Raw genomic sequence first — 57,671 nt, 5'->3', positions numbered from 1 at the left:
CCCTTTTTTAACAAAAAGAGCTGGAAATAGCTTACCGTTTAAGCAACTTTAGCGATTAGATCTCGTCACCTGAGAGAAAGCTAACACCAAACACAAACCATGATCAAGAAAAACGTATTTCTATCAGCACTTGTACTCGTCCTTTTTGGGCTTACGCTGACATCTTGCTGGGACGAAGAAAACCCAACAACGGTGCCCTCGACAACCATGTTCACGGCCACCCTGAACGGTGCCAATGAAAAACCGACCTCAACGACCTCACCCGCGACGGGAATGTTCATGGGTTCGCTAAACGAGACAACCCGCGTATTGAGCTATACCGTTACGTATTCCGGTTTTCCGGCTTCAACCACGGTCATCGGCGCTCACCTGCACCGCGTTATTCCAAACGATGCAGCTGGTGTGAATGGCGTGAATCCAACGCCCGAGATTCCATTTACTACGTTAACGTCTCCTATCACGGGCACTACGCCAGCTCTCAGCGCGGCTCGTGTAGACAGCATGAAACGGGGCTTTTACTACGCAAACATTCATACGAATAACTACCCATCCGGGGCTATTCGGGGTAACGTGACAGTGCGCTAACGAAGTCCGTCCTGTACGTAAAAAGGCTGCCTGATTTATCATCAGGCAGCCTTTTTTATTGACGATTTCCGGTATAGTTCGGCTGATATCAGGCCATCCATCCGGGACTGGAACGCCTTCAGGCGCAGCCCGGCTGCTGGCATTAATTTTTGCCAGTCGGCCAGTTGGCGGGTTTCAATACCAGCCGTGAATCGAAAAAAACGAATCATTGACCAGATCAGTGCTTCGTGCCACCAGATACCCGTCCGGACAAAATCGGTCACCAACCAATAGCCGCCTTCAGCCAGTACACTGCCTAATTTCGGCAGCAGCTGCGTAGCCAGTGTGGTTTCGGTGAATAAGTCCAGCAAATAGGGGGTAATCAGTACGTCAAAACGCTCACTGGATCGAAGCGCCGTTTCGTCGCCCAACCGGAACTCAACAGTGCCTGTTAGGGGCGTCTCGGCCATACGTTGACTGGCTCGGGCCAGCATCCGGGCCGACTTGTCGAGGTACACTACCCGGTCGGGCTGGCAGTTTTGCAGGAGTGGTTGTAGAATCTTGCCTGTACCGCCCCCCACTACTAACACCGATGCGCCTTTTGGAATTGACAGCCGGGCGTTCGGTTGCAAAAAAGCAGTCTGCGCCTGCTCCAATTGCCGGCCAAACACCAGAAACGATAACGCGTCGTACAGGGGGGCCACCCCATCAAAATTCCCGCCCACAGAACGTAAAAAACCCATGCGGTAAGCCTGAAAACGACAACGGGTGCAGTCCTCTGACGTTCTGCACCCGTTGTTCTTCAATAGAATAAAACAAGGTTGGTCGGCTTAGACCGACTGGGCTACAGCCGCAATGGTCTGCTGGCTGTTACCGGCTACCGTCACCGACTGTCCGTGTACCAGCAGCGTAATGGGCGTAGCCGATGCGTTGGCTACCGTTACGTCCTGCTGCGTGGTGGTTACCTGCAGCATGGCCCCCCGGAACCGAATCTTGAACGACAGCGCCTGCCAGTGCTCGGGGCAGTAGGGGTTGAGAACGAGTTGGTTTTTTTCAACGCGCATACCCCCAAAGCCTTTCACCACCGCCAGCCAGGTACCGGCCATCGACGTAATGTGGCAGCCGTCTTCAGTATCGTTGTTGTAATCGTCCAGGTCGAGCCGGGCCGTGCGCAGGTACATCTCATACGCTTTTTCTTTCATACCCAGCTTCGACGCCTGAATGCTGTGCACGCAGGGCGACAGCGACGACTCATGCACCGTCATGGGCTCGTAGAAATCGAAATTGCGCCGGAGCGTGTCGGTATCGAACTCGTCCTCGAAGAAATATAATCCCTGCAGTACGTCGGCCTGTTTGATGAAGCACGACCGCAGAATCCGGTCCCACGACCAGTTCTGGTTGATGGGCCGCTGCCCTTCCGGAATGTCCCAGACGGGCATCAGGTCTTTATCCAGGAAGCCTTCCTGTTGCAGGAAAACGGCTTTATCCTCGTCGTACGGCAAGTGGATTTTCTCAATAATCTGCTCGGCCAGCGTCAGCTCGTCCGGACGAATCTGAAGCCGATCAACCAGTTCGATGTAGCGATCGGCATTTAGATCTTTCACCTTATCGATGGCTTCAAGCGTGTAGCGCAGGGTCCAGGCCGCAATGTAATTGGTGTACCAGTTGTTGTTAACGTTGTTCTCGTACTCGTTCGGGCCGGTAACGCCCAGCATGACGTACTGTTGTTTCTCCTTCGACCAGTTTACGCGCTGGCTCCAGAAACGGCTGATCGCCAGCAGCACTTCCAGACCATACTCGACCAGATACTGCTCGTCGCCGGTGTAACGAACGTAGTCGTAAATGGCGTAGGCGATGGCACCGTTCCGGTGAATTTCTTCAAAGGTGATTTCCCACTCGTTATGGCACTCTTCGCCGTTCATCGTCACCATCGGGTAGAGAGCCGCTCCGTTCGTGAAGCCGAGTTTCTGGGCGTTTTCGATGGCTTTGCCGAGTTGTTTGTAGCGGTACACCAACAGGTTTTTCGCCACTTTCTGGTCGGCAGTAGCCAGGTAGAATGGCAGGCAGTACGCTTCGGTATCCCAGTAGGTCGAACCGCCGTATTTTTCGCCGGTAAACCCTTTGGGCCCAATGTTCAGCCGCTCGTCTTCGCCGGTATAGGTCTGGTTCAGTTGGAAGATATTGAACCGAATGCCCTGCTGCGCTTCAACGTCGCCGTCGATGACGATGTCGTTGGTTTTCCATTTATCCACCCAGGCCTGCTTCTGCTCAAACAGCATCTTATCGAACCCCTTGCGGGTGATCCGCTGAATATATTTGTGCGCGTCCTGAATGATTGTATCAGGATCGTAGTTCAGCGACGACAGATTTACCGCGTACTTGAAAATAGCGGTTTCCTGTCCCTGCCGACAATCCAGGCTGATTCGGTTAGCAACGTATTTTTCGTATTTGATAGGCTGCGATTGGTAATCGACCCGCTGCCCGTCCTGCTCGATGGCAACGCACATGCCCGTCGCAACATGGAAACCGGTTTTCCGGGTCCGCATTTCGATGTAGGCTTCGCCGTAAGCCGTTTCTTTCCGCACCTCGTCCCAGAACGTTTCGTCGTAGTTGGCGTCGCGGTTCCGGATGGCGCCATCGAGGTAAGGCGTGATGGTAATCTTCGCGTCGAAGTTGAGGGGCGTAATGGCGTACCGGATCGCTCCCGCTTCGTCGTCCACGATAGAGCAGAACCGCTTGGCATTTACCCGAAGCTCTTTCCCGCTTTTCAGAACGGCCACGAACGAGCGTTCGAGGTAGCCTTCCTCCATATTAAGCTCCCGGTGGAAATCACGCACGTCGCAGTGATTCAGATCCAGCGATTCGTACTCGATGTCGATGTCGATACCAATCCAGTTGGCGGCATTCAATACCTTCGCGAAATACTCCGGATAACCGTTTTTCCACCAGCCGACGCGGGTTTTGTCTGGATAATATACCCCGGCCACGTAATTTCCCTGCAGGGTCTTGCCGGTAAATTTCTCTTCGAAGTTTCCCCGCTGACCCATTCGACCGTTCCCGAGCGACATCAGGCTTTCGGTGATTTCGTTGTATTCCCGGTGAAAGCCGTTCTCGACAATACGCCAGGGATTATTTTCTAAATAATGCTTCATTGGATAAGTGGCGACCGTGTGCTCCCTCTTTTTAAACGGCGTTTCGGGTAATTAGTCACCCAAAAAATAAGGGTATTCCAGCGTCGTTTGGGCAGTAAGTCTACTTGAGCTAAGCGACAAAGTTACTCATTTCAGCCTTTACGCGCATCGCCTGATTGATATGCCGCTCCGTATGCGCCACCAGCATCAGGATAGCATCGCCCAACCGGATGGTCAGCCAGTTACCAAATAAGGTACTTAGCGACTCCTGGTTCCAGTCGAGGTAAATAGCCTTGTTGAGCAGGTCGCGCAGCAGGGTTTGCAGCTCAATAAACTGATTCAATACGTCCGTTGCATCCAGTTCACTAACCCGGCGCGGCCGGAGAATACCCGGTGTCGGTACTTTCATTTTTGTCTGCGGATCGACCATGTAGCGCATGGCTTTCCCAACCCAGCTCGATACAAAGGTCTGGTCGGTTGGGCTTGTCTGCACCAGCCCAAGCCGATCAACTTTATGCTGAATGTTCCGGATGTAGAACCGCTCGGCCAGGTTCAGGTGCTGCAGACATTCCAGAATGCTCCAGCGATCCGGTGCCAGTTTAAAACGCAGCTGTCCGGCCGATAATGGGCTGAACTCCCGCGTTACGGTATCCAGAATACGGTCAAGACGGCTTTGGAGTTGCCGGGCGGTCTCAAGTTTGTGCATGATCGGTTGATTGAGCCAGTGAGAATTGCTCAAGGTCGCGTCGGGAGTTCAAGTCGATGGAACCGGCTTCGAACGGCACCTCTGCGCGGTCATTCCGATGGCGGGCAATCACCCATTTCACCCCTTTGTCACCTTCCAGCTGCAGCAGCTCGGCGATATAATCGCGGCTGAACAGCGCTGGTACACTCAGTTGGGTATCATAGCGGCAGGCCACTATGGGTTTACCATCCTCTTTGTAGGTTTCCAGCATATGTAGCAGCAGCCCCAGTGATACCATGGGCTGATCGATATGCAGAATTAATACAGCGTCAATGTCTTTGTGGGTCAGATATAGCCCAGCCAGCCCTGTTTTCAGCGATGAAGCCTGTCCCGTTGGCCAGCTCGGGTTATCGACCAGCGTAATGGGTAATCCTTCCAGTTCAGTTATAACGGATTCGCGGTTCGCACCCAGTACGACCACTACCGGCCCACGCTGCAAGGCAAGGGCACTTTCGGTAGTCCGCTGAATCAGCGATTGTCCTTTATACGTAATAAGTTGTTTTGGCAGGCCACCCATGCGCGACGAGTCGCCGGCTGCCAGTATGATTGTTCCTATTTTCAAGAGTTTCAGAGAGATCGTGGTCTACCGGTAAAACACACTATAGCGCGGGTGGGTTCTGTCGCATCGTAAACACCTCGGCCGGATAGCCGACTTCCACCAGTGAGAGCCCATCGGCCGGTGCCGCCCGGCCCGCCCGCTTCCGATCCCGCGCCCGGATGATGTCGTCGAAGCTGGCCACGCTGAGTTGCCCCTGCCCTACCGCCAGCAACGTACCCACCACCGCCCGGACCATACCCCGCAAAAACCGGTCAGCTTTGATATGGAACATTAGGGTTCCGTCAGCCTGTTCTTCCCAGTAGGCAAAATCAATCCGGCAGTTGAACGTCCGGACGTCCGTTTTTACCTTACTGAAACTTTCAAAATCCGTGTGGTTCACGAGCAGACTGGCCGCTTCATTCATGAGCGCTACGTCCAGCGGGTGCGCGAAAACATAAGCCAGGTCCGTACGGAACGGGTTTTTTCGGCGAATGATGGTGTATTGGTAATAACGAAACGTAGCGGTGTATCGGGCGTGATCGTCGGCGCGCACGGGAAAGCACGCGTATACGGCAATGTTGTTCGACACTAATCCATTCAGCGAGCGAATCAGCGTTTCCGGCAGCTCTTTTGCAGTTTCGAAATGAGCGAACTGCTGTCCCGCGTGAACGCCCGCATCGGTCCGGCCACTGCCCACAATCGTAATCGGCTCCCGGAGTACCGTTGTCAGGGCTGTTTCCAGCACTTCCTGCACGCTGATGCCGTTGGGTTGCCGCTGCCAGCCGTGGTAGGCCGTTCCCCGGTAAGCCAGTTCAAGAAAATAACGCATAATGCCGCAAAAATACGCAGCAATTCATTGGCATTCTCTACCAGTTCGGCTAGCCTGTAACGATCGACGCTCTGGTGCGGAAACTATCCTACTCCAGAGCGTCGATCCTCAGCACACTAGACAAAACGCCTAGCGGAGTTCATCACCAAACTTCTCGTTGCGGCCTGTTTTATCAGCTTCGCCTGTGATAGCGCCTTTCGCCATTTCGAAAAGTTTGACCATTTTACCACCGGGCCGATCCCAGTATTCGCCACCATGAATCGTCACTTTCAACAACGCGATATTCGGGTCGTCTTTTCCCTGCGGAAACCAGGTTTTCAGAAAGTCCGACCAAAGCTCATTAATTTTGGCTTTGTCTTTTACAATCTCAGCAGTCCCTGTTGTCGATACGTACAACTCCGAACCAGGATCTGAAAACGCGACGCTGACACGCGGGTCTTTTTCTATTTCCTCTACTTTGTGCGAGTTGTCGTAGGTAAAAAACCACATCGAACCGTCCGCATCCATGTCGTGAGTAGCCATCGGCCGGGTATGAAAATCGCCATCCAATTCCAATGTGGTCAGCATAGCGATACGAATGTCCGTAATCTTGTTCCGAAGCTTATCCAGCTCCATGGCATTCAGGGTTTATTGGGTTTGCATAACGTTTTTATTTAGTTTACAAACGTTACAAACCCCTGTTTACCGATAGAGTTTAAAGAAATACCAAAAACAAGGAAAGCGGGCTTCATCGAGCGGTCCATGTATCACAACCGCTCTACCTCGAACCGTAATTCTTCGATCAATTGCCGAAGACGATCGGTGCTGGGCGCGGGCGGGGGGAGCTGCTGACTCACGAACGCTTTTACCTCCCAGACCTCCAGTACGTCCTTGAGCGCTACTTCCTGGTTAGGTACATCAGGTCGGTCGGCGGTGAGCAGAAGTGTTCCTTTCACTTTTACCTGATTATATATTCGGCGGCAGCAGATCGGGCGTACGGCATCGGCGCGCTGAAGGAGCAATACGTACGTCTGGCCATCGGCAATGTCGAACCAGTTGCGCACGAACTGCCCAACCAGTAACGCTCCCGGAAACGTAAAATCTTCTCCCGCTTCGAACGCCCGGTAATTCCCTTCCGATAGTGTAGGCAGTTGCATGGTCGGCAATCGGTGCAGAAAATCGGGTTGCTGATGACGCTGACCGTACTCATTGAACTGTGTCACCAGCACAACCGGAATTAGTGGGGCCGTCGGCTGACTAACGGGCTGGGGCTGCTGCGATGCTGCCACTCCTTCGTACACATTGTTGAAGGTCAGCGCTTCGGCCTGCACCCGCTCGTTTGTTGGCCGAACGGGGGGCGTAATGACGGGGGGCACAGGTGCCGGACGTGGTTCCCGTGCGGGCTCCTGCGGCCGGTAGTACTTGTTCAATACCGATGACAGCGGCTGGGGCTCCGGCGTGGCTGACGACTTTGGATCAGGCTGGGCAAAAATATCCGGAAAATCCGGGTGTTGAAAGGGATCGTCTTCTTCGGCATCAAGTATGCCGTCCGACCGAATGGCCGTTGTCGACTGAGTTCGTTCCGGTTGTGAGGTTTTCTGCCCCAGTGGAATACTGAGGGTGGGCGTCTCACGGAGTTTGCGCAGGTCTTGCCGGGTTAGCAATTCAACGGTGGTGTTGAACGCTTTAGCAATAGCCTGCATGTTCTGTTGATTCGGATTTGCCCGCGCTTCTTCGTAGGCCCCTAGCAACGAACGCTTTATGTTTATTTTTCGGGAAAACTGCTCCTGCGTCAGACCGTTCAGTTTGCGCAGATAACGGATATTTTCGCTGACGAGTGTCATCAGGGTTCGGTTTACTAAAGTTTCAGCTAATATAGCCGATTCGTCATGTAAATGCCAAAATGGACGCTCCAGCCCGTTTTATGCTGTCTTTCCCGAAACTGATGGCCTAAAAAAACCGCGTCCCCTCCAAGCGGACACGGTTTGTGCTAAAGTTTAGTAATTTTTACTCGTCGTTCAATAGGACACCAATCTGCTGTCCCTGCCGACTTTTGTACCCTTGCATGGGTGAATAGTCCTGGGTTTTCTTGCCGTAATAGCCCGTACCGTCATAAGGCCGCAGTTGCGCATCGTCCTTGCAGGCGTCTGAGCAGGTGCCAGCGTGTGCATCACCACAGCTTTCGCAGAGCGTTACGTGGTTGTTGCAGGTCGGACTAGCGCAGTTGATCATGCGGCTCGTAGCGGTACCGCAGCGGTAGCAGGTAGACAGAACCTCGGGGTTGACGTGGTTAACCGGCACGGTTACGCGGTTATCGAACACGTAGCATTGCCCGTCAAAGTCTTCCCCACCGGCTTCCATACCGTATTTGATAATCCCACCATGGAGCTGATAAACGTTCTCGAACCCACGGGCAAGTAGATACGCACTGGCTTTCTCGCACTTGATGCCCCCTGTACAGTACGTAATGATTTTTTTATCCCGCAGGTGTTCGATCTCATGGACGTGATCCGGCAACTCACGCAGATTCTCCATGTCGAACGTAATAGCGCCTTTGAATTTGCCGACCGCGTGTTCGTAGTTAGACCGCATATCAACCAGCACGACGTCCGGGTCGTTTTTCAGATCACGAAAGGCTTCCGGGTCCAGATGAATTCCCGTCTGGCGAAGCGGATCAACCGGCAGATCCGAGTGAACAATTTCTTTCTTCACCCGAACGTGCAGTTTCTGAAACGCGTGCTCATCGGCTTCGTCGATTTTGAAATCAATACCGGCAAAGCGAGGGTCAGCGTGCAGAGCCGCCATATAAGCCTCGCAGTCGGCCGCCAGCCCTGAAACAGTACCATTCAGGCCTTCGGGGGCAACGATGACCCGCCCCAGCAAGTTCAGGTTCAGACACAACAGATGATGCTCCTCGCGATACTGCTCCGGATTTTCAATCGGCGAATAGATGTAATAAAGAAGGACGCGGTACGGTTTCATAGCACAAAAATAAACCCATTTGGCCAAAGTTGGTTCCATAGAGAGCACAGAGAGAAAGGGGACGAATAGTCGCTTCTGGAAGCGCTCCTCCCTGTTTACCTTTGCCCCTTTCCTCCATTCTCCTCTTTCTATGCACATTGCTATTACGGGAAACATTGGTGCCGGTAAGACAACGCTGGCCGAACTCCTGGCTGCTCATTACGGCTGGGAAGTACTTTACGAAGCCGTTGACGGCAATCCCTACCTGGCCGACTTTTACGACGATATGCCGCGTTGGGCATTTCAGTTGCAGGTTTATTTTCTGAACAGTCGATTCGCTCAGATTCGAAAAATCGGCCAAGTCCGGAACGAGAATCAGGCAAATCCAAACCAGCAGCAGACCATCATTCAGGATCGAACGATTTACGAAGACTCGGCCATTTTCGCCCGTAATCTGCACCAGAACGGGCAGATGTCCGAACGTGATTACCAGACGTACCTGGGGTTGTTTAACAACATGCTTAGCCTGGTCCGGCCGCCTGACCTGATGGTGTATTTACGAGCTGATCTGCCCAAACTACGCGATCAGATCCGGAAGCGTGGCCGCCCCTTCGAGCAAGCCATCAGCGACGACTATCTGCTCCAGCTAAACCGGTTATACGAAGAATTTATTCGAACGTATCAGGCCGGCCCTGTACTGATCCTGGATGTCAATACCCTCGATTATGCCGTCCGATCAACCGATTTTAACCAGGTCGTTCAACGTATTGATGAGCAGTTAGCGACGATAACTCACTAGAGCATTGTTAAAAACGGCAGCGGGCCACGATGATCTCATCGTGGCCCGCTGCCGTTTTCGTAATCCACTCTCCAGCCGTTACCTGGTTATTTTTTGAAGAATAACCGGCAGACAGGTTGGATCTGGGCAGCAGTTGGCCGGAGTCAGGGTTACCTGAACATCCGTAGAGCAGCCCGTGGCGCTGTAGAGTCGGACTGTATACACCTGTGGTACCGACGGATCGGGCAGATTGTTAAAGGTAACCGTACCATTAGACACTGTTACCGTTCCAGCGGCTCCGAAGGCCGGTCCACCCGTGTAAGTTTCGCCAGCGATGATACCTGCGCTCTGCGTGTTCTGCAGGTTAGCCAGTGTAATCCGCGCGTCGTTGTTGGCATTCACCCCCGAACAGCTTGCCGCTGTGGCGGTAATACTGCTTGGCACGAAGGTCGGCGCAGGAGTCACCGTCACTGTTGTCGAGATTGTGCTCGAACAGCTGGTAGCGAACGTACAGGTTGCCGAGTAGGTAATGGTCGTCAGCGGAGCAACCACCAGCGAACTGGTATTATCACCCGTCGACCAGATTAACGTACCACCTTCGCAACCACCAATCGTCAGCGTTGTCGACTGTCCTTGGCACAGTGTTGTGCTTACCGGCGATATGGTCAGCTGAGGTGTTGGGTTCACCGTTACCGTTGTTGACGCTACTCCACTACAACCATCACCATTAGTCACCGTCACCGAGTAAGCCGTGGTCACCGTTGGGGTTACCGAGATGGCCGCCGTGATGGCTCCGGTGTTCCATACGTAGCTGGTGCCACCCGAGGCCGTCAGCACCGTTGACGTACCGTTACAGATGGTCAGGTTGCCCGCAATCGTGGCCGTCACCGCTGGGTTGACCGTCACCGTCGCCGAGGTCACCCCCGAACAACCGTTCCCGTCGATCACCGTCACTGAGTAAGCCGTGGTCGCTGTTGGGGTTACCGAGATGGCCGCCGTGACAGCACCCGTGCTCCAGCGGTAGCTGCTCGTACCTGTACCTGCAGCCGCACCCGAGGCTGTCAGCACCGTTGACGTACCGTTACAGATGGTCAGGTTACCTGCGATGGTGGCCGTTACGGCTGGGTTGACCGTCACCGTGGCCGAGGTCGAGCCTACGCAACCATCTACGCTGGTCACCGTCACCGAGTAGGTCGTGGTCGCCGTTGGGGTTACCGAGATGGCCGCCGTGATAGCTCCGGTGTTCCAGCGGTAGCTGGTGCCACCCGAGGCTGTCAGCACCGTTGACGTACCGTTACAGATGGTCAGGTTGCCCGCAATCGTGGCTGTCACCGCTGGGTTGACCGTCACCGTCGCCGAGGTCACCCCCGAACAACCGTTCCCGTCGATCACCGTCACTGAGTAAGCCGTGGTCGCCGTTGGCGTTACCGAGATGGCCGCCGTGACAGCACCCGTGCTCCAGCGGTAGCTGCTCGTACCCGTACCTGCAGCCGCACCCGAGGCTGTCAGCACCGTTGACGTACCGTTACAGATGGTCAGGTTGCCCGCAATCGTGGCTGTCACCGCTGGGTTGACCGTCACCGTCGCCGAGGTCACCCCCGAACAACCGTTCCCGTCGATCACCGTCACTGAGTAAGCCGTGGTCGCCGTTGGCGTTACCGAGATGGCCGCCGTGATAGCTCCGGTGTTCCATACGTAGCTGGTGCCACCCGACGCTGTCAGCACCGTTGACGTACCGTTACAGATGGTCAGGTTACCTGCGATGGTGGCCGTCACCGCTGGGTTGACCGTCACCGTGGCCGAGGTCGAGCCTACGCAACCATCTACGCTGGTCACCGTCACCGAGTAGGTCGTGGTCGCCGTTGGCGTTACCGAGATGGTCGCCGTGATAGCTCCGGTGTTCCATACGTAGCTGGTGCCACCCGACGCTGTCAGCACCGTTGACGTACCGTTACAGATGGTCAGGTTGCCCGCAATCGTGGCTGTCACCGCTGGGTTGACCGTCACCGTCGCCGAGGTCACCCCCGAACAACCGTTCCCGTCGATCACCGTCACTGAGTAGGTCGTGGTCGCCGTTGGGGTTACCGAGATGGCCGCCGTGACAGCACCCGTGCTCCAGCGGTAGCTGCTCGTACCCGTACCTGCAGCCGCACCCGACGCTGTCAGCACCGTTGACGTACCGTTACAGATGGTCAGGTTGCCCGCAATCGTGGCTGTCACCGCTGGGTTGACCGTCACCGTGGCCGAGGTCACCCCCGAACAACCGTTCCCGTCGATCACCGTCACTGAGTAAGCCGTGGTCGCCGTTGGCGTTACCGAGATGGCCGCCGTGATAGCTCCGGTGTTCCATACGTAGCTGGTGCCACCCGACGCTGTCAGCACCGTTGACGTACCGTTACAGATGGTCAGGTTGCCCGCAATCGTGGCTGTCACCGCTGGGTTGACCGTCACCGTGGCCGAGGTCGAGCCTACGCAACCATCTACGCTGGTCACCGTCACCGAGTAGGTCGTGGTCGCCGTTGGCGTTACCGAGATGGTCGCCGTGATAGCTCCGGTGTTCCATACGTAGCTGGTGCCACCCGACGCTGTCAGCACCGTTGACGTACCGTTACAGATGGTCAGGTTGCCCGCAATCGTGGCTGTCACCGCTGGGTTGACCGTCACCGTCGCCGAGGTCACCCCCGAACAACCGTTCCCGTCGATCACCGTCACTGAGTAAGCCGTGGTCGCCGTTGGGGTTACCGAGATGGCCGCCGTGACAGCACCCGTGCTCCAGCGGTAGCTGCTCGTACCCGTACCTGCAGCCGCACCCGAGGCTGTCAGCACCGTTGACGTACCGTTACAGATGGTCAGGTTGCCCGCAATCGTGGCTGTCACCGCTGGGTTGACCGTCACCGTGGCCGAGGTCACCCCCGAACAACCGTTCCCGTCGATCACCGTCACTGAGTAAGCCGTGGTCGCCGTTGGCGTTACCGAGATGGCCGCCGTGATAGCTCCGGTGTTCCATACGTAGCTGGTGCCACCCGACGCTGTCAGCACCGTTGACGTACCGTTACAGATGGTCAGGTTACCTGCGATGGTGGCCGTCACCGCTGGGTTGACCGTCACCGTGGCCGAGGTCGAGCCTACGCAACCATCTACGCTGGTCACCGTCACCGAGTAGGTCGTGGTCGCCGTTGGGGTTACCGAGATGGCCGCCGTGATAGCTCCGGTGTTCCATACGTAGCTGGTGCCACCCGACGCTGTCAGCACCGTTGACGTACCGTTACAGATGGTCAGGTTGCCCGCAATCGTGGCTGTCACCGCTGGGTTGACCGTCACCGTCGCCGAGGTCACCCCCGAACAACCGTTCCCGTCGATCACCGTCACTGAGTAAGCCGTGGTCGCCGTTGGGGTTACCGAGATGGCCGCCGTGACAGCACCCGTGCTCCAGCGGTAGCTGCTCGTACCCGTACCTGCAGCCGCACCCGACGCTGTCAGCACCGTTGACGTACCGTTACAGATGGTCAGGTTGCCCGCAATCGTGGCTGTCACCGCTGGGTTGACCGTCACCGTGGCCGAGGTCACCCCCGAACAACCGTTCCCGTCGATCACCGTCACTGAGTAAGCCGTGGTCGCCGTTGGCGTTACCGAGATGGCCGCCGTGATAGCTCCGGTGTTCCATACGTAGCTGGTGCCACCCGACGCTGTCAGCACCGTTGACGTACCGTTACAGATGGTCAGGTTACCTGCGATGGTGGCCGTCACCGCTGGGTTGACCGTCACCGTGGCCGAGGTCGAGCCTACGCAACCATCTACGCTGGTCACCGTCACCGAGTAGGTCGTGGTCGCCGTTGGGGTTACCGAGATGGCCGCCGTGATAGCTCCGGTGTTCCATACGTAGCTGGTGCCACCCGACGCTGTCAGCACCGTTGACGTACCGTTACAGATGGTCAGGTTGCCCGCAATCGTGGCTGTCACCGCTGGGTTGACCGTCACCGTCGCCGAGGTCACCCCCGAACAACCGTTCCCGTCGATCACCGTCACTGAGTAAGCCGTGGTCGCCGTTGGGGTTACCGAGATGGCCGCCGTGACAGCACCCGTGCTCCAGCGGTAGCTGCTCGTACCCGTACCTGCAGCCGCACCCGACGCTGTCAGCACCGTTGACGTACCGTTACAGATGGTCAGGTTGCCCGCAATCGTGGCTGTCACCGCTGGGTTGACCGTCACCGTCGCCGAGGTCACCCCCGAACAACCGTTCCCGTCGATCACTGTCACCGAGTAAGCCGTGGTCGCCGTTGGGGTTACCGAGATGGCCGCCGTGACAGCACCCGTGCTCCAGCGGTAGCTGCTCGTACCTGTACCCGCAGCCGCACCCGAGGCTGTCAGCACCGTTGACGTACCGTTACAGATGGTCAGGTTGCCTGCGATGGTGGCTGTCACCGCTGGGTTGACTGTCACCGTGGCCGAGGTCACCCCCGAACAACCGTTCCCGTCGATCACCGTCACTGAGTAAGCCGTGGTCGCCGTTGGGGTTACCGAGATGGCCGCCGTGACAGCACCCGTGCTCCAGCGGTAGCTGCTCGTACCCGTACCTGCAGCCGCACCCGACGCTGTCAGCACCGTTGACGTACCGTTACAGATGGTCAGGTTGCCTGCAATCGTGGCCGTCACCGCTGGGTTGACCGTCACCGTCGCCGAGGTACTTGCCGGGCAGCTGCTTGTGCTGGCAGGCGTGAACGTCACTGAGTAGGCCGTGGTTGAGGTTGGCGTCACCGAGATGGCCGCCGTGATGGCACCCGTATTCCAGCGGTAAGTACCTGCCCCATCGCCCGATGCTGTCAGCGTCGTTGACGTACCATTACAAATAGCAGGGTTCGCGGGCGTGATGGCCAGTGAAGGAACAGTACCCTGATAAATGATGATTGGGCTGCACCCGCTTACCGGGCAGCCTACGCTTGATGTTGTTGTGAAACTGTAACTACCAGCCGCCGTAATGGTAAAGCTGTTTCCGGTGGCTACCGGCGTCGTACCATTATACCACTGCACGTTGGAGTAGGAAGCGGGCAGGCTTGCGACATAGGCTTCGCCAGCGCAGATTTTAACTGGCACCGTGAACGTCGACCGGCTGACATTGTTGCTTAGGTTCGGATCGGCGTCGGTTGTTGTTACATAAGCCGTATTATAAAGGACACCTTCTCCCGTTACCGTCACGTTCAGCGTAATTGTCGAGGAGGCACCAGCAGCCAGCGTTCCCAGGTTCCATGCCAGAATATTACCGGGCGTTATTGTCGTTGCGGCAGGCGTAGATGAGGTATATGTCAGTCCCGACTGGATCGTATCCCGCACGATGACACCAGCCGCCGAGCTTTCGCCGATGTTATTTACGGTAATCGTGTACGTAACCGTACTGCCCGTTGTCGTCTGACTAACACCAGATACTTTGGTGATCTGCAGATCGGGTGGACCAGCCACAAAACCCACATCATACCCGCTGAGCGTACTGCCATCCCCCCCCGTCGTGACCGGAATGACGGCAATATTACCCACCAGATCAGCGTCGCTATCGAGCGCAGGATTTCCTCCCTGCCGACTTAACGTCAGGTTCTGTCTGGCGGGAAAATCGGTAGACAGGATACGAATCTCATAGGGCGTATTAGGTCTGACCCCGCCGGCTACCGTCGCATCATTGAAAGAATATTGACCCGAGGCATTGGACGTGGTTATACCCCGCTGAATTCCACTCTGGTACAACCGAACGGTTACTCCGCTTAAATCGGCGTCGCCAGCATCCTGAATCCCGTTACGATTGGCGTCCTGAAAAATTCGGCTCCCAATAGCCACCGCAGCTACTTTTCCTGGCGGATCTTCAGCGTACCCGGGCACCCACCCGAGTAAGTTTAAGACCAGAAGCAGGTACCATCGTCGAAGAAAATGGTGTCGAGATGATAGGACTGTAAAAACTTTCATAGGCAAACTGACTTATTACGGTTTACGTGGACGATTGATTTGTTTACTGGACCAATTTGGCAGGCTATTGCGGCATTCACCGAATTCCGGCTCTATCGTTATAGCGGCTCTCGTTTCGCAACCCAGTAAATCTCAACAATTGTGCCGCCGTTAATAAATGATTTAAGCCTATCGATTAACCACAGATTGTACTATCGACCCTTTTACTTAATTTCGACAATTTAAATATAACCAAAAGCAAAAAAGGGTAACATACAGCCATATAGCTATCTGTTACCCGTCGGCAGATATAGAACTTCAGTTTATTTGTCTACATATAAATATGTGAAAATTATGTAATTTATCACCCGGGAGGTAAGCAGGTTACTCATCGCCCGTTACCTAATCACGCTCACCGAAAAGACTGGTGCAAACTTTATGCCATGAGGAAAGAAACAGGTATATATGCCAGTTCGCGACGCTGATATTCGTCATCAGTTCATTGTTTCATCTTTATGTCAGGCCGTTTTACTGGCCCGTGTGACGCATAGCGGGTTGAAGTTGCAGCGTAGACTAAACAAACAAAGAGACCAGTCCGGTTGCTAGTCCCAACGAAATTGTAGCAACGACCAGCCAAGTGATGAGATTGGTTAAATCAACTGATTGAGAACGATTAACTGAATTCATATCTTACAAGTTTACGGAATTGATCTACAGGAAACCTTTACAATGATCTATGACGAAAAAAGATGTATGGGTCACTCTAATGCGCTCACTTTTTTTCAAACCCGATTTCCTTATCAGTACGAGCATTGGCAGTTGTAGCCGTTTTCAGGGTACGACTTAATTTTTTGTCCTGTCGCTTAGTAAATGGCAGATTATTTTTTACTTTTCTCTTTTTACGGATAATCCCAACTTTCGGCCTTATATGATTCGCAGGCGTCAATGCACGACACCTAACCGGATAGACATCCATCTTTTTTCACTCCTGACGAGCTTACTGCTCCTAACCGGTCTTACTGCAACGGCACAACCTGCCAGTAGAGCGACACCCAGCCTGTCAGGTACGTTTCAATTCAACGGCACTACCCGAACGTATGTGCTGCATCTGCCTGCTACGTATGGGCAGCACAAACAGCGTGTGCCGCTGGTGCTGGCGTTTCATGGCGGGGGAGGACGTAGCGGCCGCTTCGAAACATTGTCGCGGTTGAGTGAGGAAGCCGACAAAGAGGGGTTCATTGTAGTGTATCCAGACGGAATGCTGTCGCAGGGTGCCCTGTCAATCCGGACCTGGAACGCAGGTAAATGCTGCAACCCCAAAGCATCGCTGGGTCGCCAGGCCGATGATGTTGGGTTTGTAAGTGCCCTGATTGATGATCTGGCCAAAACGTACCGGATCGATACCAAACGGGTATATGCTACCGGACATTCCAACGGGGCCATGTTCTGCTACCGGCTGGCCTGTGAATTATCCGGAAAAATTGCGGCCATTGCTCCTAACGCAGGTACTATCCAGCTCCAGCAGCCCTGTCAGCCTGCCCGCCCGGTTCCGGTACTGCATTTTCACTCTAAACTGGACAAAAACGTGCCATATCAGGGTGGGTTCGGTAGCCGGGGGATCAGTAATCAATGGAACCCTTCGGTAGACAGTACATTGTCGGTCTTCGGCAACCTGGCCCATCAAAAGGCCACTCGTCAAACAGTCGAAACGACACCTGTCTATACGCACTATCGCTGGACCAAAGGCGACAGTAACGTTTCTGTTGAGTGCTATCTGACCGAAGACGGGGGACATTCCTGGCCCGGCGGCAACCAGGGGGCGGTGCTTTCCAGCGATCCACCCAGTTCGCTCCCGGCCAACGATCTGATGTGGGCCTTTTTCAAACGGTACACCATCCCCTAAAAAAAGCCTGCCGGCCATCAAGGACCGGCAGGCTTTTTTTTAGGGTCAGCATCACTAATTAACGTGACGACAGTTCAACCGGTTTCATGGTGGGTGTCAGCAGGTGCATTACCAGCCAGGCCAGCAGGTAGGCCGAGCCGCAGATCAGGAAAATGATCCCGTAACCCGACTGCACATCCCCCGCCTGTTTGTAGCTGTCCAGAATACGGCCCACAAATTCAGGAAAGATGATCCCCCCTACCGAGCCGGCCATACTGCCAATCCCAACCACCGAACTAACGGCCCGTTTGGGAAACATGTCCGACGCGGTCGTAAAAATATTGGCACTCCAGGCCTGGTGAGCAGCCCCGGCCAGACCAATCAGGGCAACGGCTGTCCAGATCCCCGGTCCGAACCGTACCGCAATAACGGGTACCACGAGCAGGGCGAAAATCAGCATAGCAGTCTTACGTGCTTTCCAGACGCTCCATCCCCGGGCAATCAGCGCGGAGGACAGATAGCCGCCACCGATACTGCCAATACTGACAAGGGTGTATAACACCGCCAGGTACAGGTTCGGCTTTTTGGTGTCCAGATGGAATGTAGTAGCGAAGTAGTCCTGCAGCCAGAATAGGAAAAACCACCAGATTGGATCGGTCAGCATTTTACCAAAAACGAACGTCCAGGTTTGCCGCTTGCTCAGCAGTTCTCTCCAGGATACAGGCGCTCCATGATCGGCTACCTCGTCGGGGGTGCTTTCGTTATCACTGTGAATATAAGCAAGCTCCTCTTTCGACAGCTTGGGCTGGTTAGCCGGAATCTGATACCCGAAATACCAGAAGCCTAGCCAGATAAAACCTAGCGCACCCGTAACGATAAACGCCATTTCCCAGCCGTAAGCCCCCAGCAGCCAGGGAACCAGAATGGGGGCAATGACGGCGCCAATGTTCGCGCCGGAGTTGAAGATCCCCGTTGCCAGCGCCCGTTCCCGCTTAGGAAACCATTCCGCTACGGTCTTGATAGCCGCCGGAAAATTACCGGCCTCCCCCAGCCCCAGCCCAATCCGGGCGACAATAAACCCGAACGTACCGGTTGCCAGCGCGTGCGCCATAGCCGCCAGACTCCAGAAAATAATCGCAATGGTGTACCCAAGCTTGGTGCCGATATAATCGATGAATCGACCAAACAGTAACAGACCAATGGCATAAGCCGCCGAGAATACCTGCACGATCCGGCTATAATCGAGCTCCGACCAGTTGAATTCTTTTTCCAGCGTCGGCTTCAGCAAGCCAACTACCTGACGGTCAAGGTAATTAATGGTCGTAGCAAAGAAAAGTAAGGCTACGATCGTCCAGCGGTAATTTCCGACGGCTTTGCTCATGCAGGTAGGGTAGTAAGAGAGGTGGTGTGTTGAACCAGCGATGCGATCCGGTCACGCAGCGCTGATGGGTCGGCGCTTGGCCCCGAGAATAGTTGCGAGCCAATGCCGACCGCGGTTACCCCCGCCTTAAACCAGGTCGTCAGACTGTCGGTGTTGGGTTCGACGCCCCCCGTCACCATCAGTTTCAGATGCGGCATTGGCCCCAGAATGGCTTTGATAAAACCAGGACCAACCACATTACCGGGAAATACTTTTACGACCTGGGCCCCCATCTGGGTAGCCTGATAAATTTCATTTAGCGTCGACCCAGCCGGAATCCAGGGGATACCCCGCGTCTGACAGATCTTGCCAATCAGCTCGGTCGTTACGGGCTGCACCACAAAATCGGCCCCAGCATCCATAAACCGCTCCGCATCCTCAGGCGTCAGGATCGTACCGATGCCCATGGCCATGCCAGGGCAATTCGTCCGAACGTACTCAACCAGCTGCGAAAAAACCGTGAAGGCCATGTCGCCCCGGTTGGTGAATTCAAACAAACGCAGTCCGCCATCGTAACAGGCCTGGACAATGGCCTGCGCCTGCTGGCTATCGGCATTATAATAAACGGGAACAATTGGATGCTCGCGTAGAAGAACGAGGAGCTGCTCAGACGAAAATGAAGGCATATTATACTGGAAATTCAGCGTATTAATGGGTAAAGCGTATGGTATTCTCAGTAAGTAAGACCTGGTTGCCCCAGGGCGTAGCCAATAAAGGCCAGCGCCGTAATAATACAACGCTGGCCTTTATCTACTCACAGCAACCGCATAATTTCCCCGTTTCAACTGGCAACCGGAGAACTATTTATCGGCTCGCGTGGGGCGTAACGGCTTATTTTTTGCCGCTTCGCTTAATGGGCCGGCCGTACTTCAGCATTTTCTCGGCCGCGTGGTTCCGGCGGATGTTGACCTTTTTGTTCTTGTCAATTTTGTCGTGGAAAGCCCCCCCGCCCGACTCAGGTTTCGGCCCGGTCAGGTCGATACTTTTCATTCGAACCTGGGGTTTTTCTTCGTCCAGCAATTCACCGGAGATGACCAGTTTTTCGGGTAGGGGCTGCACCGGAATGGTATAGTTCATCAACTGCTCGATGGACGCCAGGTACTCCTGTTCGCTGTCAGCAACGAACGTAATAGCTATCCCCTGCTGGTCGGCACGACCGGTGCGGCCAATCCGGTGGATGTAGTTTTCGGGCGTATCCGGCGTATCAAAATTAATGACGTGCGACACGCCCGCTACGTCCAGACCGCGGGCAATTACGTCGGTCGCAATCAGGACGCGGTACGTTCCGACTTTGAACTGGTTGACGCTGTTGAACCGGTAGTTCTGCGCTTTGTTGGCGTGGATGATCCCCACACTGTCCGGGCACTCGTCGGCCAGCTGTTCGAACAGCAGATCGGCCTGGTGGCGGGTCGCGGCAAAGAGCAGCACTTTAGTCATGCTCGTATCGCGCAGCAGCAGATTCAGCAGATTCAGCTTGGTATTAATATTCGGCACCCGGTACACCCGTTGGGAGATGTTCTCCAGTGGGGTTCCAACCGGCGCGGCCTCTACATAAACGGGGCTATTAAAATACGTATCCAGCAGCCCTTCTACCTCGTCGGTGAGCGTAGCCGAAAAAAGCAGGTTCTGGCGACGGGGCGGCAGCAGATCCAGAATCACTTTCAGCTGTGCCCGAAAGCCCAGATCGAGCATTTCGTCGACCTCGTCGATCACCAGTTTCTTGATGCTTTTGGCCTTATAGATGCCACTGGACAGAATATCGACCATTCGGCCGGGCGTGGCCACGAGAATATCAGCTCCCTGCTGTACCTCAGCCAGCTGCGGTTTCAGGTTGACGCCCCCGTACACACCGACCGTCGTCAGGCTCATGTAGGCCGTGAGTTGTTTAACCGTTTCGACCACCTGAGCAACCAGCTCCCGGGTCGGTACCAGAATCAGCATCTGGGTCTGGCGCTCTTTCGAAAACTGAAGCTGCCGCAGGCAGGGCAACAGGTACGCAATCGTTTTTCCCGTTCCGGTCTGCGCAATTCCGCACACATCCTGTCCCGACATAGCGATCGAAAAAACCTTTTCCTGAATCGTCGTTGGGGTTGTATAAGTTAAATCCTCCAGCGCGCGGAGCAAGGGTTTATTCAGATTCAGATCGTCGAAAGTCATGGCTATAGTATCTAAAAAGCAACACAAAGGTACGGCGAATCGGTCAGCGTTGAGGACTCTCAGGGCTCTCCTGTTCACAGCGGCTCATGGTTGGACATGGGCATAACACATAATTTGTCAATATTTGTCGACGCACGCGCTTATAAAAATGTCCAGTACCCACTTTAGCCCGGTCATCGCCCGACCTCGCCTTACCAGAAACCGAATTATCTACGGTATTCTTGTGGGTAGCGTCCTATTGCTGGGGTTAGCGTCCCGGCGTTTCCTGGGCGATTATTCATTCGTCAAACTATACGTTGGTGATGCACTCTGGGCGTTGATGGTCTATTTTGGGGGTGCCTTTGTCTTCCGCCGGTGGACAATCTCCGCCGTTGCAACGGCCACTTTAGGGTTTTCCGTAGGTATCGAACTTAGTCAGTTATACCACGCTCCCTGGATCGACAGTCTGCGGGCCACCCGTTTAGGGGGGCTAATACTGGGTTTCAGCTTCGTCTGGAGTGATCTACTGTGTTACGTGGTGGGCGTGGGACTGGGTGTACTCATCGAAACGTATGCCATTCCAGTACGGTATCGGGGCGGTTACTCCTGAGTAAAGACAATTCTTATGAAAAAAACATACCTGGTATTGCATATTGCTGTAGTACTCGCGGGCTTCACTGGTGTATTCGGAAAGCTGATTACCCTCAACGAAGGCCTTCTGGTCTGGTACCGAGTCTTCTTTTCCGCGGTCTTCCTGTTTATAATTCTGAAGCTGTTCAAAATCAATACGGCTATCTCCCGCAAGAAGAAGTTTGATATTGCCAGGGTCGGGCTGTTTATTACCATTCACTGGGTGTTTTTCTATGCCAGTATCAAGTATTCCAACATTTCGATCGGGGTGGTCTGTTACTGCCTGACCAGCTTTTTTACGGCCGTTTTTGGAGCCCTGATCAAACAGAAGTTTGTTGCATCGGAGCTGTTACTGAGTATGCTGACGCTGGCCGGTATCGGTCTGATCTTTCATTTCGACGCGTCCTATCAGCTTGGGATTGTCCTGGGTACCATCTCCTCCGCCTTTGCCGCTCTTTATACGATCTATAATGAGCGGTTGGTACGCCACTATGATAGTAAGTTGATCAATTATTACCAGATGCTGGGTGGTACGATTGGCCTGGGCCTGCTCCTACCGATCTATCTCCACTATTTTCCGGTCGCAACCCTCATTCCAGGCCTAACCGATACGTTCTATCTACTGCTGTTATCGCTGTTTTGTACGGTCGGCCTGTACGTTCTGTTTGCGGAGTCCCTGCGGAAAATACCGGCGTTCACGGTGAATTTGAGTTTCAACCTGGAGCCGATCTATGCGATCGTTATGGCGTTTCTCTTCTTCGGCGAGAGCAAGACTGTGAATACGTCCTTCTATGCTGGCTTGCTGCTCGTTATGTCGTCGGTTGCGTTACAGAGCTTTATTTCCATTCGAAAGGTAGAAGCAGTCCGGCAGTAAAGTCTATAAACAAACAGACGCCAGCCCGTTACCAGGCTGGCGTCTGTTTGTTTACGGATGTCACCACTAGAATTTATATGATACCGTTGCTACAACCTGCCGGGGTGCGATAGGCATGATGCTGTAGCGGTCGTGAATCAGGTAGTTCAGTTCATTGGTGATGTTGGACAGTTTCACCAGCAGCGAAATTTTCTGGTACGTATACCCAGCGGTCATGTCGATCGTCGTAAAGCCGGTCAGCGGAATCAGACGATTGTAGGCGGGCGTCTGGCCCACCGTGTTGTTCAGACCACCGTACCGGGCACCCGTGTAGAAAGCTGACGCGCCCAGTTTCAGGCCGCGTAGTTGAGGTAGATCGAAGGTGTAAAACAGCGTAGCATTAGCCGTATGAGCAGGGTTATTAATTAACCGCTCCCCCAAAATGGGAGCCCCAACGCCGGGCACCGTCGACGCTTTGGTGTAGCGCATGTAGTTGTAGCCGTAGCCCGTAATGAAATATACGTTCCTGGAGAGGTTACCCGCCAGATCTATTTCCAGCCCGTCACTGGTAGTCTCGCCCGTAAACTCCTTCACGTTCGTATCCGTGTTGGGCGTCCCGTCGGCTTTGGTAAGCGCCGTCTGGGCGAAGTCGCTGTTGCGGATGCGGTAGATACCGACGTTAGCGGTCAGACGCCCATCGAACAGTTCGTTTTTAACCCCAACTTCGTACTGATCGACGATCGACGGGCGTAATTGCTGCCCGTAAATATCGACCCCGCTGTTTGTCGAGAAGTTATTGGAATAGCTCGCAAAGATCGACGTCATCCGGATTGGCTGATAGATCAGGGCTACCTTTGGCGAGAACGCCCGGTCATACCGGGTCAGCGCCGTCCCGCGCGTTTCAGCGTTCGTGACCAGGTTCATGATCTGCGTTTGCAGGGTCTTCTGGTACGACCAGCGGATACCAGCCAGTACTTTGAATTTGTCCGTCAGGCTGATCAGATCCTGCACGTACACCCCCGAGCGGTAGAGCGGAGATGTTGTGCGGCTAATAGCCCGAGAATCCGGAATGTACGTCTGCTCCTGGTATTTCGCCGGGTCCAGAATGTTGATCCGGTCGTAGGTCGTTACGCCTACGCCATTATTGGTAATCGTAAACGAATTACTGACGCTGCTCACAGCAACCAGATCTGTACCCACCAGAAGCTGGTGTGCAATCGGGCCCGTGTTGAACCGGCCATTCAGGTTCAGTTGTCCGGTATAATCCTTTTCCGACGTCAGGGTCCGGCTCAGCGTGCGGTTCCAGTCGCCGTTGGCGGCAATGTTATTGTTGGGTACACCCGCGCCAAAAGCCGTTACGTTCGTCTCCTGCGCCGAGGTAATAAACGTCAGCTTCCAGTTGTCCGTAAAGGCATGGTCTACGTTCAGTGTCGCGGTTTTCTGATCCAGGTTGTTATAGGCCCAGCGGGTATTGATGAAGCGCGAGCGGGGAACGGTCGTCGGAATTTCGGCATCCCGGTTGGCGTTCAGCGAGCCGATACCATTGTCGGGCGTGAGATTCGATTTCAGATAATCAGCCTGCAGCAGAATGGTGGTCTTGTTCCCCAGCTTGTAGAGTAGTGAGGGGTTCACATACACCCGCTCCGTTTTTACTACGTCGCGGTAGCTTTTCGCGTTTTCATACGTGCCAACTACCCGGAACGCCAGATTTTTAGCGATGGGGCCGTACACGTCAACGATGGGTTTATACAGACTGTAGCTGCCCGCCCGCATCGATACTTCACCGCCCCAGTTGAATTTCGGTTTTTTGGTCACCAGGTTAATGATCAGACCACCCGATACCGTACCATATAGCAGGGCCGCGCTACCTTTCAGAACTTCAACCGATTCCAGCGTACTGGCATCAGGAAAACCAGCCGAGTTGGAGATCACGCCATTTTTGAAAATGCTCCCGCTGCTGCCGGCCCCGGCAATCCCGATGCTGTACCCACGGGCCGTAAACGTTTCGGCAACGCCACCCCGTTGCTGGGTCAGCGAAACTCCGCTGACATTACGCAGGGCGTCGCCCAGCCGGTTGATCTGCTGGTCTTCGATAACCACGTTACTGACCACACCGGTCATCTGCGGTAGATCCAGTGGAGCGATGCCCGCTTTGCCGAGCGTGACTACGCTGTTGGTGCCCGTTACTTCCACTTCGCTCAGCTGCGATTCGCTTTCGGCCAGCGTAATGTCCTGTTTGGTTGCCTGCCCGGAACGGACCGTTACTGATTTTTCCTGCGGCTCCAGCCCTACAAAACTGACTTTCAAGGTATAAGTCCCTTCGGCAACCCCTTTGATCTGAAAAGAACCGTCTTCGGCGGTTACGGCTCCTTTACGGACCTCTTTCAGGCCAACGTTTACATAGGAGGCCGGTCGACCGTCACGCGTGGTAACAGTTCCATTGATTGATCCGAGCGTCTGCGCGGTAAGCCGATTACTGAAAAGGATTAGAAGTAGTGCGTAAAAAATACCAGTTCGGAAACGTGTCTTCATTTATTTAGACTGATTATATTCACGCAAAAGTAGAGTGATCAAACCTTGATATAGGTCGTTCTGTGCATTTTAATTCAATTTTAATTTTACTTTTTCCCAGTCCTGGTTCGCTCCTAACAAAAAAATCTCCTGCCAGGCTACTTCGGCCAAACAGGAGATTTTACTCAATATAAGCGTATCAACTACCGGTCTTTCTACGAGTCGGCGCTAGGATTTAGTGGTTAGTACATACGTTTTTCCCGGCTCCGTTGGCAAGTCATACACCTGCGCGGCCCCCGTCACCTGTTCAGGCGTTGCGGTCTGGAACTGGTTTTCAGGAAGTTTAAAGAATGGGTTTGGATTAGCTCCGGCAGCCTGTTTCAGCGGTTTATTACCGTTCATAACCAGGCCGTTCGGCAGGCGTAGCCGGCAGTTTCCGCCCAGTTTGGAGTGAACGACCAGCCGCGTGAGTTTTCCCTGTTTCCACTGGATATCTACTTCATAGCCTCCTCTGGCCTTTAATCCGGTTATTTCTCCCGAAGCCCAGGCATCAGGCCGGGCGGGCAGTACGTTCAGCAGACCATTCTGGCTTTGCAGCAGCATCTCGCCAATACCCGACGTGCCGCCAAAATTACCGTCGATCTGGAAGGGCGGGTGGGCACACAACAGGTTGGGGTACGTACCGCCCCCTTTGGCATAGTCGGTTCCTTCCAGTCCTGTTAGTTTCAGCAGCTCGCGCAGGAGTTTGTAAGCGTGGTTGCCGTCGTGCAGTCGGGCCCAGAAATTGATTTTCCAGGACTTGCTCCAGCCCGTTCCGCCATCCCCCCGGATCGCCAGCGTCTGCCGGGCGGCATCGGCAAAAGCAGGCGTCGTGAGCGGAGAAATTTCCCGGCCCGGATGCAGGGCAAACAGGTGCGATACGTGCCGGTGCTGCGGATCTTCGTCGTCCCAGTCCTTGTACCACTCCTGCAGATTACCTTTCCGCCCAATCTGCAACGGAAACAACTGCTTCTTTTTGGCCAGCAGTTCCTGACGGAAAGCAGTATCGATGCCCAGTTGCTCGGACGCCTGAATAACATTGCTGAACAAGTCCCAGATGATACCCATATCCATCGTTGTTGCCACGGATACGGAGCCCTTCACACCTTTTTCGGTAACAAAAATGTTTTCGGGTGAGGTTGAGGGAGCCGTTATCAGGCGGCCCTGCTGATCGGGAATCAGCCAGTCGAGGCAGAATTGCGCGGTCTCTTTCATCAGCGGATAGGCGTAGTTCTGCAGGTACGCCTGATCGCCCGTGAAGGCGTAGTGTTCCCACAGATGCTGGGCCAGCCAGGGACCGCCCATTGCCCAGTTCGCCCAATTCGGGTCGCCCTTTCCCAGGTCACCTACCGGATTCGAGGTCGCCCAGATGTCGGAGTTATGGTGCACTGTCCAGCCGCGGGCGTTGTAGAAATTTTTGGTGGTTTCGCGGCCCGTTACAGCCATATAACCAATCCAGTCCAGCAACGGTGTATGTAATTCTGACAGATTGACCATTTCCGCCGGCCAGTAATTCATCTCCGTATTGATGTTGGTCGTGTAGTTGCTGCTCCAGGGCGGCCGGACAATTGGGTTCCAGATCCCCTGGAGATTGGCCGGTATGCCTGGCATCCCTGCTTGGGGCGCATTAGCCTGCTTCGGTCGCGACGAAGAAATGAGTAGATACCGGCCAAACTGAAAATACATGCTCTCCAGCGCAGGATCGGCAGCCCCCTGAGCATACCGTTTCAGGCGCTCATCCGTTGGCAACGTAGCGGGCGAGTCTCCACCCCCACCAGGGCTATCGAGCGAAAAACGCACCCGATTCGCCAGCCGCTGATAGTCAGCTACGTGAACCTGCCGCAACTGGCTAACTGACTTCCCAAGCGCCTGCTGTATATACTGTGCAGCCAGTTTTTTTTCATCCTTCCCCTCGCTGTCGGGGCACTTGTCGAAACCGTTAAAGCTGGTTGCCGCCGTCAGCAGGATCACCGCCTGTGTGGCCTGACTGATGTGTACGCCGGCCGTATCGACGCTCACTTTTCCGTCGGTTTCCCGAACCCGGATGCGCCAGTCAAACCGCATACCCCGGCATCCCGCCGAGTCAGTATAGATAACCGGATTTTTGGTATAGTTCACGTAGTTGGGATCGGCATGGGCGGGCGCCTTTCCCCGGATCGCCAGTTCCTGCTGCGTCAGCACCGTCTTAGTAACTGGATGCTGGCTGCGGGTTCCCAGAGTCAGCGTGAGCGCCTTTTGCTTATCCGCCGTCAGACGTAGCACAATAACCTGATCGGGTGCTGATACGAACATCTCCCGGGTAAACGTAACGCCGTTACTGGTAAAGCGGGTGGTGGCGATGGCGTTACTAATATTCAGGTCGCGCCGATACGACGTAGCCTTGGCGGCCGTTGGCTGCCGGATCACCAGGTCACCCAGCGGCTGGTAAGCTTCCGTGTAGAGCCCCTGTAGTTGTTTGGTCAACTGCATTGCCTGGGTGTAATCTTCCCGGAGAAGGGCTTCCCGCACGGCAGGCAGGTGTTTGGCCGCACCGGGATTTGGATTTCGGTTTACCGGCCCGCCCGACCAGAGGGTGGCTTCGTTTAGCTGGAGAACGTCCTCGGTAACGTTACCAAAAATCATGGCTCCCAGTCGACCGTTGCCGATGGGCAGGGCTTCGTTCCAGTTCCGGGCCGGTTGATTATACCAGAGCGTCTGGGGGGGAGACGGGGGGGCCTGCGAAAAGGCGTTCGTACCTGCAGCTACGGCAACCAGCGCGTAAACGGTACAGAAAGAAAATTTCATGAAAAAGAAAAGGGTCATTTACTGGCCCAAAGGTGCCGAAAAAACGACAGCTGATCAACATTCCTTTTCGTACGACTCTATTTCGAGGGGATAAAGTTTTTGGACAGGACTACAGGGTTTTGTGGTTTTAAAAATGAATCAAATCCTGTAACCCTGTCCAAAAATCAGTTCAGGTCCATGTGTTCGTAAATCCGCCGGACCTTATCACGGCTTCGTTTCAACCGCATCTTGACAGCACCACTGCCAATGTTATATTTCCGGGCCAGCTCGTCAATACCCAGATCGTCCTCGTATTTTAACTTCAGCAGCGTGACCTCATCGACCGACAGCGTTGCCATCGCCCGGTTCAACTGCAGATACATCACTTCAACCATATCGTCGCTGCTGGTATCGGCTACACTGGCGCCCATTCCTTCCAGACCGATGTGATTCAATCGCTGCAACCGTTCGAGTTGACTGATGCAGTAGTTGTAGGAAATGGCGTAGAGCCAGGTTGAGAAACTGGACCGCCCCTGAAAGGCGCTTAGTTTGGAAAACGCTCGTATGAAGATATCATGCGTGAAGTCTTCGGCGGTTTCGACATGATGCGTCAGCGATAAGCAGCGCCGGTACACTTTTTTGACGTAACGACTGTAGAGGGTGTTGAAACAGTCGTCGGGTTTGCTTGCCAGGTACAGACGGATTACTTCCTCATCGGTCATGGATGACGCGTGCATAGATTCGTTAGGTTGAGAATGGGTTAGTAACGTAACGCCGACACCCACGAAAACTCGTTCCGATGCCGTTGCTCGCAGCGAATGATGCAGGCTTTCAACTTACATATTCTCCAAAGAACTTCACTACAAAGTGTTGTCTGGGTAGCTGCTGCTTAAATATAAGTTACTTAGGCTCTTCTCGGCTTCCGAATGAGGTGAGTAACGTAAATCTGTATGTGAAGGTCCGAATTTAGGCTGAGAAGGGTTTACCGACTGCGCAGCTGCTGCAGAAAAGCATCCTTATAACTGCGTCCCAGCGGCAGTGTGTATGAGCCAACGATGATCTCGGTCTCGCTAAACGAAACGACCTGCTGGATGTTCACAGCATAAGAGCGGTGAATACGGATCAACTGAGATTGGCGAATCAGATCCAGCGCCCCACCCAGCGACAAACGTAATACGTATTTGCGACTGGCTGTTACCAGGGTAGTATAGACGTTTTCCGCTTCGAGGTACAGGATTTCGTCCAGACTTGTTCGTACAAACTGGTAATTCTGTTTGATAAATAACGAGTTGCCCATCCGCAGGATTGACTCGTGTGCTGCGTTATCCCGTTCAACAGCTGGCTGGCTTATATCAGCAGACAGGGCGGTCTGGCGCTGCGAGAAATTATGGATTGCCAGTTCGATGGCCGTACGCAGGCTGTTTAGCTGATAGGGTTTGTTAAGAAAAGCCGACGGATACGTTTGCTTGGCGCGATCCAGCGTTTCCCGGTCGGTCAGGGCGGTCAAATACACCACCGCTACCGGACGCTCGTTCATTAGCTGCCGAACGGTCTCGATGCCATCCCAGTCGCCTTTGATGGTAATGTCGCACAGGACAAGGTCAACCCGCTGCTGCAGAAAAATCTCCAGCGCCCGGCGTCCGTTAGCGGCCCTGCCAACAACATGATACCCTTCCTGTTCCAACGAGTCCGACAATTCCATCGCCAGGATGGCTTCGTCTTCCACAATCAGAATCTGCATACGTTCGTCAGCGGTCATGCAAACACCAAAAAATGGCTACTGTTCTTTATTGACCGGCTAATGTAACATACTCTTAAGTCTTTATATGTTCCAGCGAGTAAAAATTCTCAATTAAGTCTCGATTGCGGAATGTAGAGCCGGAACAGAGCACCATTCATTTTGTACAGCTCCAGTTTTCCTTCCAGTTGCTCCGTCAGGGACGTAATGAGTCGTTTGCCGAACGAGGTCCGGGTGGTACGCCGTTGCCAGTCGAGTTCCTCTATGCCAGGGCCGTTGTCCTGGACCTCCAGCGTAATGGTCGGCCGGGCAGACTGATCAGCCTTGAGCAGGCTGATGCGGAGAAATGGCCTTTTGCCGGTATTATACGCATACTTGAAGGCGTTCGTGACCAGTTCATTCACAATCAGCCCCAGCGGTATGGCAACGTCCACGTCCAACTCTTGCTGGGTAATATCCATCCGCAGGTCGAATTCATTCGCCTGATACCCATAAGCCCGCATCAGGCTGACGGCCAGATCAGTCAGGTACTCGTTCATATTAATTACCGTGACCCGATCGGTCTGGTACAGCCGCTGGTGAATAAGCGACATGGCCTCTACCCGTTGCTGCCCGATCCGGACGGCCTGCGCCATGTTTTCGTCCTCCAGCCCGTTGGCCTGCAATGTCAGCAAACCCGACACGATGGCCAAATTGTTTTTCACCCGGTGGTGCAGTTCTTTCATCAGCGTGCGTAGCTGATCGGCCTGTTCGGCCAGCAGGGTGCTTTTCGTACTGATTACTTTATTCTGAATAGACAACCGCCGATTAGCCAGTCGAATGGCCCGGTACTGGTACACCAGCAGACCGAGCAACACCACCAGTATCCCCAGCCCACCCGACATATAATTTACCTGGCGCGTCTGAAGATGAGTCAGCGCGTCCAGTTCAAGAAGTCGCTGCTGCCGTTTCTGATTTTCGTATTTAGCTTCAACTTCGGCCACTGCCCGCGTTTTCTCCACATCGGCGTCCGCTCGCAGATCGGCCAGGCGCGTTCGTTCACTGGCCTGAATACTGGTAATTTCAAGCGCTTTTTCGGCTTCAATGCGGGCAATCTCCCGGGCTTTATCCAGTTGCATCCTTGCCCCTACTTCAGCTACCTCGGTTGCTTTCCGGGTATCATACAACGCCTGTATCTGCGCAATGACCTCTGCTTTCTGAATATTCATCAGCGAGTCTTCCAGACTTTTGCCTTTCAGTAAATACTGATACGCTTTCTCGTACTGCCCCGCAGCGGCATATGACGCCGACAGCCCCCGGTAAACTGACTGAGCCAGGGTCGTATTTTTGCTTTGCTCAACCAGCTGGCGGGCTTTTTCGCCGTATTCTACGGCTTTAGGAAACTGCTTCAGCCCCCGGTAGGACGTAGCCAGGTTGCGGTAATTGTGAACGAGGCTGGAAATTCGATTGTTTTTCAGGTTGATCGCCAGGGATTTGTTGAGGTAGCCGATGGCCGTTTCGTACTCGCCCCGCACGTTGTAGTTTTTTCCCAGATCGTTATAAATAACCCGGTAGGCATCCTCGTACGCCTTCGTTTCATCATTGATCGCCAGGGCTTTCAGGAAGCAGTCCCGGCCAAGATCATACTCGTGCATGTCTTCGTACGTGATGCCCAGGTTGACGTAATTATCGACCAGTTGATCGGGCAGATTGAGCCGCTGGTTGATCGCAATGGCTTTGTTCAGGTAGGCAATCCCCTGTTTCAGCAACGCATCGACCCGCTGGTTGTCCTGCCCCATCGTTTTGTAAAGCAACCCCAGACTACTATACGTTCGGGCGACGAGTTTTTCTTTATTGGCTTTGGCAAACTGATCGGCCGCAGCGTGAAGCTGCCGCATGGCGTCATCGAACCGCCCCTGCTGGGTATACATAATGCCTTTCAGGCGGTTGTAATGGCCCAGACCCAGCCTGTAGTTTACCCGGCGACAGTAGGTCGGCATCCGATCGAGGTACGCATGCGCCGAATCGTAGTTGGTCTGCTTATAAAACGCATTGGCAATATCGTAATAGGTATTGGCCCGCGTCGTGTCCGGCAGTTTTTTGGTCAGACTTACCCGCAGACTGTCGATCAGCCGGCGCTGCGCCCTGACGGGTGAGTTGATGAGAAGTGTAAACAGAAATACAGTAACGCACCAGTGCTGACATTTCATAAACAGAAGCATAAAATCTACGGCGCCAGGTACTCTCCCTCACAGGCATGCGCATCGATCTACGAAAATAGGCTTTAGCCGTGTGTAATCTGTTTATTTCAAGGATAATAATCTATTCAGGTCATCGCATTAGTGGATATACTGGGACAAAGGAAGCAATTCTTAATGACCGCTCCAGTTGGTCAACTCGCTGGGCAGGCTGTTGTAATACTATTTGTGGGCTGCCATAAAATGGACGTGTTTTTATACCCAACGTGATGGGCAGTATCGCCGATGGATTTATCCCGTTCCAGTAGCCATTGCCGCGCCTGCTCCATCCGCAGTCTGACGACGTAGCTATAGATCGGACAACCCACCAGCTCAGTTGCCTGTTTTGCTAAGCCTTACAAAACCTTACTTTTCTTGTCCTATGCACTAATTGAAGCGTTCCGAATTGATTTATAAAACCGGTAAGAAGCAGAAGGCCCGCCGGTGAACCGGCGGGCCTTCATCTACTGAGAACCTGGCGTAGTTAGTTGTTCGTTAGTTTGCTGGCTGCTTTCTCGTCGACCATCCAGACCAAATCACCCTCGGCGGGTTTGATCACCTGCGAGGGATACGTATCGGGCTGATATTCTCCTTCCAGCACTGCGTGCAGCGGATCAGCCTTTTTCGGACCGGCCACCAGGAACAGAACGCAGGACGCGCGGTTCACGATGGGCGCCGTTAGCGTCAGGCGGTACATATCCTGCTTATTCAGGAAATACGCTTTCGTCCAGGCTTTGTCTTCGTGCACAACTTCCGTACCGGGAAACAGGGATAACGTATGCCCGTCGTCGCCCATTCCCAGCAGCACCAGATCGAAGGTTGGGCCGGTCTCGCCAAAATACGCGTGCAGCGTTTTATCGTAGTCGGCCGCAGCGTCCTCCGGTTCAAGTTCCGTTTTCCAGACGTGAATCTGTTCTTCGGGCGTGTAGACGTGTCCCAGTAACGTATCGTAGGCCATGCCCGCATTACTCTGGTCATCGTCAATGGGGACGTAGCGTTCGTCACCCCAGAAAACGTGCAGTTGCAGCCAGGGAATCTGGTCGACATAAGGCGCATGGGCCAGCAGTTCGTGCAGCGCCTTGGGCGTACTGCCGCCCGAGAGCGCAATCGTAAACCGATCCTGTTTTTTCAGTACGTCCTTAATACGTTTGACAATGAAATCAGCCGCGGCTTTGGCCAGATCGGTTGGATTCTTTTTAACAATCAGTTGCATAGCATCTGGCCGTTTTCGGCCTATAACAGCGTTAAATGAAGTCCTCGCGCATGGGCGAAAATATATCGATCAGCACCCCGGCTTCCTGGCAAAGCGCCCCATGCCGAACGTTCGACGGAACGTAAAACGTGTCGCCCTTCTGCAAGATCCGGGTTTCGTCGGCAATGGTGATGGCAAACGTACCACTTTCGACGTAGCTCATCTGCGTGTGCTCATGGTGATGAACAGTCCCGACTGCCCCTGCCTCGAAAGCTACTTTTACCAGCATCAGATTGGCGTCGTAGACCAGGATCTTACGCTTTATGCCTTCGCCCGCAGCTTCCCAGGGGACATGCTGCTCATTAACGAAGTTGGGCGTCGAAAAGGGTGCCGATGCGTTCGTATTCATAGCTACTATTCGGTCATCCAGTGAAAGCCGTCGTTCTCGATCAGATCCATAGCCGCCTGCGGTCCCCAGCTGCCAGGTGTGTAGTTCGGGAAATCAGGCTTCTGACTGCCCCAGGCTTCCAGAATCGGCGTCACGACTTCCCAGGCCGCTTCGACCTGATCGGCCCGCATGAACAGCGTCGCATCGCCCAGCATGACATCGAGCAGCAGGGTTTCGTAAGCTTCCGGCTCCTGGCCTTCGTAAGCCGTTTTGTAGCTGAACACCATCTCGACGGGATCAAGAATCATCGACTGACCGGGTCGTTTTGCCTGGAAACGCAGGCGGATATCCATATCCGGCTGAATACCGATAATCAGCCGGTTCGACTGCCAGTGCTCGCCCGCTTCGTCGGGGAAAGCATAATCCGGCGCCTTCTTGAACTGAATCGTGATGGTCGTCATCTTCTCGGGCAGGGTTTTTCCCGTCCGGAGGTAGAACGGTACGTTCTCCCAGCGCCAGTTGTCGACGTAGAGTTTAACGGCGGCAAAGGTTTCGGTGGCGGAATCGGGATCGACACCTTTTTCTTCGCGGTAGCCCGGAATGTCTTTATCGCCTTTTTTACCAGGACCATACTGACCCCGTACCGCTACGCTGTTGACCTGATCCGGCGCAATCCGGCGAATAGCGTGCAGCACGTCGGCCGTTTTGTTCCGTACTTCGTTGGCTTCGAAGGTTGTTGGGACCTCGGTGGCAACCATGCACAGTACCTGCAGAAGGTGATTCTGGATCATATCGCGCAGGGCCCCCGATTCTTCGTAGTAGCCTCCGCGGCCTTCCAGCCCGACGGTTTCGGCCGCTGTAATCTGGATATGCTCCACGTACTGCCGGTTCCAGATGGGTTCGAACAGAGAGTTGGCGAAACGAAGCGCCAGAATATTCTGTACCGTCTGCTTGCCGAGGTAATGATCGATGCGGTAAATCTGCTCTTCGGCGAAGAGACTCCGTAGCAGGCTATTCAATTCCTTGGCCGTTTTCAGGTCGTGGCCGAACGGTTTTTCCACCACGATCCGGACGTGCGACGTATCGCCACACCATTCCAGTTTACCCAGGCTCGTGGCAATTTCGGGTACGAGCTGTGGCGCTACGGCCAAGTAGAAAATAACGTTCGGCATACCGCCCCACTCCTGTTCTTTCGTTTTCACGAAATCAGTCAGCATGGAGTAGGAAGCGGCATCACCCGCGTCCATTTTCATGTACGTAATAGCGGGGGAGAAAGTCTTCCAGGCATCGTCGGGGCCATTCTTCCGGCGGGAAAACGACTGAACGCCTTCCAGCAGCCGCTCCCGGAACGACTCGTCGGAGTAGTCACTACGTCCGAGGCCAACCACGGCAAACTGCTCGGGCATGTACTCGTCGATAAACAGATTATATAAAGCGGGAGTTAACTTGCGTAAATTCAGATCTCCGCTGCCCCCGAAGATAAATAGCACCGTGGCTGGTGGGCGCTGATTGGATGATGGATTCATAACTTGGTTGTGTAGAGGTCGCAAATTATTGAGCACCTCTGTTCTGAACAAGTTTAGTACACTAAGGTTTCATCTTGGTAGCTGATTCTGCTACTTTTGACCCTCACTAATTTCAGTCTGTGCACCCATGAAAATTGCTATCGGCTCCGACCACGCCGGTTTCCGTTACAAAGAAGCCATCAAAGAACTGCTGACCAGCCTCGGCCATGAGGTGGTTGACAAAGGAACCTATTCGGAAGAACCGGTTGATTATCCGCTGTTTATCCGGCCCGTTGCCGAAGCGGTCGCGGCTGGTGATGTAGAGCGGGGGGTTGTTCTGGGTGGCTCCGGCAACGGCGAAGCCATGATGGCGAACCGCATCAAAGGCGTTCGGTGTGGTCTGTGCTGGAACGAAGAGTCGGCTCAGCTCTGCCGGAAACACAACGACGCCAACGTTATTTCCATCGGCGAGCGGATGATGACCCAGGAAACGGCGCTCAACATCATTAAAATCTGGCTCGATACACCTTTCGAGGGAGGTCGCCACGTAGCGCGCATTCAGGAACTGGACGCGTAGCTTCGCCCTTAATACTTCAGCGTATCGGGGCGGCTTTTGCCTCTGCCCGTACGAATCCGACCTGTATAGACCCGGTAAGTACCGCTTCTGTACAGGTTTTTTTTCCATCAACACCCATGAACAGACGCGCCCGGCAGGTCAGCTACTTTCTTTCCAGCCAGTACTTCTCGGATGGGCTGCGTATTACGTTGTCCATTCTGTTACCCTCGCTGCTACTGAATCAGTTTGGGCAGCTGGCTACGGGTATGGCGATGTCGCTGGGGGCGCTGACCGTCAGCATCAGCGATGCTCCGGGGCCGGTGCTGCACCGCCGGAACAGTATGCTGACTACCATCGGACTGAGTTTTCTGGTAACGCTGGTAACGGGCTTTGCCCGGATGAATGACTACGTACTGGGCGCAGAGGTTGTTGTCTTCTCCTTTATCTTTTCCATGTTTGCCGTTTACGGCACCCGGGCTACTTCAGTTGGAAACGCGGCCTCGCTGATCATGATCCTGATGCTCGACCGGCCGCTGGATGCAACCGGGGTTATAATAGAAAGCCTGCTGGTACTGGCGGGAGGAAGCTGGTACATGGCGATCAGCCTGCTGATGTCCCGACTGCAGCCGTACCGCCTGGGTCAGCAGGCGCTGGGGCAGTGCATCCACGAGATTGCCAAGTTCATGCAGATCAAAGCCGATTTCTATTCCATATCGACCCGGCTGGACGATGATTACCGGCATCTGGTGGCGCAGCAGGTAGCTGTCAGCGAAAAACAGGACGCCGTACGGGAAGTGCTCTTTAAAAGCCGACGCTTTGTGGCCGAAACCACCCGAACGGGCCGTGTACTTCTGCTGACGTTTGTGGATGTTATGGACCTGTATGAGCAGATTCTGGCCATGTACTACGACTATTCCGATATTCGGGAGCGCTTTGGGCCAACAGGGATTCTGGACGATGTTTCACACCTGATTCGTCGGCTGGCCATTGAGCTCGACCACATTGGCCTGGCGATCCAGTCACCCGTATTAAGCCGATCCCCGAGAGACTTTCTGCCAGAACTCGAAGCGCTTAAACAGCGCATCGACGCGCTGAGCGATCAGGAAGGCAGCGTGCTGGTTTTGAAGAAAGTGCTCGTTAGTCTGCGAAATCTGAGCCAGCGTCTGACCGCCATTCAGAATAATCTGGTAGCCCCTACCCCAAAGCAAACCACCCGCGAGGAACTGGAATTTGGTCGGTTTGTCTCCCACCAGGTTATCAGCATCAAATCGCTGGTCGACAACCTGACGCTCGAATCTCTGGCTTTCCGGTACGCTATCCGGGTGTCGCTGGCCATGCTGTTTGGCTATGTGTTTACGAAGCTTCTCCCCTACGGCCATCACAGTTACTGGGTGCTGCTGACGATCTCCGTCATTCTGAAACCCGCGTTTAGTTTGACCAAACAGCGGAACATCGAGCGCATCAGCGGTACGCTGGCGGGGGGGCAGTGGGTCTCCTGATCCTGACATTCATCCCCGATAAGCCTATTCAGTTTGCGCTCATGGTGCTGTTCATGATCGGCGCTTACAGTACCCAGCGGACAAATTACATCGTGATGGTTTTCTGCCTGACGCCCTTCGTATTGATTGTGTTCAGCTTTTCAGGCGTCAATTACATCGGGGCGGCCGAAGAACGTTTTCTGGATACGATTTTCGGGGGCCTCATTGCACTCGTAACGGGCTACCTGCTGTTTCCGCGCTGGGAGTCCGAACAGCTCATTACCCCCATGCGGGCAATTCTGACCGCTAACATCCGGTATCTGAATCTTCTGCTCGATGGCCTGCGGGGAAAGCGTATCCAGCCGGTGGATTACAAACTGGCGCGTAAGGAAGTATATGTTACGTCTGCTAACCTGTCGGCCTCCTTCGAGCGTATGGTCTCGGAACCGAAGCACACCCAGCGAAACGAAAAGCTGATTCACGAATTTGTAGTACTGAATCATATTCTGTCGGCAAACATCGCGACGATTATGTCGGGGCTGGTGTTCAGCGAACCCAAAACGTACACCGCGTCGATTATTCGGCCTGTAAAACGGGGCTTATTTAGCCTGACGGAGGGATTGCGTCGATTTGGGGTTTCGGCCGAGCGTGTTAGCCCGGACATCAGCAGCAACGAAGCCGGAACGGCTGTTTCGGACGATCCGCTGCTGGAAGAGCAATTGAAATTTATTCAGCAGGTCAGCAGCGACATTGGCAAACTAATTGAGCGCGTAACTGATCCGGCAGGAGCAAAAAAACGGACAGCGCCGGTGCTGATCCCGGAAAACGAAAATCCCCGGCCTTGAAGGGCCAGGGATCTTTTGTGAGGCAGTTGATAAGTAAACCAGCAGGGCTACCAAAAAGTTTTCTCCACGAAAAATTGTTGAATTATTTTTCATATTCTTTTTCAAATTTCAATATCTGTTAATCACAGCGAACTTTAGTTAACATTTTGCCACCATGTCTTACTTAGTACTCGACCTGGAAATGACCGGCCCTGAGCCGGATTATAACGAAATCATTCAGATTGGTGCGGTCCTCTTCGACGATAACTGGGTTGAAAAAGGCCAGTATCTGACGAACGTGTACCCTGAGAACAAAGACGCCTTCTCGTCGTCGTCCGAGAAAATCCATAACCTGTCGCTGGCCGATCTGGACGACGCGCCCATGATCTACGACGTACTGCCCGAGATGGAAGAATGGGTGTGTGAGAAACTGGGCCTGCGCGTTCCGAAAGGGCAGCTGGACCGTACGCCTTACCTGCGCGACGTAGTGATCTGCGGACAGAGTGTGATCAACGACGTCAATTTTCTGAAAGAAGCGTATCGGTACGAGAAACAGAAGTGGCCGTATTCACGGGTGCTGCTCGATTTGCATACGCTGAGCTACTTTACGTTCCGAATCCTGAAAGCCAACGGACGCAAAGTCCCTGATCGATTAAGCCTGACAGCCATTGCCAACTACTTTGGCTTTGCGCGGGAGGATGGATTTCATAATGCGCTGGAGGACTCTGTCCTGACGGCCAAATGCCTGAAGGAAGTTTTCAAACTGGCTGAACGGGCTAAACTTCCGTAACGTTTGACAGCATCTCCTGCACCGTCAGTTCCGCAGTTAACGGGCATTGAAAACAGGCCGTGGTTCCCCGACCGGGTTCTGATGTCAGGCTCAGTTCGCCGTTGAGAGCACTGGCTCGCTGCTGCATACTCCGCAGGCCGTTGCCATTCTGTCCGTCGTTTGCCGCCGTTATAAAGCCGCGCCCATCGTCCCGGACGATCAGGTAGAGCGTCTGCTTCTCAACGTGCATACTGACGTAAACGTTACGGGCTTCGGCGTGGCGGATAACATTGTGCATCATCTCTTTCGTCATCAGGAACAGGTCCCGGCGCCCTTCGGCTGGCAGCAGCCAGTCGTCGTCGATATCCAGCGACAAATGCAGTTTGGTCGGCTGGTGTTCGAACAGAATCCGGGCAGTTTCGCGCAGGCGGTAGCTGAAACTTTCGAGCGAGGTCTGGGCTGCATTTAAGCTCCACACAATTTCGCGCATAGTCGCCACAACCTGCCGGGCCGTCTGGCCAATAGTCTGAATGGTGTCGATCGCCAGGCCGGGCTCGGTTTTTACCTGCCGAACCGCTACCTGACTCAGGACATTCAGGCTGTTCAGGTCGCCCCCGATGTCGTCGTGCAGATCGCGGGCAATGTCGTCGCGGATGCGTTTGAGTTTTTCCTGTTTCTGCTCATTGTCGCGCAGTTGTTCGATCAGCTGAGCCTGGTACTGAATCTTTTCCTGCTCATTCCGGCGATGCCGCAACGACATACCCAGCGTAAAACAAAGCACCTCGCCCACCACCCCGATCTGAAGCGCTACGACGGGGTACCGCATGGCTTCGGCCGAAGTCAGGTGGTCGCTGAAGGGCATATAGTTCGTAAGCAAAGCCGCAATCGAGCCAATGATCAGCAGTAACGAACCCGCGACAAAATAGGAAACAACCGGATTGCGAAGCCGGAAAATACGCGGCACCAGCACCAGGCCCACCCCGCAAATGAGCAGCCGACTACCCATATAGACGTTACTACGTACCGGGATTGCTACGTTGGCCAGCCACAGGATGGTGTCAATTGCCAGCGCCACGGCAAAACCAGCCATCACCAGCTTCATGATTCGATACGTCAGCGGGTCCTGCTGGGCCGGATTGATAAACAGGATGGCAAACCGAATGTAAAGCACGTAGGCCAGCGACTCCACGAAGGTTTCAGGATAGTAGGTTCCCGGCTGGTAATCGGTCCGGCCGTATCCCTGGTCACTAAACTGCAGATCAACGATCATGCAGACAATGTAAAGAGCATACTGCCAGTATATCGGTTTACGCAGTTGCACGAAGCTGAGCAGCGCGTACAACGCCATCATGCACAGCATACCGTCCAGAAAAAGCCGTAAACTGGTATAAGTTGACAGGATTATCATGCCGTTGAACCACCGAAAACCGACCGAATGGAAAGCAAACCTACAGGTTTCTACGGGTATTTCCAGCACATTACGTTGACAAAACTACGCAGAGTATCAACTTATTAGTCGTACCAGAACACGGTTTTTACAGATTACCCTATTTTGCTGGCCATTTTAATAGGGCATCCGCACATCTTCATTTTTCATTTATATTGCTATAGTAGTACTAGGTTACTGAATCGCTGAATTGAGTACTAGACCCTCGTCAATTGTCTGCTATGAAAAAGTTAATTACCGTTATCGCTCTAAGCACAACCTGTCTGCTTTTCACCCAGTCTAAGTCGTTGGACCCCGTGGCCAATTATTATTTCTGCTACTCCAAAGAGGTACCCCGGCAGAACGATTCAGGTAAGTTGAAACTGGTATATACGGATGTGCGAATTGCCACAGGAAACGAAGAGCGTGAAATCCAGACAGTGCTTCAGAAGTTTGGCCACTTTATCAGTCAGAATTGCAGCTCTACCAATGAAACGTGCACCAGCGATCTTAACAGGTATTACACGGCAGAACAGGCGGAACAACATCGCCAGGAGCTATTAAACAAGTATAAGAAGCTGGGCAATTACGAGTTATCGCGGATTGAGTTTAGTTCGTTTGAGTAAGCTCACCTATTTTTTATCAATAAAAACCGGTCTGGTCAATGTCTTACGGAGACAGTTACCAGACCGGTTTTGTCATTTCTATCATCCTGCTCAGATAGCCTGGAACGGCTGCGGACTAAAACTCAATACGAAGATCACGAGAGCCAGCCAGCCCAGCAGTTGCCGTTTCGTGTCCAGCGGCTCCTGCAATGTTGTTTCGGGATGATACACACCCAGTACTCGGCCCAGGATAAAGGCAAAGGCGACAAAACCCGCGTAGCCTTCCAGCGTCGGCCAGATCCAGGTCAGTACCAGTTGCACAACGATGATACTCAGAGCAATCAGCAGCGAGGTCATCCGGTTAGTGCTAAGTCTCGAACAGGCCAGTACAACCAATCCCATATAGAGAGCAAAATTCCCCAGCATTTCGAAGAAAGCGCTGTCGGTGGGTACCGCAAAGTCGGTTGGTTTGAACAGACCCAGTCCCGCGTAGAATATGAACAGAATAAACAGGGTCGGGGCAATCCACTGAAACGCTTTCCGGCCGATAAGCGCATACAGAATATGCCCACCGTCAAGCTGACCAATGGGAATCAGGTTCAGCGAGGTAAAGAACAAGCCCATGTAGCCTGCCATCAGGTAAGGATAATGAATGATTTCGAAGGGATTAGGCACGCGGGCGGGGTCGGCCACGTACTCCTTGAAAAAACCAAACAGCAGGCTATCGCCCAGCTTGAGTACCGCTACGTTAGGCGGCAGATTCTGGTAGGCATAGTTTGCATAGTCGAGCCCCCATTTCTGGTATTCGGGGTGAATAGTGAAGATAAATTCCGGCGGGGGCAGGTGGGTAAAGCCGTACCAGAGCACGCCCAGCGCCACGACAAAGCCCGCCAACGGCCCGGCAATCCCGATATCGAAATACTGCCGACGACTATCGATGTATTCTTTGATCCGAATAAACGCCCCCAGCGTACCAATGGTCTGTATAATTCCGATCCAGAAAGGAATGTAGTAGGGTAACGTAACGCGGACCTTGTTTATCCGGGCTACGATGTAGTGTCCGAATTCATGAACCGTCAGGATAGTCAGAAATGGGATCGAAAACTGGAACCCGGCCAGAAACTGATCCCAGCCAAGTCTGGCAACTCCGTCGACCGGCAAGAATGTCCCTTCGAACATCCATTCGGCCCCGGCCATGGTGGTGGTGATCAGGGTAACTATAAAAAGACCTCCCTGAAGGAGGTACGTTTTGGTCGACTCACTCATAAATCTGCGGTGTACTCCAGAATAGTTTTGGGGGCTTGTACGTGCACCGCCTGAATACCTAACGTAGCAGCCGACTGGATGTTTGCGGCATTATCATCCAGAAACATCGTCTCTTCAGCAACCAGATTTGCCTCAGTCAGTACGTGCCGGTAAATATCCGGCGACGGCTTAGCCAGTCGTACCTCGTATGAATAAAAAACCCGCTCGAAGAGGTCCTCCAGCGCCGGTTCGCCCATGTTGGTCAATACGCGGTTGACCTGCCGGATATGGATTGGACTGGTGTTGCTAAGTAGAAATAATCGGTATTTCTGGCCCAGTTCTTTCACCCGTTCGATGCGGTTAAGGGGAAGATCGAGGAGAATTGTGTTCCAGGCGGTGTCGATTACCTCATCAGCCCAGCCTTCCGGAGCGTTTTTATCCTGCCGAAATAATTCACGAATGTGATTGCGGAATCCGTCATCATCGACTAGTCCTGTTTCGTATTGGTTAACAAGATTATGCTCCTGCCAGAGCGCCACAACCTGTTCTTCGGGTAGGTTGGCTAGCATGGCGAAGTTGCGCATTGGGGCCGTAAGGTCGATGGGGATAATGACGTCGCCCAGGTCAAAAATGATGTTTTTCAGCGACGTAGTATTTACTGTATCATCCATGTAAAGCAAGCGGTTGAGTAATCCATGAACCGAAAGCCAAAGATACCGTTAGATTTGCAGACAACGAGCAATACTGCAATGGCAAAGTTAACGGTCAAGAACGTCGGCCCGATTCGGGATGCCGAGCTGGAAGTAAAGAAGCACACCGTATTCATCGGTCCTCAGGGAACCGGTAAGAGTACGCTGGCGAAGCTTATTGCGATTGGAGAGGACAGCAAATTGAACGACCCTACTGGTTTCGATACAAACTCACTGATTATCAAATATAGTTTGGACGCATTTATTGAGCCGAATGATACTTCTTGGAAATTTCATAACGACTATTACTGCTTAGAATATGATGAAGCACTAACGTTCACATTTACACCGAAAGGAAAAATTCTTGCAAATAAGTATCTAGCTCTATTTATAGATCGAAGCGCTGATGCTAAGCAAATCTTACCACTGGAAGAGTTCCGAAACCAAATCACTCGAGACGTGAATGGCCGTCCTCTTTATAATGGAAACGCACAAGCTCAAAGTCAAAATTTTTATAGCCAAATTCTACCAATCATTACAGAATCAATCTCAACGTTAGTACCAGCAGAACGGCATCTTTTCCCCCTTTTATCTTCCTCAATATGGAGTTTTCTCGACGCTGATATTAATCTACCTCAATCGATTAAAGCATTTGGGAGAGAGTTTGAGCGGGCGCGGAATAGACAACAGTCGCTCGCTCTTCCTTTCCTGAAAGTTCAGTACAGTTTCGAGAATGGACGCGATCTGGTCTATTTCGCAGACAACAAATCGGTTGAGCTAGCTCAAAGTGCCAGTGGCTATCAATCGACAATTCCGCTCGCTCTCGTCGTCGATTATCAACGGCAGCAAGCCCAACGGCGCTTCATCATCGAAGAACCAGAGTTGAACCTCTACCCTACTGCCCAGAAAGATCTCATTTACAGCCTAATGGGGGGATTGCAGCCTAACGCTGACTATAAAGACGCGGAGTGGGTCATCACCACCCACAGCCCTTATGTGCTTAGCTCGTTCAATACGTTGATGCTGGCTTATAAAGTCGCACAACGTAGCGAAGAGCTTCGGGCGGAAGTAGAAAAGATTATCCCGGCCCAGTGCTGGATAAACCCCGATGAGTTTGCGGCTTATTACGTAGATAACGGAACAGTACGTAGCATCATCAGCGAAAAAACAGGCCTGATTGCCGACAACGAGCTTGATGACGTTTCGGACACGTTGGCCAATGAACAAGATAAATTATTCGACCTTAGCCGTAAGATTACCCGTGTTTGACGAATTACAGACGGCTTTCCCCCAGATAGAAACTGGTAATTGCTTGCAGACGCTCTCTATAGACGAATTTCATATCTATGATCATGAAGTAGATAAACGGTGCTATATACAATATGACCCCGAAGGCATAAAACATTTTACTGTTCGAAATCCGACAAAACGTGAAATCCATTTTCTGGCAATTGACAAATGTCTGTTTTCCGATGGCGATTCTATTCAGCGCTGTGATTGCGCTGTACTTGACGAACAGGTATTCTGTTTTATCGAAATCAAAACTACTTCGTCGATGTCGCAACGAAAAATGCTACGTAAGAAAGCCAAGGACCAACTTAAAGCAGTTATTCATCATTTCAGTCAGTTGATCGATTTCTCTGATAAGCAAATTGAAGCCTATGTATGCCTTCTAAGTGAGGCAGAGTTTAGCTCAAGACCGCTTAACAGAGCCAGCCTTGTAGAAGAAACAGAAGAGTTTTCAGAATTGGGAGTCAGGCTTTTCCACGATAACATAAAGATATTTCTATAACGGAACTCGAAGATAATCTGCGACTTACTGTAGCCAGCTAGATAAACACAAAGAGGCCGTACTATCAACAGTACGGCCTCTTGTTACAGATAATCAGCACTTAACTTTTGTGTTCCTCGCACCACGCCCGCGCATTCACGAAGGCTTCCAGCCAGGGGCTAACCTCATCCTGACGGCCCTGTGGGTAGTTTGCCCAGTTCCACTGGAAGGTCGAGCGTTCGATATGCGGCATGGTTACCAGATGGCGACCGGTGGCATCGCATAGCATTGCCGTGTTGAAGTCCGATCCGTTCGGATTGTTCGGGTACCCTTCGTAGGCGTATTTCGCGACAATGTTATACTGGTCCTCAGTATTAGGTAGTTTGAACTTGCCTTCCCCATGCGAAATCCACACGCCCAACGTTGACCCGGCCAGGGTTTTCAGCATGATCGAGTTGTTCGCCTGTATGGTTACAGAGCCAAAGCTCGACTCGTGCTTACCGGACGTATTGTGGTGCATTTTTCCGTGCTCGGCGTGGTCAGGGTTGATCAGTTCCAGCTCCATGAACAGCTGACACCCGTTACAAATACCGACCGAAAGGGTATCCGGGCGGGCAAAGAAGTTGTCCAGCGCCTTTTTCGCCTTTTCGTTGTACAGGAACGCCCCCGCCCAGCCTTTCGCCGAGCCCAGTACGTCCGAGTTGGAGAAGCCGCCCACGGCACCGATAAACTGAATATCTTCCAGCGTTTCCCGGCCAGCAATCAGGTCGGTCATGTGTACGTCTTTCACGTCAAAACCGGCCAGGTACATGGCATTGGCCATTTCCCGTTCGGAATTCGATCCTTTCTCGCGAATGATAGCCGCTTTAGGACGGGGCTTCGCTGCGTCGATAGTTGGTTTCTTGCCGTCGAAATGCGCCGGGAAACTGTACTGTAGCGGCTGCACTTTGTAGTTGGTAAACCGCTCCTGCGCCATGCCATTCTTCGACTGCTTCTGATCCAGCAGGAACGACGTTTTGTACCAGGTGTCGCGGGTTTCGGCGACGTTGAATGTGAACGTATCGCCCTGATTTTTAATCGTCACCTCGTTGCTTTCCAGAACGGTACCGATTTTCACGGCTTCCACGCCAGCCTTGCTCAGCGCCTGTTCGAACGCAGCGTCGTCGTTCGCCTGAAGTACCACCGCAATGTTTTCGTTGAAGAACGATTTGACGTTGTCGGCTTCGTTCAAGCCGCTCAGATCATAAGTCGCGGCCAGGTTGACGTCGGCAAAACACATTTCCAGCAACGTAGTGATCAAACCGCCCGAGCCTACATCGTGACCGGCGACAACCTGATTCGCGTTGATGAGGTCCTGAATGGCGTTGAAGGCGTTCGCGAAGTAGTTGGCGTCCTGAACGTTCGGTACGTCGGTACCAATCTTGTTGTTGATCTGCGCAAACGACGAACCGCCCAGTTTGAATGCGTCTTTCGACAGGTTGATGTAGTACACCGAACCGGCATTTTTCTGCAGCACCGGCTCCACTACGTTCCGAATATTCGTACAGTTGCCAGCCGCTGAGATGATTACTGTACCTGGTGCAATTACGTTACCGTCCGGATACTTCTGCTTCATCGACAGGGAATCCTTACCCGTTGGAATATTGATACCCAGCGCGATGGCAAAGTCAGAACAGGCTTTCACGGCTTCATACAGCCGGGCATCCTCGCCTTCGTTGTTACAGGCCCACATCCAGTTGGCCGACAGAGAAATTCCTTTCAGGCCGTCTTTGATCGGCGCAAAAACGATGTTGGACAGGGCTTCGGCAATGGCGTTACGCGAACCGGCCGCCGGATCGACCAGAGCAGTCAGTGGCGAGTGCCCTACCGTGGTGGCAATACCTTCGGTCGATTTGTAATCCAGCGCCATAACACCCACGTTGTTCAGAGGCAGTTGCAGCGGACCAGCGCATTGCTGCTTGGCTACGCGGCCACCTACGCAACGGTCTACTTTGTTGGTCAGCCAGTCTTTGCAGGCAACGGCTTCCAGTTGCAGCACCTGCTCCAGATAGGCCGGAATGTTCTGCACGTCGTAAGAAAGGTCCGCGTACGGACGGTTCACTTTCTTATCGTTCATGATAGTTTTAGGCGACGACCCGAAAAAGTCTTCCAAGGCGTAATCCATTGGTTTCTCGCCCGTCTTTTTCGACTGGAACGTAAACCGATGATCGCCCGTTACGTCGCCCACCGTGTACATGGGCGCGCGCTCCCGGTCGGCTACTTTCTGTAACGTATCGAGGTCCTTTCCGCTGATCACCAGGCCCATGCGTTCCTGCGATTCGTTGCCGATAATCTCTTTAGCCGACAGCGTCGGATCGCCAACCGGTAATTTATCCAGATCGATCAGGCCGCCGGTGTCTTCCACCAGCTCCGACAGACAGTTGAGGTGTCCGCCCGCGCCGTGGTCGTGGATCGAAACGATGGGATTACTATCCGACTCCACAAAGCCGCGAATGGCGTTGGCCGCGCGTTTCTGCATTTCGGGGTTCGAGCGTTGAATGGCGTTCAGCTCAATACCCGACCCAAACGCCCCGGTGTCGGCCGAGGAAACCGCAGCGCCACCCATCCCGATCCGGTAATTTTCGCCACCCAGCACGACGATTTTATCGCCTTCTTTCGGCTCGTGTTTTTTCGCCTGATCCAGTTTACCGTAACCGATACCACCGGCCTGCATGATCACTTTGTCGTAGCCCAGCTTCCGGCCGTTTTCTTCATGCTCAAACGTCAGAACCGAGCCGGTAATCAGGGGCTGGCCGAATTTATTCCCGAAATCAGTGGCGCCATTCGACGCTTTGATCAGAATGTCCATGGGCGTCTGGTAGAGCCAGTTCCGCTCGGCCATGCCTTTTTCCCAGGGGCGGTCTTCCAGCAGCCGGGAGTAGGCCGTCATGTAAATGGCCGTTCCTGCCAGCGGCAACGAACCCTGACCACCCGCCAGCCGGTCGCGAATTTCACCGCCCGAACCGGTAGCCGCCCCAGCAAACGGCTCCACCGTTGTCGGGAAGTTGTGCGTTTCGGCTTTCAGCGACAGTACGGATTCAAATTCTTTTTCTTCGTAGAAATCCGGCTTGTCGGCCGACTTGGGCGCGAACTGCGTTACGGTCGGGCCTTTGACGAAAGCCACATTGTCTTTGTAAGCCGAGACAATATCGTTCGGATGGGTTTCCGACGTTTTCTTGATCAGTTTAAACAACGAGGTCGGCATTTCTTCGCCGTCGATCACGAACGTACCGTTGAAGATCTTGTGGCGGCAGTGCTCCGAGTTGGCCTGCGAGAAAGCAAACACCTCTGAGTCAGTAAGTTTCCGACCAATTTTAACAGACAACTTATCCAGGTACTCTACTTCTTCCGGACTTAGAGACAGCCCTTCCTCTTTGTTGTAAGCGTCAATATCGTCAATTTCCAGGATTGGTTCCGGCGTGATATTGATGCTGTAGATGTCCTGGGTCAGCGCGGTGTATTTCTGCGAGATCATCGGATCGAACTCGTTGAAATCGGCAGGAACCGGCTTGAACTCTTCGATACGAATAATGCCGTTGATTCCCATGTTCTGGGTAATTTCAACAGCATTGGTGCTCCAGGGCGTAATCATCGCGGCACGAGGCCCTACGTAAGACCGGTTTATAACCGCTTCGTCTGCCGGTTTAGCGTTACCGAAGAGCCAGTTAAGTTTTTGACTATCTTCTGTTGAAAGTTGATTTTCTGTTTGAACACCATAGACGTAATCTGACGGGTTCACAAAGAAATGAATCATTATGTTGGCTTGTAAAGTAGTCGGTGAACTGAAACGCAAATTTACGAAATTAACCGTTCTTCGTCGTCAATTGAGTGCTTTTGGCCTCTCTTGGCTAACCGTTCCAGGAAAATCCGGGTTCGCTGTGTACAGTCTAACCTGGTTGTTCAGCTGATTATAATAATAAAAGCCGCTGGAATCTCTCCCAGCGGCTTTGTTTGTTACGTACGTACAAATCTTATTCAACCACAACGCCCATCGAGCAGAATTTGTCGATGCGCTGGTTGATACGTTCCTGCGGGTCGATGGCGTTCAGCTCGTTCAGCAGGTTCAGAATGGTTTCTTTCAAAATATGCGACATGGCCTGGTGGTCGTTGTGCGCTCCACCCAGTGGCTCGTCCACGATGCCGTCAACCAGTTTGAAGGCCGTCATATCCTTGGCGGTCAGCTTCATGGCTTCGGCAGCCTGCTCCTTAAAGTCCCAACTCCGCCAGAGAATGGTCGAACAGTTTTCGGGCGAGATAACCGAGTACCAGGTATTTTCCAGCATGAGCACCCGGTCGCCGATGGCAATGCCCAGTGCCCCACCCGAAGCACCTTCGCCAATCACGATACAGATAACCGGTACCGTCAGCATGAACATTTCTTTCAGGTTACGGGCAATGGCTTCGCCCTGACCGCGCTCTTCGGCTTCCAGTCCGGGAAAAGCACCCGGCGTGTCGATCAGCGTAACAATGGGCTTGTTGAATTTCTCGGCCAGCTTCATCAACCGCAGTGCTTTCCGGTAGCCTTCGGGGTTGGGCATCCCGAAATTCCGGTGCTGCCGCTGCTTGGTATTACGTCCTTTCTGCTGACCGATCAGCATCACGGTCTGCCCCCCAATTTCGCAGAAACCACCGACCATCGCCGGATCATCGCGCACGGTGCGGTCGCCGTGCAGTTCAACGAACTGATCGCACATCAGCGAAATATAATCGAGCGTGTAGGGCCGGTCTGGGTGACGCGATAATTGAACGCGCTGCCAGCGGGTCAGATTTTGATAAATATCCCGACGCAGTTTGTCGATGCTGCTCTCCAGCGCGGTAACCGCTCCACTGACGTCTACATTGTTGGTTTTGGCCAATCGCTTGGTTTCTTCCAGCCGCGCTTCGAGGTCAGCAATCGGTTTTTCAAAGTCAAGGTATGTTCTCATAATGAAGGGGAGGAAGGAGGAGAGGGAGGAGAGGGAGGAGAGGAAACAGCCCGCCGTAGCGAGACGATTTTTCCCTTTCTTCCCTCTACTCCTTCCTCCCTTTACTCCTTATAATTCAAAACTTTCGCCTTTTTTCGGGATGACCACCTGGGGGTATCCTTCTTCGGCCAGGGTTACTTTAAATGCTTCCATACTCTCAAACTCGCCGTGTACCAGGAAGATGTTCTTCAGAGTTTCGGGCGATTGCATATGCACGAAATCCAGCAGATCGTTCCGGTCGCCATGGCCGCTGAACACGTCAATCTTTTCAATGTTTGCCAGCACCTGCCGCTCTTCGCCTTTGATCGTCAGCGTCGACTGGCCGTTCAGCAGCCGCCAGCCCAGCGTTCCTTCGGCGCAGTAACCAATGATCAGGATGGTGGAATAAGGATTGCTGATGTTTTCGGCAACGTGGTATTCGACCCGGCCGCCCTGCACCATGCCCGACGAGGAGATGATAATGCACGGTTCGCCGTAGTTCGACGCGGCTTTACTGGCCTTCGATGACTCCAGAAACTCAAAGTTCTGAAAATCGAACAAGGTTTCGTTTTCCTTGTAAAACTCTTTGGCTTCGCCGTTCAGCATTTTTACGTGCTGCATGTAAATTTTGGTACTCTCGAACCCCATCGGGCTGTCCGAAAAGACTTTGATGGGCGGAAAACCCCGTTCGGTATAGAGCCGGTTCAGCGTATACAGTAGCGCCTGCGTCCGCCCCACACTGAACGATGGAATAATCAGCCGACCGGGAATATCGATGCAGGTACGCTGGATAATGTCGGCCAGTGCGTCTTCCGGCGACATCCGGTTTTCGTGCAGCCGGTTGCCGTAGGTGCTTTCGCAGACCAGGTAATCGACGGCGGGAACGGGTGCCGGATCGACCAGCAGCGGGTAGTTCTTGCGGCCAATATCGCCCGAGAAACAGATGCTTTTTTTCTCGCCGTTTTCGATAACGTTGATCACGATATGAGCCGCCCCCAGCAGGTGACCGGCCGGGATGAACGTTACGTCGACCCCCTCGGCCACCCGGAACTTCCGGTTGAAGGCAATGGGCACGACGTTCTCCATCGTCTCACGCACCTGCCGATCCAGAAACAGGTCTTTCTGCATCTGAATCTGCCGGTCTTTTACGCGTTGTTTCTTACTGGCGTTCAGTTCGTTGATGCGCTTCTGATTAATCGAAGCCGCATCTTTGAGCAATACGTTCGTGAGGGCAAAGGTTGGTTCGGTGCACAGAATCTGCCCTTCGTAGCCTTCCCGGAAAAGATTAGGCAGATTCCCCGAATGATCGACGTGAGCGTGGGTAAGCAGGACTAAATTTATACTCGAAGCCTCGAACGGGAAAAATCCCAGTTGAGGTGTTGGTGGAGCGGGTTGATCATTTGGGCCCGATCGCTGCAGATCCGACCCGCAATCAACCAGGATGCGGTAATCGTCTTCTAGTTCCAGCAGGTACATGCTACCGGTTACCTGCCGGGCCGCCCCCAGAAATGATAATTTCATGCGTCAGCTTAAATATCCGATGTAATTGATGTCTTGTAATGGTTGAGGTAGCGCAAGTTGGGTGGCCTAATTCATAAGTTTGCAAAAGTACGAATTTGAAAGGAGATAGCCGCTATTTCCTTTTAATACGCTACGTTGGCAGTAGGTGCATTCACTCATTTTTCTAATGCATGAACGGCATCAGCCGATGCAAATAGTTCGACTGGCGCGGTCCAGTTGTCTTTCAGCATGCTTGTTTACTACGTTCGTGGCACTTAATTATCGCTCGGCCTAATGATTGTTTTCCAGCGATTGAGTTAGTAGTGAAACGCCACAGCTTTACGCACCAGTACGATCCTGTTTTTACCCGCTTAGTCCCAGACCCAATGATATTACCCAAAGAACGAGACCCACGATTTATTACGGTACGACGGGGTGGTACGCTAACCGATGCCGATCATCAGTTGCTCGCCTTGTGGGCGGCTGCCTGCGCCGAGCATGTACTGCACCTGTTTGAGCAGGTCAATGCGGACGATGAGCGACCACGACAGGCCATCGACCTGACACGGGCCTGGGTCAGGGGAGAGATTCCGATGAAACAGGCGCACAAAGCGGCTTTTGTGGCTAACGCTGCCGCGAAAGGAATGCCCGAGGCCGCCCGGTTTGCGGCCCTGGCAGCCGGACAGGCCGTAGCCGTGGCTCACGTTGCGGCCCATGAACTTGGCGCAGCAGCTTACGCCATCCGGGCTGTCCGGGAATCCGTTGGCGACGGCGAGAAGGATACAGCCGGACGACAGGAATGTCAATGGCAACGCGAGCAACTGCCGGATGAGATTCGGGAGCTTGTTCTTGACGACCAAAAACAGCGAAATCACTTGTGCTGGTATGCCTTCGATTGCTGATAACGCTGTTTGCTCCAGATTCTGGCAGCGACGAAGAAACCGGTCAGAAAGCTTAACGTCTACGTAATACGCCAACTCTCGAAATCACAATAGGGTAATCTAGTGCGCTCTACCTTTGCGCGTAAAACGCTGTCGACTAACGCGTTTATGATGCCCATGAAGTCCTCTTTTACTTCCTTTTTCCCAGCACTCAGCTGCACGGTCCTGGCTGGCCTTCTTGTGGCTGCCTGCGACGATCACCGGATTCCGGCAATTAATTTTCCGGCTTTTGCCGAAGCTTCAAACCCAAATGTGCTGGCTACCTCGCCCAATGGCACGGTTATCTACAATGGGGGATTTGGTTCGGCCCTGGCGACGGATCCATCGGATGCGAACGTGTTTTACCTGTTGACGGACCGGGGGCCTAACTCAGCGGGTGTGGCCGCTAACTCCATTATTTTCGGGAAAGCCGATTTTACGCCCCAGATTGGCAAGTTTCGGCTCGTTGGCAATCAACTGGTGCTGGAGCAGACTATCCTGCTAAAAGATGCGATGGGTCGGCTGCTCACGGGCCTGCCTAATCCATCGGGACAGGGCAGCACCGGCGAAACGGCGCTTGACCTGAACGGACAGCCCATCGCCCCCGACCCGAACGGTCTTGATTCCGAAGGGCTCGTTCGGGCGTCGGATGGCAGCTTCTGGATCAGCGACGAATATGGTCCGCACATTGTCCATGTTGACGCAGCGGGCAGAACGCTGGAACGTATCAATCCATTTGGCACGGGCACAGGCGGTCGCACGTTACCCAAAGTACTGGCCCGCCGGCGGCCAAACCGGGGTATGGAAGGTCTGACTATCACACCCGATGGCAAAACGCTGGTGGGGCTGATGCAGTCGCCGATGTATAACCCATCGTCGGCAGCCGTATCGGGGTCGACCATACTGCGCGTCGTTACGTTCGACATCGCGACCGGAGCGACCAAACAATACGTTTATCTGATGGAAAACGCCAGCCTGACGGGATGTAGCGAAATTGCAGCCATCAGCGCAACGAGCTTTCTGGCCCTGGAGCGGGATGGTGATTACGGCGGTAACCCGGCCAAACCCGCTACGTTCAAACGGATTTACAAATTCGACCTGGCCGGAGCCACCGATATTTCTGATCCAGCCAACTCGGATGCGGGTAAGCTCTACAATGGCTTAACGGTTGAACAGCTGAAAGACAAAGCAGGTCTGCAGAACGCTGGCGTAGTGCCCGTCACGAAAACGCTGGCCTTTGATCTGCTGACCCAGATTTCGCCCATTTACCCACACGACAAGGCTGAAGGTATGGCCCTGATCAGTAATGGTCGACTGGCGATCTCGAACGATGATGATTTCGGCGTGGTCGACAACGGTCAGAATGGCTTCACGGCCAAAATTTTACCCGCTACGGGCATGGTCGACAAAAATCGAATCTATTTCGTTACGCTGCCGGCCAACAAATAAATCCAGGCTAGTTTCCCAAACCCTAAACGAAAACCGCGTTGCAGACCCAATTGGGTGCCGCAACGCGGTTTTCGTGTTTTCCGGTACCCAGCTTATCTGCTGACCGGGAGATTTTTCTCCTGATTAGTACGTCTGTTGTTGCTTCTCGGTGAGAAGCCGCTTGATGATTCCGTAACGTCCTCCGTTTTTCTGCTGCGCTTTGTTCAAGTGGTAGCAGCATAAGCAGCCGGCTTTTCCTCCCTTTCCCTGCTGCCGGTCGCCGGCTTCAATAGTTTTTCCCTGAGGACAATCTTCGTTGGTATGATAAACCAACTGGCTCAGGCAATGAAATGGTGTTGTCATAAGTTGGCGTCGCCGGGCGACAGTTTCGATGGCAAAGTAAGCGCCGGATCATGAATAAAATCGTTCGGCAGCTGATTCATAACAGTTCCGTAATAATCGCCTGCCTGGTTGTTGTATTAGCCATGACCAAAGCCTGCTTCGGTCAATGGACTTCATTGGTACGTTATCAATTGATCAACCAGATCAACCAGGGTAAAGCCAGAAACGCGAACAGAACAAAAAGAAAAACAAACTTAATTCGACGTGGGTACCGGACGTAGCGGCTGTTGCCAGCCAGCAGATTCATTAATTCATTGACCCAGTGGGAAAGCATACAGACAAAAAACAGTGACTAGTCCTGCTTTGACGTTCATCGCCGGACTAGTCACCGAACGAACGGTTATGAAATTATGAATTGACACAGGAAGCCGGTAAAATCCGGAGAATAGTCAGCACGTTTGCAAACCCTGCTGCTCATACATGGCCTTATATTTGTTCCGGCTATCACTAAAATCGTCATTACGTTAGCAACTCCGGTGGTGCGCTGACTGGAGTCCTATCCTGACCAACCCAATCTACGCTGTATCTATCTGGTTAATTAAGCCATTCCTGTATGCCCCGTTTCTGTAGTCTGTTTTTTACGTTTCTGCTTGTCTATTCGCTCCGGCTGCAGGCCACCCCTTCCCTATCCGTTACGTATTCATTTGCCGACTCGCTGGCAACCCAGCGGCTCCTGCAACAGCTGGAGGCTTTTCAAACCGGCCCGGCGGCCCGTTTTGGTACCGTAGCGCTGTCGGTTCGGCGGGTGCGGGATGGGGTAGAACTGATTGGCTATCACAACCAGCAGAGCCTTTCGTCGGCCTCTACGCTTAAATTGATCACAACGGGAACGGCACTGGCCGTACTGGGCCCTACTTACACCTACACCACAACGCTGGAATACGACGGTGTTATCAAAGACAGCGTCCTAACCGGCAACCTGTACATCCGAGGTACAGGTGACCCCTCGCTCGGCAGTTGGCGGTTTCCCAACTATTACGACCTGCCCGCTCTGCTGGCTAGCTGGACCGATGCTGTCAGGGCCAAAGGAATTCGTCAGATTCGGGGTGCCGTTGTTGGCGATGCGGGACTTTACACTGACCTTACTACACCCGATTCATGGCCATTCAGCGACCTGGGCAACTACTACGGAGCCAGCCTGAGCGCGCTGAACATCAACGAAAATCTGTACCGCGTTTTTTTCAAACCCGGTCGGGCGGTGGGTCAGGCGGCAACCTACTCCCGCACAGATCCACTGTTGCCATACCTGACCTTTCAGAACTCGGTAACGACGGATGCAGCCAAAACCGGTGATCAGGTCAACATCTACGGTGCACCGTTTCAGAATCAGCGCTGGCTGACGGGTAAAGTACCGCTGGGGCCGGAGTTTAGCGTCAAGGGCTCCCTACCCGATCCGGCTTACTTTGCGGCTTACGCGCTGCAGCAAACCCTTACCAGCCAGAACGTAACGATCAGTAACACGCCTGTTTCGGTAGGGGGCGGTAATGGTGTATCGATCGAAACCAGGGGTAAACGAACGATACTCTCTCAGCACAAGTCTCCTACCCTGCTGGAACTGGCGCAGCAAACCAATTTTCAGAGTATCAACCTCTACGCTGAGGCCTTACTACGCACAACAGCGCTGGCTCTCGACAAAAGTGCCCGTTCAACAAAGGCCAGCATCAACGCGCTGATTGCGTACTGGATCAAAAAAGGAGTTAATCTGAATGGGTTCCGGATCCGAGATGGGAGTGGCCTGTCGACAACGGGCGCGCTGACAACCGATAATATGACGGGGATTCTGAGCGCACTGGGCCGGGAGAAAACGTTTCCGCAGTTTTACGAAACGATTCCGGTTGTGGGGCAGACCGGTACGGTACGTACGCTGGCGCGGGGGACCGCTGCCGCGGGGAAAATTCGGGCCAAGAGTGGCTCGATTGAAGGCGTCCGGGCCTACGCGGGCTACTTCACCGCGGCCGACGGAGAGCCTATGTGCTTCTGCGTATTCGTGAACAAGTTTACGCCCGGCTACAACCGTACGGTTACGTCCGAGCTGGAAAAACTATTCGTTGCACTGGCCGGTTTGTCGGGCCGGTAGCCGGGACGGATTGTTCCGGCTACCGGTATTCATTATTCTTCGCCTTCGTGCTCGCAGACAGTCACTACGTTGAACCAGTATTGTCCGATGGCTTTGGTTACTTCGCTCAGCCGCTGAAACGTCGGCGGTTTAGTAATGAAGCTGTTCGCGCCGTTGTGGTACGATGTTTCGATGTCCTCTCTGGCGTCGGACGTTGTCAGGACTACGATGGGAATATGCCGCAGCTGATCGCTGGTTTTGATTTCCCGCAGGGCTTCGCGACCATCTTTACGGGGCATATTCAGGTCCAGCAGAATCAGTTCGGGCAGCGTGTGCCCGGCTCCACTGTACCGGCCCCGGTAATTCAGAAAATCCAGGAGGTCTTCTCCGTCTTCGACAAACGAAATGCGGCTTTTCGGATAATGCTGGTGGAACGCTTCCTTGGTCAGATAGCGGTCGTCCTCATCATCATCCACTAATAGTATGTGAATAGGTTTCTGTTGAGGTTGATCGGTCATAATCATCTGGTAATTGACTTTCCGGGAGTATTACCATAAAGGTAGTTCCCTCGTTTGGTTGACTGTGGGCAGTAATATATCCGTGGTGATACAGCACAATGCGTTTGCAGATGGCCAGACCGATCCCCGTTCCTTCGAAGGAGGTCTTACCATGCAGCCGCTGAAATAATTTGAAGATGTGTTCGAGGTATTTTTCCTCAAAACCAATCCCGTTATCCTCAACGCCGATACACACGTACCGTCGGTTAGCGATCAGTTCAGGATACGTTCCCGGCTGAACCTCACACGCCTGAATACGTAGAATAGGCGTAACATCGGCCCGTTGAAACTTCAGGGCGTTTGAGATCAGATTTGTAAACAGATGGTCCATCTGACTGGCTACGGCCGGAATAGTAGGCAGTTTTCCTACTTCCAGCTGTACGTTGAGCCCTTTGATACGCAGTTCCTGATCGTCGAGAATGCGCTGAATAATCTGGCTCAGATTAACCGAACGAAACTCCTCCTGATGGCTGGAAATCCGGGAGAAGTTCAGCAGATCCTTGATCAGCTTCGACATGCGCTCGGCCGATTTGGTAATCTTGCCCATGAACATCATACTGTCGGCGTCGAACAGGTTCGTGTACCGATCCGTAATGAGGTTCGCAAACGACTGAATTTTTCGTAAAGGCTCCTGCAGGTCGTGCGATGCCACAAACGCAAACCGTTCCAATTCTTCGTTCGATGATTCAAGCTGCCGCAGCTGATCGCGCAGCTGCAGTTCATAGGCCCGGAGCTGATCCTCGTTCTGTTGCCGCCGTTCCAGTTCGTTGGTCAGCAACCGATAGGACATCGCCAGCGACAGAAACGTCAGCAGCGAGAGCAGGAAAATAACGGCAATGGCATTCCGGAAGTAGTAATCGGTCTGCTGCATGTGCGAATCGAGCAGTACTTTCTCGGACGCGATGGCTCTGGCCGACCAGACCCGGATTCGGTCCATATAGCGCTTGTCGGTTCGCAGGTAGATCGCCCGCAGGGTCGGCGACATAGTCTCGGTTTCGCTGACTAGCCGCGCCAGATTGGCCAGTTTGATATCAATCAGTTTGCTCAGCGTATCAATCCGTCCCGACTGCCGGCTACTCTCCTCGACCAGGTAATGCAGCCGGGCCAGTTGACCGGGAATAAGCGGCAGGGCTGCGTTATAAGGTTCCAGAAAGGCTCGGTCACCCGAGCCGACGTAGCCCCGCACGCCGGTTTCGGTATCTTTCAGCGACGACAATACGTCCTGAAGCTGCCCGATCAGTTCCTGGGTTCGCTGTACGCGCTTGCTTTCCTCGTTATACCGGTTGTAGGTCAGCAGCGACATAAAAAAACCCAGCGCAATCAGCACACTGGCAATCAAAAACCCGAGCGCAATACGCCGGTTCGTTGATCGCAGGAGTGATGGGGTTCGTTTTGCCATAACGTTAACAGGAGCCGAGAGGGCACAAATATAAACAAAAAGGAACAGGCACTTTAGCGCATGCCGACCAGTCACATAAGCCGCTGACCGGCGATCCGTTACTTACAGCGACTGGACAACCAGATTATGGTTGGTATAAATACAGACATCAGCAGCAATGTGCAGACTCTCACGTACCATTTCCTCTGCCGTAAGGTTCGTAGCGTGTTTTTTCAGCGCCAGGGCTGCCGACTGGGCGTACATCCCGCCCGAGCCGATAGCCGCTACGTCACTATCCGGCTCGATCACATCGCCCGTTCCGGACACCAGAAGCAGATCGTCTTTCGACGCAACGATGA

The 57,671-nt window shown here is 53.5% G+C and carries 47 protein-coding genes (1 of these 47 running past the window's edge); 15 read left to right on the top strand and 32 right to left on the bottom strand.

All coding sequences use genetic code 11. The features are described 5' to 3' along the window. Nucleotides 1-99: 99 nt before the first annotated feature. Nucleotides 100-585, top strand: a complete 486-nt coding sequence (locus HU175_RS12395; protein WP_176566900.1) for a CHRD domain-containing protein — start codon at nucleotides 100-102, stop codon at nucleotides 583-585. Nucleotides 586-626: 41 nt separating this feature from the next. Here HU175_RS12395 and HU175_RS12390 read toward each other — a convergent pair whose 3' ends face one another. The 8 genes from HU175_RS12390 to HU175_RS12355 all read right to left on the bottom strand — a co-directional run bounded on the left by HU175_RS12390 (nucleotide 627) and on the right by HU175_RS12355 (nucleotide 8,768). Continuing rightward, nucleotides 627-1,307 carry a class I SAM-dependent methyltransferase gene (locus HU175_RS12390; RefSeq protein WP_176566899.1) on the bottom strand — a complete coding sequence of 227 codons (681 nt, stop codon included), beginning with the start codon at nucleotides 1,305-1,307 and terminating at the stop codon, nucleotides 627-629. An 87-nt stretch (nucleotides 1,308-1,394) separates the two neighbouring features. Then, nucleotides 1,395-3,716, bottom strand: a complete 2,322-nt coding sequence (locus tag HU175_RS12385) for a glycoside hydrolase family 65 protein (RefSeq protein ID WP_176566898.1) — start codon at nucleotides 3,714-3,716, stop codon at nucleotides 1,395-1,397. Nucleotides 3,717-3,825: 109 nt separating this feature from the next. Next, a complete protein-coding gene (locus HU175_RS12380; protein ID WP_176566897.1) occupies nucleotides 3,826-4,401 on the bottom strand; it encodes a DinB family protein in 576 nt (191 codons plus the stop codon). Then, nucleotides 4,388-4,957 (bottom strand): NTP transferase domain-containing protein, encoded by a 570-nt coding sequence (locus tag HU175_RS12375; protein WP_255433133.1) that lies wholly within the window; start codon nucleotides 4,955-4,957, stop codon nucleotides 4,388-4,390. Before HU175_RS12375 ends, HU175_RS12380 begins: the two co-directional genes overlap by 14 nt. An 82-nt stretch (nucleotides 4,958-5,039) precedes the next feature. After that, the gene (truA, locus tag HU175_RS12370; protein ID WP_176566895.1) at nucleotides 5,040-5,807 is read right to left on the bottom strand and encodes a tRNA pseudouridine(38-40) synthase TruA; all 768 of its coding nucleotides are present in this window, start codon (nucleotides 5,805-5,807) and stop codon (nucleotides 5,040-5,042) included. Nucleotides 5,808-5,936: 129 nt separating this feature from the next. Then, on the bottom strand, nucleotides 5,937-6,422 hold the full coding sequence (locus tag HU175_RS12365; RefSeq protein ID WP_228724139.1) for a pyridoxamine 5'-phosphate oxidase family protein: 486 nt from the start codon (nucleotides 6,420-6,422) through the stop codon (nucleotides 5,937-5,939). A gap of 131 nt (nucleotides 6,423-6,553) precedes the next feature. After that, nucleotides 6,554-7,630 carry a helix-turn-helix domain-containing protein gene (locus HU175_RS12360; RefSeq protein WP_176566894.1) on the bottom strand — a complete coding sequence of 359 codons (1,077 nt, stop codon included), beginning with the start codon at nucleotides 7,628-7,630 and terminating at the stop codon, nucleotides 6,554-6,556. Nucleotides 7,631-7,793: 163 nt separating this feature from the next. Then, nucleotides 7,794-8,768 carry a rhodanese-related sulfurtransferase gene (locus tag HU175_RS12355; protein WP_176566893.1) on the bottom strand — a complete coding sequence of 325 codons (975 nt, stop codon included), beginning with the start codon at nucleotides 8,766-8,768 and terminating at the stop codon, nucleotides 7,794-7,796. 130 nt (nucleotides 8,769-8,898) lie between these two features. On the opposite strand from HU175_RS12355, the gene HU175_RS12350 reads away from it, so the two are divergent. Then, entirely contained in the window at nucleotides 8,899-9,546 is a 648-nt protein-coding gene (locus HU175_RS12350) for a deoxynucleoside kinase (RefSeq protein ID WP_176566892.1), read from the top strand. A 78-nt stretch (nucleotides 9,547-9,624) separates the two neighbouring features. Here the strand turns inward: HU175_RS12350 and HU175_RS12345 are convergent, their stop codons facing one another. Next, nucleotides 9,625-15,390: a beta strand repeat-containing protein gene (locus HU175_RS12345; RefSeq protein WP_176566891.1), complete on the bottom strand. Its 5,766-nt coding sequence runs from the start codon at nucleotides 15,388-15,390 to the stop codon at nucleotides 9,625-9,627. Between the two features lie 991 nt (nucleotides 15,391-16,381). Here HU175_RS12345 and HU175_RS12340 point away from each other — a divergent pair. Next, a complete protein-coding gene (locus tag HU175_RS12340; RefSeq protein WP_176566890.1) occupies nucleotides 16,382-17,356 on the top strand; it encodes an alpha/beta hydrolase family esterase in 975 nt (324 codons plus the stop codon). A 58-nt stretch (nucleotides 17,357-17,414) separates the two neighbouring features. Here HU175_RS12340 and HU175_RS12335 read toward each other — a convergent pair whose 3' ends face one another. From HU175_RS12335 to HU175_RS12325, 3 genes are all read right to left on the bottom strand, one after another. After that, on the bottom strand, nucleotides 17,415-18,716 hold the full coding sequence (locus HU175_RS12335) for an MFS transporter (protein WP_176566889.1): 1,302 nt from the start codon (nucleotides 18,714-18,716) through the stop codon (nucleotides 17,415-17,417). Then, nucleotides 18,713-19,381: a bifunctional 4-hydroxy-2-oxoglutarate aldolase/2-dehydro-3-deoxy-phosphogluconate aldolase gene (locus HU175_RS12330; protein ID WP_176566888.1), complete on the bottom strand. Its 669-nt coding sequence runs from the start codon at nucleotides 19,379-19,381 to the stop codon at nucleotides 18,713-18,715. Before HU175_RS12330 ends, HU175_RS12335 begins: the two co-directional genes overlap by 4 nt. 205 nt (nucleotides 19,382-19,586) lie before the next feature. Continuing rightward, nucleotides 19,587-20,912, bottom strand: a complete 1,326-nt coding sequence (locus HU175_RS12325) for a DEAD/DEAH box helicase (protein ID WP_176566887.1) — start codon at nucleotides 20,910-20,912, stop codon at nucleotides 19,587-19,589. A gap of 148 nt (nucleotides 20,913-21,060) precedes the next feature. Between HU175_RS12325 and HU175_RS12320 the strand changes: the two genes are divergently transcribed. After that, entirely contained in the window at nucleotides 21,061-21,501 is a 441-nt protein-coding gene (locus HU175_RS12320; RefSeq protein WP_176566886.1) for a DUF2809 domain-containing protein, read from the top strand. 15 nt (nucleotides 21,502-21,516) lie between these two features. After that, nucleotides 21,517-22,395, top strand: a complete 879-nt coding sequence (locus tag HU175_RS12315; RefSeq protein WP_176566885.1) for a DMT family transporter — start codon at nucleotides 21,517-21,519, stop codon at nucleotides 22,393-22,395. A 66-nt stretch (nucleotides 22,396-22,461) separates the two neighbouring features. Here the strand turns inward: HU175_RS12315 and HU175_RS12310 are convergent, their stop codons facing one another. The 9 genes from HU175_RS12310 to zwf all read right to left on the bottom strand — a co-directional run bounded on the left by HU175_RS12310 (nucleotide 22,462) and on the right by zwf (nucleotide 34,747). Then, on the bottom strand, nucleotides 22,462-24,906 hold the full coding sequence (locus tag HU175_RS12310; protein ID WP_176566884.1) for a TonB-dependent receptor: 2,445 nt from the start codon (nucleotides 24,904-24,906) through the stop codon (nucleotides 22,462-22,464). A 207-nt stretch (nucleotides 24,907-25,113) separates the two neighbouring features. Then, a complete protein-coding gene (locus HU175_RS12305; protein WP_176566883.1) occupies nucleotides 25,114-27,708 on the bottom strand; it encodes a glycosyl hydrolase family 95 catalytic domain-containing protein in 2,595 nt (864 codons plus the stop codon). A gap of 164 nt (nucleotides 27,709-27,872) precedes the next feature. Then, nucleotides 27,873-28,424 carry an RNA polymerase sigma factor gene (locus HU175_RS12300; protein WP_176566882.1) on the bottom strand — a complete coding sequence of 184 codons (552 nt, stop codon included), beginning with the start codon at nucleotides 28,422-28,424 and terminating at the stop codon, nucleotides 27,873-27,875. A 245-nt stretch (nucleotides 28,425-28,669) separates the two neighbouring features. Beyond that, entirely contained in the window at nucleotides 28,670-29,446 is a 777-nt protein-coding gene (locus HU175_RS12295) for a response regulator (RefSeq protein WP_176566881.1), read from the bottom strand. Between the two features lie 89 nt (nucleotides 29,447-29,535). Next, nucleotides 29,536-31,626, bottom strand: coding sequence for a histidine kinase dimerization/phosphoacceptor domain -containing protein (locus tag HU175_RS12290; RefSeq protein ID WP_228724138.1), 2,091 nt, complete (start codon nucleotides 31,624-31,626; stop codon nucleotides 29,536-29,538). A gap of 170 nt (nucleotides 31,627-31,796) precedes the next feature. Continuing rightward, nucleotides 31,797-31,970 (bottom strand): hypothetical protein, encoded by a 174-nt coding sequence (locus HU175_RS25105; protein WP_410528552.1) that lies wholly within the window; start codon nucleotides 31,968-31,970, stop codon nucleotides 31,797-31,799. A 155-nt stretch (nucleotides 31,971-32,125) separates the two neighbouring features. Further along, nucleotides 32,126-32,854 (bottom strand): 6-phosphogluconolactonase, encoded by a 729-nt coding sequence (gene pgl, locus HU175_RS12285; RefSeq protein ID WP_176566880.1) that lies wholly within the window; start codon nucleotides 32,852-32,854, stop codon nucleotides 32,126-32,128. 31 nt (nucleotides 32,855-32,885) lie between these two features. Further along, on the bottom strand, nucleotides 32,886-33,242 hold the full coding sequence (locus HU175_RS12280) for a cupin domain-containing protein (protein ID WP_176566879.1): 357 nt from the start codon (nucleotides 33,240-33,242) through the stop codon (nucleotides 32,886-32,888). A 5-nt stretch (nucleotides 33,243-33,247) separates the two neighbouring features. Further along, nucleotides 33,248-34,747, bottom strand: coding sequence for a glucose-6-phosphate dehydrogenase (gene zwf, locus HU175_RS12275; RefSeq protein ID WP_176566878.1), 1,500 nt, complete (start codon nucleotides 34,745-34,747; stop codon nucleotides 33,248-33,250). Between the two features lie 127 nt (nucleotides 34,748-34,874). Between zwf and rpiB the strand changes: the two genes are divergently transcribed. The 4 genes from rpiB (at nucleotide 34,875) to HU175_RS12260 (ending at nucleotide 38,374) form a co-directional block, all read left to right on the top strand. Continuing rightward, on the top strand, nucleotides 34,875-35,303 hold the full coding sequence (gene rpiB, locus HU175_RS12270; protein WP_176566877.1) for a ribose 5-phosphate isomerase B: 429 nt from the start codon (nucleotides 34,875-34,877) through the stop codon (nucleotides 35,301-35,303). A 116-nt stretch (nucleotides 35,304-35,419) separates the two neighbouring features. Further along, nucleotides 35,420-36,781, top strand: a complete 1,362-nt coding sequence (locus HU175_RS24815) for an FUSC family protein (protein WP_228724137.1) — start codon at nucleotides 35,420-35,422, stop codon at nucleotides 36,779-36,781. Next, nucleotides 36,769-37,605, top strand: coding sequence for an FUSC family protein (locus HU175_RS24810; protein ID WP_228724136.1), 837 nt, complete (start codon nucleotides 36,769-36,771; stop codon nucleotides 37,603-37,605). Before HU175_RS24815 ends, HU175_RS24810 begins: the two co-directional genes overlap by 13 nt. A 154-nt stretch (nucleotides 37,606-37,759) precedes the next feature. Continuing rightward, nucleotides 37,760-38,374: a 3'-5' exonuclease gene (locus HU175_RS12260; protein ID WP_176566876.1), complete on the top strand. Its 615-nt coding sequence runs from the start codon at nucleotides 37,760-37,762 to the stop codon at nucleotides 38,372-38,374. Here HU175_RS12260 and HU175_RS12255 read toward each other — a convergent pair. Continuing rightward, on the bottom strand, nucleotides 38,361-39,761 hold the full coding sequence (locus HU175_RS12255; RefSeq protein ID WP_176566875.1) for a 7TM diverse intracellular signaling domain-containing protein: 1,401 nt from the start codon (nucleotides 39,759-39,761) through the stop codon (nucleotides 38,361-38,363). The two genes, HU175_RS12260 and HU175_RS12255, sit on opposite strands and share 14 nt — an antisense overlap. 260 nt (nucleotides 39,762-40,021) lie before the next feature. Here HU175_RS12255 and HU175_RS12250 point away from each other — a divergent pair, with 260 nt between their 5' ends. After that, the gene (locus HU175_RS12250; protein ID WP_176566874.1) at nucleotides 40,022-40,405 is read left to right on the top strand and encodes a hypothetical protein; all 384 of its coding nucleotides are present in this window, start codon (nucleotides 40,022-40,024) and stop codon (nucleotides 40,403-40,405) included. Between the two features lie 90 nt (nucleotides 40,406-40,495). Here HU175_RS12250 and HU175_RS12245 read toward each other — a convergent pair whose 3' ends face one another. Together HU175_RS12245 and HU175_RS12240 are read right to left on the bottom strand one after the other, a co-directional pair. Then, complete coding sequence (locus HU175_RS12245) at nucleotides 40,496-41,650, bottom strand: site-2 protease family protein (RefSeq protein WP_176566873.1); 1,155 nt, start codon at nucleotides 41,648-41,650, stop codon at nucleotides 40,496-40,498. Further along, complete coding sequence (locus tag HU175_RS12240) at nucleotides 41,647-42,300, bottom strand: HAD family hydrolase (RefSeq protein ID WP_176566872.1); 654 nt, start codon at nucleotides 42,298-42,300, stop codon at nucleotides 41,647-41,649. The genes HU175_RS12245 and HU175_RS12240 overlap by 4 nt, the downstream gene beginning before the upstream one ends. A 78-nt stretch (nucleotides 42,301-42,378) precedes the next feature. On the opposite strand from HU175_RS12240, the gene HU175_RS12235 reads away from it, so the two are divergent. Together HU175_RS12235 and HU175_RS12230 are read left to right on the top strand one after the other, a co-directional pair. Beyond that, complete coding sequence (locus tag HU175_RS12235; protein ID WP_176566871.1) at nucleotides 42,379-43,587, top strand: AAA family ATPase; 1,209 nt, start codon at nucleotides 42,379-42,381, stop codon at nucleotides 43,585-43,587. Continuing rightward, nucleotides 43,580-44,110, top strand: coding sequence for a hypothetical protein (locus tag HU175_RS12230; RefSeq protein ID WP_176566870.1), 531 nt, complete (start codon nucleotides 43,580-43,582; stop codon nucleotides 44,108-44,110). The genes HU175_RS12235 and HU175_RS12230 overlap by 8 nt, the downstream gene beginning before the upstream one ends. 100 nt (nucleotides 44,111-44,210) lie before the next feature. Here HU175_RS12230 and purL read toward each other — a convergent pair whose 3' ends face one another. The 3 genes from purL to HU175_RS12215 form a co-directional block, all read right to left on the bottom strand. Beyond that, entirely contained in the window at nucleotides 44,211-47,882 is a 3,672-nt protein-coding gene (gene purL, locus HU175_RS12225) for a phosphoribosylformylglycinamidine synthase (RefSeq protein ID WP_176566869.1), read from the bottom strand. Nucleotides 47,883-48,099: 217 nt separating this feature from the next. Next, a complete protein-coding gene (locus HU175_RS12220) occupies nucleotides 48,100-49,053 on the bottom strand; it encodes an acetyl-CoA carboxylase carboxyltransferase subunit alpha (RefSeq protein WP_176566868.1) in 954 nt (317 codons plus the stop codon). Between the two features lie 108 nt (nucleotides 49,054-49,161). Next, nucleotides 49,162-50,592 (bottom strand): MBL fold metallo-hydrolase RNA specificity domain-containing protein, encoded by a 1,431-nt coding sequence (locus tag HU175_RS12215; RefSeq protein ID WP_176566867.1) that lies wholly within the window; start codon nucleotides 50,590-50,592, stop codon nucleotides 49,162-49,164. Nucleotides 50,593-50,957: 365 nt separating this feature from the next. Between HU175_RS12215 and HU175_RS12210 the strand changes: the two genes are divergently transcribed. Both HU175_RS12210 and HU175_RS12205 read left to right on the top strand, forming a co-directional pair. Beyond that, nucleotides 50,958-51,473 carry a putative immunity protein gene (locus tag HU175_RS12210; protein WP_176566866.1) on the top strand — a complete coding sequence of 172 codons (516 nt, stop codon included), beginning with the start codon at nucleotides 50,958-50,960 and terminating at the stop codon, nucleotides 51,471-51,473. Nucleotides 51,474-51,629: 156 nt separating this feature from the next. Further along, nucleotides 51,630-52,940, top strand: coding sequence for an esterase-like activity of phytase family protein (locus HU175_RS12205; RefSeq protein ID WP_228724405.1), 1,311 nt, complete (start codon nucleotides 51,630-51,632; stop codon nucleotides 52,938-52,940). A gap of 123 nt (nucleotides 52,941-53,063) precedes the next feature. On the opposite strand, the gene HU175_RS12200 is transcribed toward HU175_RS12205, so the two are convergent. Further along, nucleotides 53,064-53,282: a hypothetical protein gene (locus tag HU175_RS12200; RefSeq protein WP_176566865.1), complete on the bottom strand. Its 219-nt coding sequence runs from the start codon at nucleotides 53,280-53,282 to the stop codon at nucleotides 53,064-53,066. 166 nt (nucleotides 53,283-53,448) lie between these two features. Further along, entirely contained in the window at nucleotides 53,449-53,595 is a 147-nt protein-coding gene (locus HU175_RS12195) for a hypothetical protein (protein WP_176566864.1), read from the bottom strand. Between the two features lie 279 nt (nucleotides 53,596-53,874). Here HU175_RS12195 and dacB point away from each other — a divergent pair, with 279 nt between their 5' ends. Then, nucleotides 53,875-55,398 carry a D-alanyl-D-alanine carboxypeptidase/D-alanyl-D-alanine-endopeptidase gene (gene dacB / locus HU175_RS12190; protein WP_176566863.1) on the top strand — a complete coding sequence of 508 codons (1,524 nt, stop codon included), beginning with the start codon at nucleotides 53,875-53,877 and terminating at the stop codon, nucleotides 55,396-55,398. A gap of 32 nt (nucleotides 55,399-55,430) precedes the next feature. On the opposite strand, the gene HU175_RS12185 is transcribed toward dacB, so the two are convergent. From HU175_RS12185 to hslV, 3 genes are all read right to left on the bottom strand, one after another. Continuing rightward, the gene (locus tag HU175_RS12185; RefSeq protein WP_176566862.1) at nucleotides 55,431-55,895 is read right to left on the bottom strand and encodes a response regulator; all 465 of its coding nucleotides are present in this window, start codon (nucleotides 55,893-55,895) and stop codon (nucleotides 55,431-55,433) included. After that, nucleotides 55,846-57,333 (bottom strand): sensor histidine kinase, encoded by a 1,488-nt coding sequence (locus HU175_RS12180; protein WP_176566861.1) that lies wholly within the window; start codon nucleotides 57,331-57,333, stop codon nucleotides 55,846-55,848. Before HU175_RS12180 ends, HU175_RS12185 begins: the two co-directional genes overlap by 50 nt. Before the next feature lie 102 nt (nucleotides 57,334-57,435). Continuing rightward, on the bottom strand, nucleotides 57,436-57,671 hold the end of the coding sequence (hslV, locus tag HU175_RS12175; RefSeq protein ID WP_176566860.1) for an ATP-dependent protease subunit HslV. The gene runs 304 nt beyond the window's last position; the window shows 236 of its 540 coding nt (coding positions 305-540); its start codon lies off the right edge, out of view — the gene reads right to left on this strand; it ends in the stop codon at nucleotides 57,436-57,438.

It is taken from the genome of Spirosoma sp. KUDC1026 (genome assembly GCF_013375035.1).
Taxonomy (GTDB): domain Bacteria; phylum Bacteroidota; class Bacteroidia; order Cytophagales; family Spirosomataceae; genus Spirosoma.
The sequence above is the reverse complement of the archived record's forward strand: the minus strand, read 5'-3'. Positions and strand labels throughout refer to the sequence as shown.

Coding starts and splice junctions, on each gene's coding strand:
- HU175_RS12360 (WP_176566894.1), bottom strand. CDS start 7,630: ATGACACTCGTCAGCGAAAATATCCGTTATCTGCGCAAACTGAACGGT.
- HU175_RS12295 (WP_176566881.1), bottom strand. CDS start 29,446: ATGACCGCTGACGAACGTATGCAGATTCTGATTGTGGAAGACGAAGCC.
- HU175_RS12395 (WP_176566900.1), top strand. CDS start 100: ATGATCAAGAAAAACGTATTTCTATCAGCACTTGTACTCGTCCTTTTT.
- HU175_RS12210 (WP_176566866.1), top strand. CDS start 50,958: ATGATATTACCCAAAGAACGAGACCCACGATTTATTACGGTACGACGG.
- HU175_RS12205 (WP_228724405.1), top strand. CDS start 51,630: ATGAAGTCCTCTTTTACTTCCTTTTTCCCAGCACTCAGCTGCACGGTC.
- HU175_RS12180 (WP_176566861.1), bottom strand. CDS start 57,333: ATGGCAAAACGAACCCCATCACTCCTGCGATCAACGAACCGGCGTATT.
- HU175_RS12240 (WP_176566872.1), bottom strand. CDS start 42,300: ATGGATGATACAGTAAATACTACGTCGCTGAAAAACATCATTTTTGAC.
- HU175_RS12195 (WP_176566864.1), bottom strand. CDS start 53,595: ATGCTTTCCCACTGGGTCAATGAATTAATGAATCTGCTGGCTGGCAAC.
- HU175_RS12330 (WP_176566888.1), bottom strand. CDS start 19,381: ATGCCTTCATTTTCGTCTGAGCAGCTCCTCGTTCTTCTACGCGAGCAT.
- HU175_RS12365 (WP_228724139.1), bottom strand. CDS start 6,422: ATGGAGCTGGATAAGCTTCGGAACAAGATTACGGACATTCGTATCGCT.
- HU175_RS12220 (WP_176566868.1), bottom strand. CDS start 49,053: ATGAGAACATACCTTGACTTTGAAAAACCGATTGCTGACCTCGAAGCG.
- HU175_RS12305 (WP_176566883.1), bottom strand. CDS start 27,708: ATGAAATTTTCTTTCTGTACCGTTTACGCGCTGGTTGCCGTAGCTGCA.
- HU175_RS24815 (WP_228724137.1), top strand. CDS start 35,420: ATGAACAGACGCGCCCGGCAGGTCAGCTACTTTCTTTCCAGCCAGTAC.
- HU175_RS12320 (WP_176566886.1), top strand. CDS start 21,061: ATGTCCAGTACCCACTTTAGCCCGGTCATCGCCCGACCTCGCCTTACC.
- HU175_RS12290 (WP_228724138.1), bottom strand. CDS start 31,626: ATGCTTCTGTTTATGAAATGTCAGCACTGGTGCGTTACTGTATTTCTG.
- HU175_RS12340 (WP_176566890.1), top strand. CDS start 16,382: ATGATTCGCAGGCGTCAATGCACGACACCTAACCGGATAGACATCCAT.
- HU175_RS12280 (WP_176566879.1), bottom strand. CDS start 33,242: ATGAATACGAACGCATCGGCACCCTTTTCGACGCCCAACTTCGTTAAT.
- HU175_RS12235 (WP_176566871.1), top strand. CDS start 42,379: ATGGCAAAGTTAACGGTCAAGAACGTCGGCCCGATTCGGGATGCCGAG.
- zwf (WP_176566878.1), bottom strand. CDS start 34,747: ATGAATCCATCATCCAATCAGCGCCCACCAGCCACGGTGCTATTTATC.
- HU175_RS12200 (WP_176566865.1), bottom strand. CDS start 53,282: ATGACAACACCATTTCATTGCCTGAGCCAGTTGGTTTATCATACCAAC.
- HU175_RS12350 (WP_176566892.1), top strand. CDS start 8,899: ATGCACATTGCTATTACGGGAAACATTGGTGCCGGTAAGACAACGCTG.
- HU175_RS12310 (WP_176566884.1), bottom strand. CDS start 24,906: ATGAAGACACGTTTCCGAACTGGTATTTTTTACGCACTACTTCTAATC.
- HU175_RS12260 (WP_176566876.1), top strand. CDS start 37,760: ATGTCTTACTTAGTACTCGACCTGGAAATGACCGGCCCTGAGCCGGAT.
- HU175_RS12335 (WP_176566889.1), bottom strand. CDS start 18,716: ATGAGCAAAGCCGTCGGAAATTACCGCTGGACGATCGTAGCCTTACTT.
- HU175_RS12185 (WP_176566862.1), bottom strand. CDS start 55,895: ATGACCGATCAACCTCAACAGAAACCTATTCACATACTATTAGTGGAT.
- purL (WP_176566869.1), bottom strand. CDS start 47,882: ATGATTCATTTCTTTGTGAACCCGTCAGATTACGTCTATGGTGTTCAA.
- HU175_RS12325 (WP_176566887.1), bottom strand. CDS start 20,912: ATGACTTTCGACGATCTGAATCTGAATAAACCCTTGCTCCGCGCGCTG.
- HU175_RS12250 (WP_176566874.1), top strand. CDS start 40,022: ATGAAAAAGTTAATTACCGTTATCGCTCTAAGCACAACCTGTCTGCTT.
- rpiB (WP_176566877.1), top strand. CDS start 34,875: ATGAAAATTGCTATCGGCTCCGACCACGCCGGTTTCCGTTACAAAGAA.
- HU175_RS12390 (WP_176566899.1), bottom strand. CDS start 1,307: ATGGGTTTTTTACGTTCTGTGGGCGGGAATTTTGATGGGGTGGCCCCC.
- truA (WP_176566895.1), bottom strand. CDS start 5,807: ATGCGTTATTTTCTTGAACTGGCTTACCGGGGAACGGCCTACCACGGC.
- HU175_RS12385 (WP_176566898.1), bottom strand. CDS start 3,716: ATGAAGCATTATTTAGAAAATAATCCCTGGCGTATTGTCGAGAACGGC.
- HU175_RS12245 (WP_176566873.1), bottom strand. CDS start 41,650: ATGAGTGAGTCGACCAAAACGTACCTCCTTCAGGGAGGTCTTTTTATA.
- HU175_RS12355 (WP_176566893.1), bottom strand. CDS start 8,768: ATGAAACCGTACCGCGTCCTTCTTTATTACATCTATTCGCCGATTGAA.
- dacB (WP_176566863.1), top strand. CDS start 53,875: ATGCCCCGTTTCTGTAGTCTGTTTTTTACGTTTCTGCTTGTCTATTCG.
- HU175_RS12300 (WP_176566882.1), bottom strand. CDS start 28,424: ATGCACGCGTCATCCATGACCGATGAGGAAGTAATCCGTCTGTACCTG.
- HU175_RS12375 (WP_255433133.1), bottom strand. CDS start 4,957: ATGGGTGGCCTGCCAAAACAACTTATTACGTATAAAGGACAATCGCTG.
- HU175_RS12255 (WP_176566875.1), bottom strand. CDS start 39,761: ATGATAATCCTGTCAACTTATACCAGTTTACGGCTTTTTCTGGACGGT.
- HU175_RS12215 (WP_176566867.1), bottom strand. CDS start 50,592: ATGAAATTATCATTTCTGGGGGCGGCCCGGCAGGTAACCGGTAGCATG.
- HU175_RS12315 (WP_176566885.1), top strand. CDS start 21,517: ATGAAAAAAACATACCTGGTATTGCATATTGCTGTAGTACTCGCGGGC.
- HU175_RS12380 (WP_176566897.1), bottom strand. CDS start 4,401: ATGCACAAACTTGAGACCGCCCGGCAACTCCAAAGCCGTCTTGACCGT.
- pgl (WP_176566880.1), bottom strand. CDS start 32,854: ATGCAACTGATTGTTAAAAAGAATCCAACCGATCTGGCCAAAGCCGCG.